Below are 57,671 nucleotides of genomic sequence, written 5' to 3'. Positions count from 1 at the left end.
GAATAATACTCGGTTACGTGAATCTATTTTTTCTTCGATATCTAAGGAAAATATGCTTGAATCAGTTAATGTTATAAATCAATTGGCTCGCCCAATGGATGATAATTTTCATGATGAAATGGTGGATCAATATGGAAAAGTTCGTAGATTCCTTCCTCGGGCACTAAATAATATAACATTTAAAGCGGCATCAGCAGGAAAAGATACTTTAAAGGCATTAACTTATCTTGCAAGCAAGAGCTCATCACGAAAGAAAACGCTCAAAAATCCACCCGTTGAAATCATTACTCAACCATGGAGGCGGTTGGTTTTTGATAAGGAAGGGAATGTTACAACACATGGTTACACTCTATGTTTCCTAGATAAGTTACAAGATAGCCTGAGGAGAAGAGATCTTTATGTTGAGAATAGTGATCGATTTGGAGACACTCGGGCCAAATTAATCCAAGATGCCATTTGGAATAACAACAGAATACAGATTTGTCGCTCCTTGGGGCATCAAATAGAACCTCACGATGCCATAGAAAGCCTAACGAGTCGACTAGATGCTACTTATAAAAAAGTCGCTACCAATTTTGAGAATAATAATGCCATTACAATCGATGATTCAGGTAAACATCCTTCACTAACTATTACGAACTTAGATAAACTTGATGCGGCACCTAGCTTAGATCTGCTTAGCGAACAAATTAAAGCATTATTGCCTCAGGTTGATCTTACCGAACTGATTCTTGAAATCCATGCGCATACTGGGTTTCTTGATGAGTTTACTCATGTTAGTGAATCAAATGCGCGTGCAGATGATCTTTCAATTAGTATGTGTGCAGTACTTTTGGCAGAGGCCTGTAATATTGGACTTGAACCATTAATAAAACATCATATTCCTGCACTAACTCGTCATCGCCTAACTTGGGTTAAACAAAATTATATCCGCGCTGAAACATTGGTTCGAGCTAATGCAAAACTAGTTAATCATCAGTCTACTATTCCTCTAGCAAAAAAATGGGGTGGTGGCGATGTAGCCTCTGCTGATGGTATGCGTTTCGTTACACCTATTCGTACAATTAACGCTGGTCCTAATAGAAAATATTTTGGCTCTAGCAAGGGAATTACCTGGTATAATTTTGTTTCAGATCAATTTTCAGGATTTCATGGCATTGTTATACCAGGAACATTAAGAGACTCCATCTTTATTTTAGAGGGATTGCTTGAACAACAAACGGTTTTAAATCCAACTGAAATTATGACTGATACAGCAGGTGCTAGTGACATGGTATTTGGCTTATTCTGGCTACTTGGATATCAATTTTCACCACGACTCGCAGATGTTGGCGAAGCAGTGTTCTGGCGTATAGATAAAGAAGCTGATTATGGTGTACTCAATGATCTGGCTCGTGGTTGCGCTAATACGCAACGTGTAGAACAACATTGGGATGACATGATGAGAATAGCCGGTTCACTGAAGCTTAGTACCGTCCAGGCATCAGAACTTATTCGTTCTTTATTAAAAAGCGACAAACCATCAAGTTTGGCAAAGGCAATTATTGAGGTTGGTCGAATTAATAAAACACTGTATCTTCTTAACTATATTGATGATGAAGATTATCGTCGTCGAATACTAACCCAATTGAACCGTGGTGAAGGAAGGCACCGTGTTGCCAGAATCATTTGTCATGGCCAACGCGGAGAAATTCGTAAACGTTATCGTGAGGGACAAGAAGATCAGCTTGGAGCCCTTGGTTTAGTGACTAATGCTGTCGTTCTCTGGAATACTATTTATATGGATGCGGCACGGAATTATTTAGAACAGAAATCCATAATCATAAAAGAGGAAGACGAAGCCAGGATTTCACCTCTTCAACATGGCCATATTAATGTTCTTGGCCACTATTCATTTACTCTAAGTGATTCGATTATGAAAGGCCAGCTAAGACCATTTAATCAGCTAGTGGAGGAGGTTACTGAAACTCCTTAGCGTACATTTTCGTACCACTGGACTTCAACACCCTAAATACGGTTATACCACTCGTACAAAAACCAGAGAAGTAAAAGCCATTGATCAAAATGTCAGATTAAATCGTGCTTTGTGGACCCTTACTGAAAAAATGATGGAAATAAAAAGATAGTTTCTCATTGGTGAACAAAGGTCCTCCTTTGTTCACCTCATAAGATCGAAAACAAGCATCAAATTAAGGACATTTATGAAAATAAGATTATATCATGGTCGCAATAATCCTGAACAAGAAATGGATGATTGGGGGTTTGAGGGTGTAACACTTGATGGTGTTGAGGGGATTATATGGACTTATGGAGTGCCAAGAGTTTATTTTGTTAATGAAAATGCTTTACAGATAGCCAAGGGTTTGACGGGTTGGGATGCATTGGGAGATGGTTTAGAAATGCATGTTTTTGAAGATTTAATTAAAACGAAAGAGGGGTTCTTTGGGGATTGGGAGTTAAGCTAATGTAACCACAATAATATTGCTGCAATGAAAAGCTCACTTAGGTGGGCTTTCCTCAGTTCACTTCCACCTTTTATTTTCTTTTCTTACTTCAATAATTATCAAAATTTGGATAACTACTTCCAATAATCAAACGAATTATTTGGATTACTTACATGGGTATTAGTGAGTCCAGAATAATAGCTCAAGTGCTGATGAAAAGAGTGATTAGTATTAAATCCGAAAGGGCTTCCCCCTGCATCATATGCCCCGAGCATAGGCAATCCGCTAACAGGGTTTACTCTAAAGGTTTCGAGTAAGCTGGAATTGATCAATTGATGAGTAGAAATAGTCGTATGAACTTCCTCACTTATTCCGTGGTGTTTGCTCATAAAAGGCAAAACATGACGTTTAAAATATTCATTTTCAATATAGTTAAAGTGCTTATCTTTCGATGCAATGGCTTTTTGGTATTCAAGATAGCCTTGTGGTGGCTCTAATACAAAATCTTTAATGCGAACCATTAACTGTATTATTTTTTTGATAGCGTTAATCACTTCAAGATCCTTTTGAAAAAATAGTTTATTACCGAATCGACTGAATTTAACTAAAAATATCCCTTCACAGGCGCGCAAAGAAATGCGCTATTTTTATTTTGTTTCATCCGGTGTAGCTATACTTGTAGTAGCCCTCCATAAGCATTGTGCCGAGTTGTATTTCCCCCGAATCTACACACACCACGCAATGAAGATTGCTTTTTTAATATTGCGTAACCATTTGATTTAATTGACATAAAATATTTCTTCAATCACATAGCCTCCGTTTTACAGGAAACAATCAAATCTTTATAGTTTACAATAGTAAACAATAACCCATATTAAATCAAGGGCTCATCTTTTAGTTTACAATTGTAAACGACAGGTTTACAATTGTATACGCACAGATATTCAATCAATTGGAATGTTATGAAAGGGAAAGATGTAATCTCACTGCGTATCTCCGAGCATGAGAAAGATTATTTACAGAACATTGCTAAAAACTTTGACCTTCAAAAACGTGGTTCTGATGCCCTCTCTTACTCAAAGGCTATAAAAATACTATTGGATTTCTGTTTGCATAATGACATCTACCCCATGAAGCGGACAGAAAATCCACTCCAGGAAATGAGGAAGATGCTCGAACAAATCCATGCCTCAATTCCCCACTTGATGTACCATAACCATTTGCAGAGCTTATTGCTTTCGTCAAAGTTTAACGATGATTCTTTAAATCAAATCAAACAGAAAACGGTCGATTATTTAAACGGTAATTTTTCTGGATTCCAAAATATTTCTTATAAAGAAGTTAGATTTAAAATGAATGGCATTGGTTTGAAAACAGTACCGATTGAACAGGGAGAGTCCTTATGGAAATAACAATTGATCTGGGCGAAGATACCATTGATTCATTGAATAAAATATCTAAAATTAAAGGCAACGCTTTTACAACGGCTGCTGCCGAAATGGTATCCTTTGGCGCACGTATCTACCTTCAGTCCCTTGAGCAATCCAAAGAGGATCCCACTACAAAGCTTTTGCTTGAAAACAGTGTTCGTTCGAACGAAATTCTGACCGAGTTACTGCATATCGTATATGACAAAAACAAATCCAAGATAGGCGCCTTTGACGCCGATACGGCGTTAGCCCTTATTGAGCGCATGGTGTCAAACTTTAGCAAGGGAGCCTCTTAAAGTTCCCTTTCCATTTCCCGGTTCAATCGTGAGTTATTTAATTCAATGGAGCGATTATTTTCCATAAACTCTTTGTTATAAGAGCGCTCTTTAAACCGATTAATTAATAGCTGATTTAACTCTAAAAATTCGCCAGTACCCTTTCTATGTAGACGCTGCTCCTGGTTTATAAGCGCTTGAAATCTGTCTTTTCCCAAGCTTGTTTTTTTATCAATTACTACATTCTCCACTTCGCACCGGTGTTTAAATTCATCCAAGCTTATACCTTGTGAAAGCTCTTTTCTTAGCACGTCTCTACCCTCTTTAACAAGAATGTCGTTTAAATCGGTATTTTCTTTTTTGGGTATAATAATGGATACTTGGAATCCAGCATCATTTAATCGCTCGGCTGCTCTAATGATCGGGTTGGTTTTTTCATTTTTTGCATATTTATAGGTAGCTTTCCCATCATTATCAACACAAAGAATAACATTATCTGGCAAGTTCTTAGTATCAATATTGGCAAAATTGGATTTACCCAGTACAGCATATACCGGCGCTTTCTCATTCACTTGAAGGATGCTTAACCCCGTTTCTACCCCTTCGGTAATATAAACCGTATCGCCTTTACCATTATTATTTAAATTAACCACATAATTCTTAATGGAACCAAACGTCTGTTTTACAGACTCGCAGGATTTATCTTTATCCCCGGTGCTTTTGTCTAGCTTAGTGACTTGGACATGATGGATACGCCCCTGCTCGTCTTTACTAAAGGCTAAGAGTGCTGGGACGTATTTATCGCCATTTTGCGTACGTGTATACATTGAGGGGCAATAACGAAGGTCTGCCTGGTCATAATGTTCTAAACCTCGATGGACCAAAAGATATTTTTCGGCCAAGCTCCCTTTGATTGGGAGTGATTTCTGAAACAATGATTGAGCAAGATTGCGCTTTCCTTCGTTTTTTAGCGGCATCTTTGATCCAACCTTTTCTTTTGGCGCTTTTCGCACATAGTCGGGCATATAATTGATAAAGCGCGCGGCATAGTCCAATGCATCTTTAAAGCCAGATAAGCCTTGCTCCTGCTCGATGAGGTGAAAAAGATTCCCGGACTCCTCTGTTTCAAAGTTATGCCATAAGCCGGTATTGATATCTATTTTCAGACTTCCCTTCGAACCATAGCGATAACAATTTTTAGTCGATAGTTGGTGGTTGGGTTCACCTAACAAACTTTTTACTAGAGGCTCAGTGACTTCTATTAATGTCTTGTAAACTGCTTCGGCATTAATAACAGGATTCAGTTTACCGTCATTCTTAAGCACCGCATCATTATTTGATAAGACAACATCCTTGTTTAGAGCGGCCTCATTCTTTTTATGAATGACATTAGAGCGTATCGATTGTTGCTTTGAGTGTTCCTGCCTATAGTGTTCCGCTGTTAGTACAGCGGACGTTTTATCTGCATCCCTCTGTTTTAGTGGATCTTCAAGACGCTCAACGAGTCCGTCTAAGTGATCGGTATAGATGGTGGCTTGATGACTCGCGCGTGTTAAATCAATTTCATGTGAACGATGGGTGGTCACCACGATTCTATCTTCTAACTCCAAGGCAATCACTAACTTTCTCGTAGCGCCCTGGCTGGAATAGGCGGTGTTCGTATAAGCATAGTCCCAGTGCTGATCGGACTTCTTGGTTAAATCAAGTACTACTTCTTTTTCCCCATGGTGAAGGATTGCAGTTTGTCCCCGCAAATGGGTGACGGTATATTCTTCATTGGCAATTATTCCTTTGTCTGCATCATTGCGCTTTAAGCGAATTTTATCCCCTGATGCCAGCGGAAATTGATGGTATTTATAAAAAGAAGGCATTGTTTTTGGAAGGATTGAAGCACTTATGGAATAGCGGGTATTTGCATCATCCGTACAAATTAATTGATTCCTCTCTGGATCTATCTTCTTTACCGTAAAATACCCATCTTTCTTAGCCACGGAATAGTTTTTCCCAAATCGAATGACATCTCCTGGTTCAAAGGTTTTGGCAAACACCTGGTCTGCCTGGTCAATGCTCTTTGAGAATAACCGTCCGCATTGGGTGTCATCCCCTACTATCCGATGTTGTTTTTTTAACCCATCACGGATTAACATTTCAATCGGCGTTCGGTCTTCATGCGCATGAACCACTATAAGGGTGTTTTCCTGGCAATCAGGGGTTCTACTTAAGAAATCCTCTGATATGGCCTCATAAATCAGTTTGTAATTTTTTTCTCCTTTGTTATTGCAGTCAATTTCTATAATCGAGGAGGTATTTTGTTTTGAATGACTCCGACGCTCAATAAAGGCTTCGGGATTAATATGTTTTATCACCTCCAGGGCTTGACCGACCTTTCGTTTGGAGGAAAGTTCTGCTGCTTTCTTTAATTCAGGATTGGGATTTTGCCGTACAATCTCCTCCATATAGGCCGTTTTTTGCGATTGGCTTTTAATGGTTAATTCATGAGGGATCCCTGATGAGAGTGATTGCAGCTGGGTGATATCCCCTGTAAACGCAATCCGAGAGTTAGCCTCAATACCTTTCTTCTGTAGCGCGTGATATTTTTCATTATCAATCATGGAGCTTTCATCTACGATTAATACGTACCGAGAATCAACAGGCATATCATTTTGTAAAAAACTATCAATGGTTTGCGAGGGAATGCCATTTGCATTTAATTCCTCAACGGCTTTATGGGTTGGCGCTAATCCCAGAACCTTAAATTCATTCTCCGTTGCAATTTCTCCGACATGCCGCATCATGGTGGTTTTCCCTACACCAGCCAATCCCTGAATCGAGACAAATCGGTCGGCCGTCGTGGTAATCAATGTAATTGCATCTTTTTGCCCTTGAGTCAGAGAGTCAGGCAGCGATAGCAAGCGGGATGTCTTCGGCTCGATAGGTGTGACTTTATTTTGCTCTGAGAAGTTGGCATTCAGTATTGATTCTTCAAGCTTCAGGGCCTCTTTGGTAGTCCAATAGGTCTCTAAGTAAACCAAATCTTTAGCCATTCGCTGCTTTAAAATAGGCGCAATGTCTTCAAAATCAGCTTCGCCTAAGGCGTATTTGAGGGCATGGGTCATCAAGTCACTGTGCTTAAAGGCTGCATTTCGCTCCGCACATTTAGCGACCGCATAATGGATGGCTGCTTGGGCGATGTGCTCTTTATCCTGCAGTTTGAGCTCGAGGTTATTGATTAATGCCTTAAGCTCTTTTTCAATCACCGGATTGGCATAAGCCATTTCTCGGTAAATTAAATCAGGTTTTTTCTGTTGTACCTCAAAAGCAGTCCATTTTTGCTGCGCTTTCTGCAAAAATTTCTGAGCCTTTACCTCATCCCTGGTAAAGAGTGTTACGTTCTTAGCATTTTCTCCTATCTCACCCATTAAATTACGGCTTAGTTGATAAGGGTCAGCACAAACAAAAGCCTGCATCGTATTGGGGGGAATTTCCTGGGGTTGTTTACAGTAATCATAAGAAAAATAGTTTTCTGACAGCGTTTGGTGATTTAAAAAAAGGGATTGCGCACCGTGTTGAACATACAGACCGGATTCGGTAATCTTTGAAACGGTAAATGCGCCTTTTGCTTCAAACTTTCGTCTTTGCACATACAGAGGACGCTCATTGACTAGGCGTTCACCAACTGCAATGTCCAATCGTTTTTCACGAGAGATTCGATACTCTTCCTTCGAATGGAGAGAAAACTCACTTTGTTTACCCAAAGAGTTTTCTAGTATCAAGCTGTTTTTATTTTTTCCGTGAACAATATAATGTTTTGCAGCCCTACCCTCTTTATAAAAAGAAATTCGGTCACCTATCTGGTAAAAATCAGCTCGCTCCCTTTGTGGTTGCGTCAAGTTGACTGCGCTTAATACTGAAACGGTGGTCGTTTGTCTGGATAATTGCCCCTGATCAATTAAGCCTTCTCTGATATGACTATTAATGGCATCCTTTTGCTTATTATTGATTGCAACCAACGTATGTTTCTGTTGTTCTTCAGGTGTTAACCTTAACCAGGTGGAAATCATTGACTCAAAATTTTGTTTTTCAACAGCAAGCTTGAGCTGGCCTTTAATCGGATTACTGAATGAGTGATGGGAGTGCACGCCATTGTCTTTCAAGAGCTTAATAGGATTACCCGCACTAAATCCGAGTGTGGAAGCCGAGTTGTTAAGTAAAATGAGTTTGCTCTTATTTTCTTTCGTTAATTCGCTTAATGCAGTTAAATCATTTAATGAGAGTTTTTGCGCATCATGAACGATGACCACATCTTGTTTGTTTTTAGTCCAAAAGGACGATTTAATTCGTTTTCCATAATGGTATTGAAAGCCGGATACCGTATGGACGATATCGTCTTTGAAGAAATTTTTGATTCTTGAAATAAATCCATCCTGAGAGTGTTTGATTTCTTCGCGTAGTTGCAACGTTTTCAATCGGCCTGGATGAAGCACATAGGGGTTTAGTTGCAGCTCTGACGCTAAATTCACCATATCCTGAATCAATTCTTTTTCGGAATGAAAGCCATTAACATCAATAATTTGTATTCGATCGGGACTTTTGAAAATGTCAGATGCTAGCCCGTATCCAGCTAGATGAAGGGAGGAGCCAGTCTTTAAATCCTGCGTAACACCGCTTATAAATTCCTTCTCCAGGCAGAGCAATCCATCCGTTGTATAATATTCTAATGGCTTTCCTTTCAGCGCTTCCTTAGCAAGAAGGGATTCAATCTCCTGTTCAATGGCTTCATGGCTGATTGTTCCGGCCGAGAAACTCATAGCCTGACGAACCAGTGCGCCATGCTGAATTTGGGTGGAGTATTCGGATAAATGTAAAAGCGCATCGGCCACTGCTTTTTGAGCATTGGAGCTTAAAGGTTTCGTATGCGTTTGCTTTACCTCTCCCTGTCCTTCATTGCGTTTTGATTGTTGAACTATCGCTTCCAAATTCAAGCCAAGTCCTGCAATTTCTTCCTTCCAGAGCTGATGCAATGATTCACTATCAACCTCTATCTTTTTTTTACGCGTGGATAAATTAGACTTCTCTGCGGCCTTCGCACTCCTAGTACCCCGCTCTTTCATATCCTTTACGATTTGTTCGCGTCTTTTTGAGGTGACCTTTATCGCTTCTTCACTAATACCTTCGATTTCAAAATTTCCATAGCGATCTTTGACACGAATCGAGTAACCTATCCCTCTTACTTTTTTAGCTAAAGAAGACATATACACCAGACCCAAATAATGTTGATTACTATAGATTAATTCACGAAAACCATGGTCAAGGTTCTCTTTATCATTTTTAGCTCTTGAGGATAAGGCACGCCATAGACCATCTGAACGCTCCGTCATATTCAGGATAGCTAAGTGCGTATGCAAATCAGCATCTAATTCCCTCGAGGTTGTATGAATAAACGAAGCAGCTACTAAGTTTCTAGTCTTTTCAAAGGTTGTTTCCTTGTTAAAGGTAATACGCGCCTCCGCCGCTAACTGTTCAATACGTTCAAACGTAATACCCACTGCCTCTTCATGCGCCTTCAATAATCGTTCATCTTTTCCAACCAATGCTAAAATAGAAACCGATTTCGGTGCCGATAAGGTTACATCAGTCCCGGGACGGTGTTTTCGTTCTCCATTCTCCATGATCCCTAATAGTTGACCGCTGGGTAATTCGCCACTTAGCAATTTTAAAAATGGCTCAGGTTCAATAACACCGGATAAGTGAAGCTGTTTAGCACCGTTGCCGAGCCACCTAGACAAACTGTTTAAAGAATCTCTATCACTTAAATAGTAATTGTCCTGATTGGTATAATAATGAAGCGCATCATTGGCACCGCCAATTTTATTTAGAGTAAGCATTTTTTATATCCCCCCCTTTCACTTAAAAAATTTCTTTAATCACAATGGACGATTCCCGTAACTCAATGGCATCGGGATCCTGGTGACTTGAGGAGGAAATTTCTTTCGGTTCTGCAAAGGGTGATTCAGGAAGAATTAGATCTTTATCTGAAATATCATGAGCCAGTTTTTCAAATTGATGAATTCTTTTAACTGCTTCATTCGCACTTGGATCATTTTGAATCATTAAGGCACGATGATTTACTTTTTCCAAGGCATCAAAGTTAATTGCCCGTTCAACGAGCGGTACACAAATTTCTTTACGTTCTATGTATTGATTTTTTAATCGCGTGATGGGATGGTTTCCTACCAGGCGGATATAACATTCCATGTCATCAAGCGTCATAATATCGCCCTCTTCAACCGTATTTCGTTTGGTACGTTGCGAACCGACTGTATTCCCATCTCGTACAGAATCAGGCCCATAGGACTGACTTTCTTTCACCTCATTAATCACTTGTGACCCCAGATCCTTGGATACCCATTCCGCCACTTTCGATTTTGGGCTTCTAAAATAAATCGAGGTATTGAGTAAATCGGCAATGGCACCAGCCTCATGGTTACCATAGATAAAATCCAATTGGGCAATGGATTGAATGCCAATGGCAACGCATCCGCCAAACTTGCGAATATCAGCCAACGTGTCAGAAATGGTTTCTAGTCGATGAAGACTGGCTAATTCGTCCATGACAAGCCAAATGCGTCCTTTATTATTGGCCATAAGGGATTGAACGCCTTGCATGGCAAGTCCTAGCCAAAGTGAAATCAATGGCTTTATCTCTTTGTGGTATTTCGAACGTGAGGTAATAAATAACCAGCCCTTATTGTATTTTTTGGGGTCGGTTGTATTTTGGATCCATTCTTTAATTGAAAAATCTTCCTTCCCGGACTTATCAAGCCCTTCAAGAAAGCGCAGTGCCTTGGTGTAGGTTGCCAATACCGATTTAATTGAAATAGCGGTTTTTTCAATTTCCTTACTGACTAAATTTTCAGATTCAGTACCTTTAAGAATTCCCCTTATTTCTTCCAAAGAGGTAGTGAGCAATAGTTGCAACAGAAACACGGGATCTTTCTGTGCATAATCCCGGATTTTCCATGCCATCGAGGTAAAAATGGTTCTTGCCGAATCTACCCAGAATGGATCACTGCCTTGTACTGACTTAGGGATTAAATAGGAGGCGAATGAGCCAAACTCCAAAGGATTGGCACATTCTCTCCACATTTTCCAATTCGCACATAAGGTTGAAACAGGATTGAGTTCAATATCAATTCGCTCATCAAAAAAGTAAGGCTTAATAGTGCATTCTTTATCGTAGATGATTGCCGGCTCGCCCAATGCCCTAATCTGATCTAAAAGCATCATCATGGCTTGCGTCTTCCCAGCCCCTGTGGTTCCATGAAATAACATGCCTTGCCTTTCAGAGTACATCGGCAGGGGAATGCGATTCAAAAGCTTAATCTCTGATGCGCCTCGCGTGGACTGACTGACCGATTGGATAGTTTCTTTTGGGGAAGTGGCAAGACGGGTACCTGAAACAAATTGATCTTTGGTGTACTTTTCCCCCAATTTAATAAAGAACCGGTAAAAAAGTAGTGTAATCAATAGATAGACGGCTCCGCCAAAAAATAAAGAGACTTTCGACTTGGTGATAAGGCTTTCTTTAGCCAGGCGTACTGTCGATTGAATCATTGGACTGTTTTGATAAAGCTGTGCAGTTATCTTGCTCCCATTTAGGTTCGTCCATAGCACCTGATCCTCGTAATGCGCTTTGACCAGAATATGACTGATTTGGTTAAGTCCGACCAGCTTAAGCTCTGTCCATGCATAAAACACCATGATGACTGAGAACAGCACTATAAAACCAAAGATAGCCCAGCTAAAAATGCGATTGCTGACCTGGATCATCATTTTGGTTTTGTAATCAAAAATCTGACCCCCACTGATAAATTGCAAGATACTTTGCTTCATAGCCATTAATCCGATCTTTTAGCGGCTTTGGCTTGAGAAAAAAGACGTTCAATTTGTTGTATCAGAACACCTTGTCCTAAACGCTGGGCTTCCATATTAAAAAAGAAGATGGATAAAACGAGGCTAAATACAACCGTTCCCATAAGCAGCATTTCCAAATCATTCAATCGAAATACAACAATGCCTATCAGTAGTAGCAAGCCATAAAGCATCAGGTAGCATTTCAGGTAGTGCTTCATGAGCGTCTGAATAAACGGGGCAGACTTTAATTCGGATTGAATGGCAGTCCATAAAATAAACCCTTGCCCTAATCCACACAGAAGGAAAAAAAGAGGAATTAAATTAATAAAAACGACTTTGTTCAGAATGGCGAATAATGCGCTTCGATTCATATGAAAGCCCACAAGAACCGAGAGTTTCACTATTGCTATGGCTAAAACGCACAACAGCAGGTAAATCCTTCCCATCATTTTCAGATAGGGAATATACACTTGTTTGCCACTGAGTGTTTTAACCTTCAGTGTCGCCAACGCATTTAAATCATGCGTTAACGCCTCTTGAAATTGTTTCTGATCATTCATGATTTTCCTCCTTGTAAAAACGGTTATTGCCCACATAATCTTGCTTTTGCTTGCTGTATCGATGCGCTAAGCCTGATTGTGTGGAATGGATTGATTGTTGGGTATTTGCCGATTGGGTTTGATAGGTTTGAGACAAATCTTCCCTATTATCCATTCGTAACTCATGCGCCTGCTGGAGGGCATTGTCTTGCACCATACTTAAATGCCTTTCCTGGGATTTATTCAAAACATCCGATGAACCGCTGGCATGCGCTTGATTAATCTTTGATTGTTGGTGAGCACGTATAGAATCTCGTTGTGCTTCAAATTGGCTTCTTACCTCTGCAGAAGAAGGTTTAACCCACTGCCCCACTTGCTCTTTGATGGCCGACTTTCCTTGAGTCGATCCCATAAATTCATCCGCCAGTTTTTGCTGTGCGCTCAAACTTGCCGTATCGCCGCCTAAAAGCCACTGCTCCCCTTGAACCCCATGACGCTGAACCACCCAATCATGAAATGCTTGATCGAGTACCCTATCCATACTAGAGGAGTGTTCTTTCACTTGATTGGCCATGTGCTGATAGTTTTCTCCTTTACTGTATTCCGTAGACGCCATATCCGATAAGGCCTGTCCTTGCGATAAATTGGCGGCAATCTGCTCAGATTTAGATAAATTAAACGAATCATTGGCATCCAGATGATGCGTCTTGGCGGTCGCTTCCATATGATTTAAAGCATTGGAAAAGGACTGGCCTTCACTGGAATTAAAGAAGGCTTGAACAGCGTTAGATTGGGATGTGCCAGCTCTTGCACTCACACTGCCCTCCCCAGAAAGGCCTGTAGTCCAGTTGACGAGAGAACCGAATATTCCACGGCGAGTATCGATTCTTCCAGCAACAGCTGCATCGATAGAGACTTGCCCTGACTTGTCATGATGCTGATTGTATTGATTGACCGCATCCTGCATTTGACGAATATCTTGATTGAGTGCATTACTAAGCGTTTTATTAATCCCTGTTCCCTCACGCACTTCATTGCCATCAGTTTCACTAAATTGAGATAATCCGCTAAATGCTTGCTGTAAATGCGAATCGGCGCTCGTACGATACGATTCCGCATTATGGAACGATTGACTGGCATTTTCTTGCAAGGATGCGCTAATGCGATCTGATGCATGCAATCGGGTTGCTATCTGGCTTATGGCAGGCTGCGCATTAATGACGCGCGAACCATCTGCGCCAGCCGAAAGGAGCGCCCCATTGCCCGCTTGTACGGTGGCTCTACCCTCCATATGCTGGAAATTGGTATCCCATTTATGCGCATGGGTATTGTCATAATTCATATTCCAGCCGCTGTAGGAAGCCATTGAAATGTTTCCCTGGGTAGCCGATTGGGCTTCTCCCGTGGATAATGATTGCGCCATTCCCCCTAGATGTTGAGAGGCAGCACTTAAGAGGTTCGGTAACCCTTTGGCAATAAAAAGCGCAATGACCGGTACACTGATGGCCAAGCCACCAGCGGTATAGGCAAAGCTGCTTTGAATACTGGCGATTGAATCAACGGTAGAAAAAGTAACCCCGCCGTTTTTCGCACCAAATAAGGTCAGCGTTGTGGCGGAGGCTAAAGAAACAAAAAAATGAATAATGATGAACATTGGTGGCCAAGACCATAAAAAAACCTGGGTTTGCAGGTAAATCATGTACACCCCATGCATGGCGGGCACGAGTGCTAGCAGCATCACCAAAGGAAAAATACACAAGGTCAGCATCCAAAACACCGTCATGTAATAAGGCAATCGATACCCTGCAAGCCAAAAACTATTGGCCTCCGCGACATGCATCTTTTGCAGACTGGAGGTATTGGTATAATTCATCAATTCCGCATCGGCTCCTGCAAAAGCAAAGGCATCTAAGGCGGAATCACGCGTGGCATTAATCAAAATATTTTGCGTTAAAATATTGGCCGCATCCTTGGATACATTCATAAAATAAGAGTGTGCGGCAGCGAGTCCATCACTAAACTTCTCTTTGTTGCCTTGGGTCATGATTTGCGACAAGTGCACTAACTGTTTTTCAACCCCCTCATTCAGTTGCGGTTTTAATTGTTCGGCAGCCTCAATGCAGCTTAAATTACTGCCATCATGGAATAAAACACGGTAAATAGGCGAAGGATGTGCGAAATAAAGCTGGATTAAATCGGCGCTACCCTTCAATTCATTAGGCGTAATTTGCTGACTTCCTAACAGTTTCGCTGAAAAAATACACTGTCTGATGTACGCTGATAAATCACGGGACAATTCGGGAGAAAGCGTTAAATTAGCACTGGAGGCGGCCAACCAAGTCCGCGCCCCAAAGAGCATCCCTGTTTTGGTATAGTCCAAATCATTCGGCATTATAAATATGTCACTGAATACCTTCGTAATCCCATAACCAATGCCACTAATGATGGCAGCGGGAAGCCCAACGCCTAACGGCACGTTATCTACAGTCAGCGCCGAGCCTGCTGAATCCGCAGTTTGCATATCCACAATCGCGACGGGGACTTTGAGCCCTAAAATGCAAAACAGCAAGAAAAACGTACAAAGGACATAGCGACTAATTGCCTGGATTTTCTTTCCAGTAACATACTGAAACCCGACAACGCCTACGGCTAGAATACTGACAATATCTTGAGCTGCCTCATAGGTTGAAGTCCCTAATAAGGTCACCATCGCATCGAGTACCGTCTTTAAATATTCCCCGTTTTGCGGCGTATAAATGGTTAAAAGACTCATTGTAGGTCTCCATAATAGGCGGTTCTTAGGGTCGGGGTTAAGGCACTGAGCGCTTGTTTCACGTTATTGCGTATTAATTCATTGGTTTGCAAGGCCGCATTAAACCGCTCACGGCTTTCTGTGTTAAAACGGGTGACGAACTGTTGGGCGATTTGCAGATTTTTATATAAGCGCTCTTCATTATGCGCACCGATTTCCTTGCCAGAGAGCGAGGCGCGGATTACATCAAGGGAGTTAGAGAGATACTGTGCTAGCAAGTCAGTGGCAACACTTTGCGCTAATTCAAAGCTGCCCTGAATGCCGGTGTTTTGTTGCGCATTGGCGGAGATAAGATTAAAGACAGCAGGCTGGGTTAATTCAATCAATCCCTTTTGTTTGTCGGTTAATGCTTCCCCCTTTTTGATACGGTCATATATCCCCTGCAGAAGTTCCTGGACTTGGGACACCAAGGCCTTTTTGACATTAATTTCTTGCGTACTGGTCGCATCAATGGATAAACAATGCGACTCAGCGCCGGGATCTGTACAACGGTAGCTCGGTAATTTTCCGCCATACAATAAGGCTTTAATAAAATCTTGATTGGTAGCTAAGGAAGGATAAGTAAGCAATGCCCCTTTACTATTAAATACAATCGTTCCTGAAATGGACATGTACACTTCTGCTAATTTGGGATCTTCCGCAATGAACTGATTAATTTGCAGTGAATCCCATACGACATTGGTATTGATTAATAAGCGATCTTTATACTCTGGGTTATTTTTAGCTTCCTGTAACAGGGTTTCAGCCTCCCCTCCGGTAGAGCAGCGTTGACGAGCCATTGCCCAATCCGTAAAAGTCCCTTTGTGGCGGCCTAAATCTTCACAAAGACGCTGTTGAGCCGCTCGATTTCTAGGCCATAAGGCCGCACTTAAATTTTCTCCCATTTCACAGGAATTAAAATTAGTCCCATTGATCTCATTGGCAAGCTTCTGCATAAATTGCATGGCATGCGCTATTTCAGGAAGTTCCGTCTCTAACGCCAGATTTAAGGCATAACCTGCCCCTCCTGATAAAATGTTTTGCATGAATTTTACGATCTGATCGGATTTGATAAAGGAGAACCCACCAGCAAATAAATCAATCCCCCCGCAACCAGAACGCATGCCAGGGACATCCACATGCGCTAATCGGATAGTTCGTACCTGATTACGGGCATACACGGAACCTAATGCCGCAAAGCCGGCTGCCTGCGTTTGATAGGCATGCGATCCGGTCACATTGGCATCAAACCCCAGGTTATTAAAAAAATGGGTCAGATCAGACTCGGCATTAGCAAACAGTTGACTTGCACCAAACAGCAAGGCGACTGCACAACTTTTTTTAGCAAAATGCATGAAGGTAAATGGGTTAGTCATGATATGTCTCCTCCAAATGGGTCAGCAATTCATCCACTCGCTTTGCCAGTTGGGCAGGTTGTGCTTCACCAAATAGCACGGCATAGGCCTGATTGGTTGGGCGGTTCACCAGGTAGAGAGCAGGCACTACGGGCTTGTATTCACCCGAGACATACAAGTTTTGAAATAATTGGGGCGTTAAATTGCTTGCATCAAATCCTTCAAGCGACTCTCCATCCAAGCTATAGGCTTCCACAGGAATGTTAAAATAAGCGGTAAAATCTTTAAGAATGGGTGCAAATTGATGGCAATGCGGGCAAGTCGAGCGATAAATAAAGATAAAATAATAGGCTTCCCGAAGCTCATCGAGCCTTTTTTTCCTAGTGCTATCCAATTCGTACTGCGCCTGCTTTTTATTTAACAGCGCGTTTAACTCATCTAATGCCACATTCGCAAAAACAGGCATTGTCAGAATGGATAAGAGGACAAACCAAATTCCTTTTTTCATTCACTCACCCCTTCATAGCTCAATCGTTTAAACTGGGTCATCACATCAAAAATCCGTTCTTTAATTTCCTCCAGTGATAAAAAGCCATAAGACACCGGCGACATCCGATTGCTTTTTAAATCCACAAAATAAAGCGCGGGCATGTATTTCGCTTCAATCGCCATTTGCTTTTGAATCACCTCAAGAGGGATTGATTTGGGATTAGGAAGCCCTTCTATTAATTGGCCATCGGTTGATACCGAAATCATCGAAAACCCATATTCCTTAATGAAAGGCAGTAAATGCATGACGAACTTTTGGGAAATAGAACTGGTTCCTCGATAAAATAAAAGAAAGCCATAACGGGCACTGCTTTCATGAATAACCTTGTTGATTAGTAATTTCTGCGCATCATTCCGAACTGCGATGGCGGTATTATCGGTGGGGAAATTTAAGCTGCTGTCCAGTTCTGGATGCATTAACAACACTTGTTGCCAATAGCGCACAAACTGCTGGTTATTTTTTGAATATGCCATCTGGGCTTTCATATAATCATGCGTAGCATTGAAAGAGGGCTCTAACAAGGCTTGTGCTAATTTATTCAGTGTTTCCTGGCGCATCGCCATTAAGCGCTCATAGGGTGATTTAACCGCGGCAGGCGCTGGCGGTGTCTTTGGGGCAGGCTTTTGAACGGGCTCTGCAGTATACCAATGAAATCCTTTTGGCAGTTCCTGCAGCATTTCTGCATGAAGACCATTCAAACTAAAATAGAAGGCGATACACCAAAGCAGACGACTCATAATTCGCCTGCCTTTTTTTGAATTCGCTTCGTCACTTCATCAAGGGTCTGCTGTGGGTTGGGCGTGGTCAGTTTTAAATCCCCTGCGATCCCTGCTTCCCGGTTAGGCGTTCCCTGCCCATAAGGATAGATTGGCGTTACAAAATCAACCTCATTCAAATTCATGTTTTGAAGTTCAACGATACTTAACCCGGCACAGGTCGGATCCTCTGCACTCCCTAAGCCCTGCGGATTCACTTGCGTCAAGCGAGCTTCCTGGATGATTCGCGCCATCTTACTAGGAAAAACACAATAAGAGCGCTTTTTCTCTAAACAAACCCCTGCGACTTCTTGACTACAAAACTCGCCCAGGTAATGAGCCACATAATTTAATTTGGCTTTGCCCAAAGCCTTGTCTTCCTCACGGCAATGGGTCAAATCAATCGCTTTCCCCCAGCCTTTATCGTGGCAGCAGTCAATGATATCGACTGGCCATATTTTGCATTGAACCGCTTTACCGCTAAATAGAGACATATTTGGCTGTTGGCTTAACTCTCGTCCTGCCTCTCCAGCAACCGCCAGGGCAGAAACACTTTGCCCAAAGTCCGCATTTTGGGTTTCGATGTGTTCAATACATTCCCCATCGGCGCAGAATAAGTCTTTGACACATTCCACGGGCGATTGGCAGACATTTTCCTGGCAGCTATAGGTTTGTTTATAGAGAGCACAATAATTGTTTTCATAGCGACTGCACTCAGAAGCAATTTGAAGACATCCTTTATTTTTCTGAAGCGTGCATTCATCGGCCGTAGCACTTGAACACGAATAGACGAACTCACGCGCCCAGCAATCCCGCGATACGGGCAACCCTTCAATAGTTTTCGATGACTGGGAGTCCGTACATCGTTCTTTTTTTAGCCGGCAAAGCCCGCCTTGCTTTTCAAAGGGCGTGCAATTGCTTATCCAGATTTCCTGGCTAATATAAGGCTTTGAATTGGCATTAACCGTTAAAGCCACTTGAATGGGATAAGATCTTCCCCATTCCTTATTGATAAAAAAGGTAATCACCCCGTTATTGGCGCAGCTTGGATACCCTATAACCTGCACCCAATAGGCATTATCGCCATTGTTTTGGATCGCATGGACACTGGCTTGCAGTTGATCGCAAGGATGTTGCATGCGGATAGGATAAGGAACCATGCTTGAAGCCGCATTGGTGACTACCCCGGTGAATAAATTAACCGTAATCACCCCAGTCCATTTCTTCGCCACCACAAACGAAAAATCAGCGCGCTGCATTACTTTTTCAGATTCCACTATGACTTTCAGTGTTTTACTGCAGGTTTGATCCGGCAATAACCGCGAACTAAAGCACTGCTCTTCATGGGTTTTCATTTCGCAAACCGGCGCTTGGCTATCGCACTGCACCCTATCGTTTGAAATCCCATGCACAATGGCATAACTTTCATCTTGAATAAGTTGGGATTGCGCTAAGACAGAACTGGATAGATTCAGTTCAAACTGATTCCTCCCAAAATTATCAATGACTATTCGTGCAGCCTGGTCATTTTGAATGGCGGCTTGTGCACTACTGGACAAATCCGTTTTTTCTGTTTGAATTCCCTGGTAGTACCCTTCCTGCTCGGGATGTTCTGAATAGTTATCGAAGAGAGAATGCGGATTAAAAGCATTCATTGACTCTTTAGGTTGTGCGCTTAAGGATTTGGCATAATTTTTTAAGGTGTCAAAGTCAGACCCTGTTTGGTTTGCCAAGCAAGTAAAAGAGCACCATAGGGTAAGAAAAAACCACTTAGACATGGCCTTTCTCCAATATCAGTTGTGCAACCTTTGCTGCGGTTTCTCCTTTATCCGCAATGAGCTGTAAACTGTTTTTAATGGATGCATTGCCATAAACCACATCAAAGGGCTGTTCTTTGCAGAGCAACTGTTGGCCGCATGAAACAGGCCTTTTGCTGACTACCAGTGCGGGAACGGCCGTAATATGAAACTGCTCAAACCATAAGGGATCGACCGATACCCCATTAAAGGCCAGTCTTTTTGGTTTGGCCTTGGCATTGAGTTTAGAAAAAGCCGTGATCGTTTTTTTGAAGTCCCCTTCGATCAGTCCATTAATCACCACTGGAATGTTATAAGAGGCCGCCTCATCGGCCAGTGCAAACAGCAACGCGTCTGGCATTGAAAAGGAAACGAATAATACCGCCCCATCAATGGTTTGACCTTTTGGTGCGTGGGCCGTTTGCTTTTGCGTGCTTTGAATAATGGTTTCAATCAGCGTTCGATTCGCATCATACGTCTGATTAGAGGATTGATTTAGCCGGATCAAAACGTCTTGAGATAGGGTGTTCTGCTGCCGTTCGCTGGTTTGTGATGCCTCGTTTAGGAGATCATTCACATTGGCATGGCTTGTTGTAATCGTTAATAGGCTTATTAACAAAATCCCTAAATAATTCATGATCTTCCTCATCATTAAAGAAAACAGCAGTTTCTTTTTTTCCATATTAAGAACCCGAAATTGTCGCCATCCCCAGGATAGGTGTGACCCGCTTCCCAGCCCACCACCGATTGCCCAAACGGATGGCAACGATGCGCTTCAGGCAAGGTATTGACTAACTGATATCGATAGCGGTTTTTGGGCATAATGCTGGATGCATAGGTGTGGCAGATGGCAGGCCAATCCTTGCCGATTGAATCGCGAATGGCCGGTGTTGGCGGCCGATGGAGTTTAAAATCGACGCGCTCGGCTAATAATGCAGCTGCACTAATAGGACTGGATTGATGGGCAACAAAGCCTGTTAATGGATAGGTAGAACCCTGTGCCCCCTGGCACCAAAATAGGCTATTGACCGCTGTACCACCAAGCGCTTTCGTAGCATCAAAAGCACAAGACGCTCTCACGGGAGGGGACGTAAATAATACCGCCTCAGGATTGATGATGAAGGCGAGTTCTGAGTCATTCCAGGTCGGATCTAATTCTGAAGGATACAAAATGTCAAAATCCTCTGTCTCCATACAGCCCAGAGAGGTTAACACCTGCAGCCAATAGACCAGGGGGTATTTGTACCAATGCACATAATAAAACGCCCCACGGCCATCGGTTTCCGGGAATTGCGAGCCACCTAATCCTTTTTTGGTTACTTTCAGCTGTACTCCCAGATTCACCATGCACCAGGGCTTACGAGTGACATCCACTAATGCAGTCGGCTCCCAATATCCAATGGTTACGCCCAAGCGCTCGCCAATGGGCGTGGGGCATAAACACAGGGGATTCCCTGGGTTTTTTGTATCAGGATAACTGCTTTTAACGACGTCACTACTCCCAATCGTCAGTGGAAATAAACAGTTCCAGCACACATCGGTAATGGGATTCACAAAATGCCCTTTGCACTGTGAAGCATATAATGCGCTATGAGTGCCTAATAAAACGAGTAAAATGCACCTTAAAATGAGTTGACTTGTCATATCCAACCCCCAATAATGTGCAACCTCCTACGGCTACTCATCGCGATACTTAAGCAAAACGAAACGCTTACAAGGAGTAGACAAGGATTAACCGTTCTAAGCCATTCGGCATGCTCCAGCAAATAGGCAGGCAAAAGGATCCAAATCATCTGAATTAAAATCGCCCCATAAAAACCAACCCAAGCCCAATGATTGGCTCGATTTGGATTGCTCATAGCTCTCCCTGTCAAGGAGAGACAGGAAGACATTGAGAAATAAATTCCAATCACACAGCCGGTGATCGCTAACGCAGAAGGCCATTGATGGTGTGCTAAGGCTTGAAGAAACGCTGTCGGATGTTCAGACCATAATATGGCCACTATTAATGCAATGAAGGCATGATAAATCCCATAAAGACTTATGGATAACGTTTTTTTTATGCCCCGTGTTAATGTCATGGTTCTCATGGTTTTTTCCTATTAGACTTACTATTCACCGCAGTTAATTTCCTGAATGCTCCAAACAACTCCCTTTTGCCTTACGATGGAAGGCACATGTTGGAGATGAAAATAACTGCTCAAGCGCCCTTCCAAATCAAAATAAATTGAACCCAGCAAGCTTGACGTCTCCCTAACGTCCCCTCCCGTTAAAATAAATTTTACAAAGTCATATTGTTTGTAATGCGTGTGAACCCATGCCATTTGTTTGGGATCATCGGCGTTAAAGAAAAGCAACGTCTTTGAAAAGGAAGTACGTTCAAAGGGATTCAAACGGGTACCTGCTTTGGCGATTAATACACCATCAGGTGTATAAAGCGTTTGATTGACGATGATACTGGGATCTATTTCATACACTCTGGGGGACTTTGTAGTCGATAGATGAAGCGGATTAGGCCGCCTGACATGGGCTTCAACACGTGAAATTAACTGTTTCTGGTGCTGTTGTAATTCACCAGAACGCTCCATTCGATGGAGCTTATTCATAATCACTTCACGGATATCCTGCTCAATAATGGGAAACAACTCCCCATAATTTCCCAAATTTTGAGCGTACACAGACACCACACCCATGAATAATGACAACGCAAAACCGGCTCGTTTTTTCATGATCCTTTGAGTTTCTCCAAGGCGATTGCTATCACTTCATCTGTGACATCCAGCGATCCGCTGGCGATAACCGTCGCGGCAATCAAGGTCAGATGACGTGATTCGCCAAATTCTGAAAGCACCTGTGGCAATAAAGACGAATAATGGCTTAATACGGCCTTCTGCTCTTTTTCAGATAAATGGCTTTGACTTAACAAAACGGCTGGCTGATTTAAAACACGTTGCATATCGACAATGGCAATGGGCGCTTCTTTCTTATGGCTCCATGTCAAAACACCAAAAAGTACGGCACCCGTTAAACCGGCTAGGAGATATTTAGAATTAAACCGCATCGACAAGCCCCTCCTCGACTAATAAATCCCTGGATAACCCATAATCTTCACTGGCCACCATCAAACTGGCCTCAACGTATGAGAGCCCCTCCGCGACATAATTCATAACCTTTTGGTAGTCGTGTCCATCTGAAGACAATAAAACCCGGGTAAAGGGATCAACGAATAAGCGATGAAAGGATGAAATACCGTCGGCACGTACCAACACTTGCGAAAAGCCCGCATCTTTGGCTTTAGGGAATGACCTCAATAATGTCAGTTCATAATCAGAAAAGGTGTTATGCGCATTTTGATGTTTGGTTAATGAATCGGCGTCCTGAAGAAAAACGAGTTTTAATGAAGAGTTTTCCCAGGCGGCCCGTGCCTCTGGAAAAGAATAATAATCATCAATCCCCTGCGTGATAGTGACAAAGGAGGCATTATGTCTTCGTCCGGTTCGAAATCCTCGATTAATGAAATTAACCGCCACTTGATCACCTGAGAACAAAGACCAGGCTTCATCGATGACACACATTTTCTGGCGGCTGCGATCGGAATTAAACATCCGATTTTGGAATTGGGATAAGATAGACAGCAGAACAGGGGCGCGAATGGTTTCATCATCTTCAATTTCTTTTAAGTCGACTACGATAATGCGTGCTTCAGGGGATAATTTTGAAGGGGCATTAAACACCGTGCCATGCTCTGAATAAGTACAGAAGGGATCTAGGTTTTTTGCGAGAATTTTTCCTGTAGGGAATTTTTCCCGATCGCGCTGGTATAACTCTAACAATTGGCTTTGGACGGTATCAATAGTGGTGGCTTGGCCATGTTCAAAGAAGGCCTTAAGAATGGCCTCTCGCAAGGTGCCCCGGTCATCATCGCTCGCGCCATCTTTTGAGCAAGCCAACAATTGAAACAAGGAAAGAATATGCTTTATTTCTTTTCCAATGTTGGTGACATGAGTAAAGGGGTTCATCGAAAGATTGGCATATTCAAGATAGACACCGCCTAAGGCATGGCAAAGTTTTTTGTAACTTCCGCCAACATCCACGATAAACAGATCGCCTCCATTAAAAAGAATATTGAGCATTAACATTTGAATAAAAAAACTTTTACCGCCACCTGAAGTGCCGGTAATGGCAATGTTGTAATTCGTTCCTAATTTTCCTGAAAAAGGATCGATGCAGGCGAATTGGTTGCGAAGTGTTGGCAGTAACATCCCTTTTCCAGTCCCCGCCCAATCTGAAAGAACGGGCATGTATTGCGTGGCATTCCATGAAGAAATTGGCCACATCATGGTGGGCAGCTGGAATCCTTTTTGCAAATGATTAGTGAATAGAAAGGGCATGGATGCCAAAAAATACGGGGGTTGCATCCGACGGCTTAAAGCGAGTTTAATGCCATTGTAAGAAAAGCAAACCCGGGCAGCCTCCAGATCACGAGCCTGCTCTGACGGTCTTGAGAATAAAACAAGGTTGTACAGCATTCTACAAGAGCGGGTTTTTCCTGCTGCCAAATCATCACGGAAATGACGCCATTCACGGGCTTTTTTTTCAGTACCCGCCACATGAAGCGCATAATCCCCCTTGGCTTTTTTATCTAAATCGCCGGTTTTTCGATTGGCTCGTCCCTGCGCTTTAGTCTGCTCTTCAATCAGATAGGTGACTGAAATGATGTGATTACAAGGAATACTCTGCTCAGGATGGAACACATTATTAGTATTATTGATGTTATCCCAAAGATGATACTGGCGCGGTAATTCATCAATGGTCATAACCGAAGCCACTGTCTCAAACGCTTTACCTTGATGATTAACTCCACTAATGAGGAGCCCTTCCTTGGTGATTTCCACATCGAAGTCATGCCCCACGGCCTGATATTTAATGAATCGGCTGGGATCATAGGCGGATGATTTGGGGTAAAGCGTGTCGGGTTCGTTCGCAAGGTAGAAATGGAGTAAGCGCAATAAGTCCACGGCATGACAGGCTCTGAAACCAATTTTAGCGGACATCAATGCCGCTTCAAATGCAACACGAAATTGAGCAAACTGCGCTTTTGTCTCTTCCTCCTGTTTACCATTCATTTTATCGATAGCGATATAGCACTCTGTTTGCGTAAGTCTTGGATTCACATTGGTATTGGTTTTAAATCCATGAATGGCCGCTTCGCCATAAAATGAACGAAGGGATCGGCCGAGCAGGTTTAGATTTTTAAAATCCCGGGAAATGAATTGATTTAGAAATGCATCCAATTCATGTCCTACCTGATTGTGCTTTACCAAAATGAGTTGAAGACTATATTCATCAGACACTTTGGTTCTTAAGATTGAATCCAGTTGCTCAGCAATCTTTTCATTTGCACCGGTTAAAGGGGTAATGCGGTACAATAATCCAGTATTCCAGCGATTAATGAACAGATGTGAGTCTTCATCATAATACTGATAAGGAAGTTCTTCACAAAATAAAGGATACCGATGGTCGCTTGCATGCAAAGTATTTTGTTGAGAGATAGACTCCTCTCCAGCAACCAAATAGTCATTGACTGAATTTTTAAAATCCTGGAAGTATTGTTTAAGCGCTCCGAGCATGCCTTTTCCTAAAAAATATTAGCTAATCACTGACTTACTTTGAAGTAGCAGCCCCTGCATTGTTCTTGTTGAACGTATTGCCCATCTGGTGTAAATCGTCTGGCATCCACCATACGGTTGACCTGCTCCATGCTTTGACAACCTCCACGCTCAACAAAAGGGCAACGAACGTCTTGATGGTCGAAAATCGAGTGCGAACATCCAGTGCTTCCTATTACAGAAAAAACACTCAACAAGACCAAGAATGGTTTAACCATGGCTATCTCCCCTAGGGTTCACAGATGAAAAGAAAGGTTGATTAGTAAGCCCATTCTGATTTAAGAATTGCTCTGCCGCGTTTGAGTCCGATTGAGGTGTGGACTGCGCAACAAGGGGCTCAATGCTGTCACTGGGAGCAGTCTCTTGCTCTGCCCGGCTGATAGTGGTCGTAATCGCTGCCTCATTTTGCGCGGATTGGTTGTTACCCGATTGACCGGATTCAAACGACTGATGCGCCCTATCAATCCAAAATCCTTTGGTAAACATTACGGAAACGCGCCTTCCCGCTCGCGCGACGACTAAGGGGTGATAGATATCAGCGATTTTCATGATGTAATCGGATATTTTATTGGCAGGATTACTCACCGCCCCGCCTGCAGCAGATTGTGCAAGAGTCGACGCCTGGCCGTAAGTGGTAATAGTGCCTGCCCCTGGATTGATGGTTTGTGCGGTGTTGAGATTTTTTAGTCCATCACCAAATCCCGCGATCATTCCTGCAGCTGCACTGTACTCCAAAAGCGGTTTGGTTTTCAAAATGGAGGTTCCGCGCAAATCCTGCATGGCATCCAAATCATAAACAGAACCATAGACTTTCTGCTCAAAACTTAAATTGGGTTTTGCACAGGATAAGGTTTCAAGATGCATCACCACTGCATCATCGGATAAATCGCCATAGGTTGAGACAATCGCCAGGCAACCATTGAGGCGCGAATGGCGATTGTTCGGCATTATTCCATCGGAATTGAGCCTGATAAGGGCTGTCCCCATATTTTTAGAGCCATTAATCCCTGCATCCCCTTTGGCGCCACTGAGCAGTATGCCCTCTACATGCGTGCCCGCCCAAACATAATTATCGGGCGTTCGTTCTTCTTTGGATTGACGGCGGTAATTGAAATTCACTGTTTCAAGGCCTGCTTTGGAATAAAACGTTTTTTCAGCTTGAATGCGCTGCTTTTGACGGGCAGCCATTTCCTCCCGGGTTGGCGGCCTTGCAGTACCCATGGCTAAATGGGTTTGCGAGGTTTTGAGCAAGGCGACCTGTAGTTTGGCATTCATTTCTTTATTTTCGAGTTCAAGTCGTTCTAATTGTTTTTTCATCTCACTAAGCAATGCCTGGCTCTCGGAATCGGCACCTTCCGATTGTTTAGCTTCCTTTTTTTTGTTTTTTTCAACCAGGGCTTTAAGCGCATCAATCTGGCGCTGCTGCTTTTCAAGCACCGCTTCATCACTTAGCTGACTAAATGCACTGTCTAACACTCCATCGAAAACCGGCTGGCTGTTCGGGTGAGATACCGGTGCCGGTTTTGACGAGTAAAGATAGAATCCATAACAACAGCCCCCGATAAACAGAAAAGCTAAGGCATTACGAAACTGCTCCATTTTGGCGCTATGGTTTTGATTCCCATTTTTATTTTTCTTCATCAACTTGCTAATCAGCTTCATCTCCCATGCCTCCTTGTTAACCGATGGCGGACTGTTCACGGTAAATGCCATAGAAATAAGCGGTTTGTTGGGGCTTAAGTCTCTTCTCTGAAAGCTCCATCGTCACAAGCTTTGGGTGCTCAAATAAGGCAGGAGTTAGTGCCATCTCACGTCGAGATTGGTTTTCGATGCGATACACATAGCCCGAAGAATCCTCTCCCTGATACTGCTTAACCAGGGTTACCTTTAAATGCTTATGCAGGTAAAACGTCGTGGGCTTCACTGGCACTTCCTGATAGCCCACCGGCATTGTTCCTTCCATGAGAGCCGTCATCAAATCACTGCTCTGGTATTGCCGCTTTTCCTTCATGTCCACAAAATCAAATCCTCTCATCTTTTTCGAGACAAACCGGATGGTTTTACCCAAATCTTCTATGGGGGATATGGTGGCTGAAAAATGATGATTTCTATCGGTAGTGAAGTACACCGTTAAGGGAATATGCGCTAAGGGCTTTAAGACCACAGCACCATCTAAGTCATCGTCATTCTCCTTATTTTGCTCTACGATGAAGGCGTGTTCAGGAAAGCTCACTTTAACGATTCGCTCCCCTTCCACATCAATGCGGTTAAAGTTTAGGGATGACAAAGACAGCGTAAATTGCTCCCCTTCTTCAAACTTAAAGGTAGCTACCGGAGTTGCTGCAGAAAGGCTTGTGGAAAATGCCATGCCTAGAACCAAACAATGAAATGACTTCATGAATGCACCTCCTGAATTGACATCGGCCACATCATCCCTTGCTTATAAGAGAACTGGACTAAATAGACTTTCGCTTGAGGCTTCACCTCAAGTCCATGACTGGTTCGATTCAAGGTGCCTTTGATTTTGGCTTGCACATTAGAGGGATCAATTTCAATGTCTTTTTCATAAAAGACACTACTGATATTTTTTTCTTTCACCACACTGATTTCAGAATCTAAAATCTTTTTGAATGCTTCCTGATGGGATGCGGGAATTAAATGAACGAGCGTTGCGAATCGTGACTCAACGGTTTCTGGATTGTAGGTTAACCGCAGTTGGATGACCTTTTTGGTCATATCTTTAATATAGGATGGAGAGTAGGAAGCGTTCCCCAAAAAGTACCCCTCTTCCGTACAGATGGGCAACCAATGCGTTTCTTTGTTTTTAACCACATAAAAACAAATCCCACCCAAAATAATCACGGCCAATGTCGCCGAAAATGCCCAGGCAAGGGTCAAGTTTAATAGCACCCTGTTTTTCAATACCACATTGTCACGAAAGATTCGGTTCATAAGGCTAGCCTACATAAATTCGGTGAGCGGAATTAGGGAATGTTCTAAAAAGTGGGGTTGTCATTGCATGCGGTAATGACCAATAGATGATCCCGAGTAAAACCCTTAGCGGTAATCCCCCGAACTTAAAATGCATGATGAGGCTTAAAACCGCACCAATAATGAAAAGCTGGGGAGCATATCCTATAAGCAACCCAATGCCCGTGAGCAAATACACGGGCAATCCAGTGGTTAAAGGAATTCCGGCAATACGCGGCTCTTCTGACAACATAAAGGTGGTATAGTTATGAGACATAACTTAAACCCCAATGAGTAAAAATCATGAGTAGCGGTAAGCCTACAAATATCCAGGGGCTTTTTTTGTTCATCCAGGTAACCCCGGCCACCAATGTTTCTGCACCATACAAATAACCCGGTAAGTCTGAATTCTTTCCGAAAGTAGCACTGACATCACTTTTCATTCCACTAAGATAGTTTTGCCCTGCTTCTGCATGACCAATACTGGTAAAACACACAATCAGTAACCAGCTGAAGACTAAAACAGGCATTGACCATTTCAAAAACTCATGGAGCTGAATGCTTTTCTCCCTGACCCTTGCATTGATAGTCATAAAATGTTTCTTTTTCATTTTGATAACTTCCCATGTATCACTTCTAATTGGTCGATGATGTGTTTTACTTCTTCTATGTAGGGAACAACTAACGAAGAGAAATACACGCAGCTCCATGTCTCTGACTTCACGTGCTCCAGTGTTTTATGGGCTAACTTAAGCGTTTCGGTTGCAGAATGAGTTCTATTCCTTTCAATGTATTCCCCAGATAGTTTCATTACAGCACCAGCATGGTTGACATCGACCGAGCAATACTCCTTGGTGTTCGTAGCCGCCAATTGGCTTAAATTGCTTCCAAGGTATTTGCAATCAATAGCCAGCTCTTCTTTCTCAACAGAGGCTGAATACACAGCGCCTGATAACACGATTGCCCCTATAAAAAGCATCGAATTTTTGTAAACATTCCTTCTCATTTTGAGTTGCTCTCCTTTTTCAGGTAAAAAAATCCCCTGCCCGAGTGTTCCTGGGCATAATTAATTCAGTTTGTTTAATGTTTATCGAGCGACTTAAAAAATCCCGGAAATGACTTTCACGAGCCCCTGCTCTAGGGCTGGACGTGCGTCAGCAAACTTTAAGTTGACCTTATCCGCATTCGACACGATTCGAACTCGATATTTTTTAAATGCACTGGTGTTTGAATAACTTTGAGAAGACCCACTAGATGATCCATTTCCAATATTCGCCCTGAATTGCTCTTTAACCTTAACTCCTCTTCCTGCATGCTCACTAATGAGCACATCAGTAATCATGGTGTAATTGACGTCTTTTACTAAGGCATCCGCGGCTAAACCAATGACACCTCCAGCAAGCCCTCCTGCAATCATCCCGTTGCTTGAATTGGTAAAACTGCCTGCAGCAGTTCCTACTGCTGCACCTGCAATAGCTGAACCATAGCCCCCGCCTAATGCAGATTGGCTTGCAGCAATACTCATCTTGCCAACCTTAAGCACATTCGCTTGTAAGAGATAATGAGCAGCCTCTGGATTATTCATCACCTTATAACCGTGAGAAACTAAGGCTGTTTTTAATTGGGGAGTAATATCCACGCTTTCATCGGAGGTATTTTTCACTGAAACATAAACTGTTTTCTCAGCATTCGAGACGGGCTCAAGAAAAACAGTCTCGCTTTGTTTTGTGCTGACTTGTAATGATCCATGTTCGATTGCGGTTTGGGTTGCAGCACAGCCTGCTAGTGCTAATACAGTACCCGATAAAAGAGCATTTGGTATTATTTTATTTTTTGCATTCATGCTTAAATCCTTGTTTTCGTACTTTAATTTTCAATCGAAGATCCCAGTCTGGTAACTGAAATATTCCAGAGACATCAAATGCCGGGAATTAATTGAATTATTTTCTGAAAAAATCGCATATAAAGCGCTTCATTTCATCACTATAAGTCCTGTCATTTTTCGATCTTCAATTAATCTATGTTTGTGCATTTATTATTTTTGGAAAGAGCGATTGACTCATCATCTAATGCACTGTTTCATTTTCAAATGGATATATAAAAAATAACTGCTGACGCTTCAGCCATGTATATACAAATACTGCAGCTTGTGCATGTTTATCGAAATCAAATCCACCGATTTCTATAGCTGCTTTTTGCAAACACAATATGCATCCTTCCAAAATATCAAATATTTCTTGCTCTGCTTCCATAATTAATTGCATAGATAAGCGAAATACTATTGAACCATCATTTGATAAAAGGTGCATTCACCTAGGTGCAGGATTGTTAAATAATTTTGGATTATTTGAAATGAAACTAAATAAAGTAAGCGTTGTAATCGTAGGAAACTGTTTTGTGTTTTGCTAATTTTACATAATCACTAAAGAGTTGGTGGAGGTTTGAGTTATATAAATTTTTTTCTCTTAGCCAATTTACAAACTCTTCTTTCCTTAACAAATTACGCTCTTCTCTAAAGAGTTCGATTTGATAAATTAGTTCAATCTCCGTTATTTCATATTGTTGTTGATCTATAAGTGAAATTAGATATTTAAAATGTGCCTCATTGCTTTTATTCTGGGGTACAGATAGAAATTTCATAATACTTTCAACACGTGAATCTTCAACCTCAAACTCAATTTGCGTATGACTTGTTGAAGGAAGCGACAACATAGATTCAATTGCTTTCTTTTCAAAAAGAGTAAACTCTCTTTCTCTCTGACCATTAGAGTATGGTATTGATAGATTGGTTGATTGATTATTTAAAAAAAGTAACAAGGACTTCGCATCCTCTCTTTTTATATCAATGTAATTAGTTTTAATTAAATTAAATAATGGAGCTGGAAGATGATCGGCAATCTTTTCCCACGTTCTATCCGCATAAAAGATGGTTCGTATTAGCTCTATAATCTCTTCCTTATTTGATATATTCATTCGTTCAAGGGTTACACGAATATTGATCAATGGAATGGTTTGTATGCTGTTATACTTAGAATACGAAATGGCGACTTCATCATCTCCATCTATTTTTTTATGCTTATACATTTCATAAACATACCCATGTCCTATCATGCCAAATAAATCCAATTCTGCTGCCCTCAATGCACCCATGGAGGCAGCCCCGATAACAGTAATCCCATAGTCTAACGCATTTAATATTTCTTTATGCCATACAGAAGGAACCCACGAAAAATTTCCATCAATGATTACGATTCGTTTATACCTATCCTTAATTGCTTTAAGAATATCGCCTTTTTTTACCGATAATTGATAATTTGCTTCTGGGAATATAGCAGACGCCTCTCGATGGTCTAAAGATGTCTCTACAAAAACTACTGTGTCATACATTGGTTTAGCAAGTCCATTGAAATAAGTTTAACCTTCACAATACATATTTCTTTGTCATAATATGTATACACTAGGATGTCTTCATTGTTCGCTTGGATTTTTCTAAATAGTATTGAAATAGCCTCTTCTATAGTTTTTGCAGAATAATCGAGTACCTCAGTAAAGTTTTTTTTATTAGTGATATTAGGGAACTCACTAAACCCTGAGTAATATTTAGTATTGATCAGATCATCCCGTGATCCTGCTATAGTAGTTAATCGCGATTGAATGGCTTCTGTGATAGCCCGATTTAAAGCTATTGTTTTATCTATATGACATCCATTGCCTTTAAATAAGATTTGATTTTCGAATGTTTTTTTTGATTTAATCAAAACCTCAAAAGATGGAATTCTATAATTGTTCTCTTTGTAAGTAATTGAAAGGTTAAGGCAGCTCGATATTTTATTGATTAATTGACTTTCAAAATAATGTATATGGTTTTCGCAATGTACGTCTTGTCGCTCAATTACTTCCAAAATCCCATGTAATAATGCCTCGTTATAGGTATTTCCCCCGGCTAGCCCTGTTGAATCAGGGGAATAAATCAACACCTCAGGCAAATAGGAGTTTAAAGAATATTCAGCAAATGGCACAAGAACAGATTTATTTGAGAATAGTAATTTAGCACTTATCCAATTAATGGGTAGTTTTTGATTGGTAAAACGAACTGATTTAGCCAAGTGGTTAATTGGTATGAAGGATTTTCCCGATTTTATTAAATCATGCTCTGATACATTAAAAAGTTCTGGTTTGAGCTCTTCGGCAAAATATACTTCTATTGATTCCATCAGTGCAGAACATTGAGCAGCTTCTTTCGTTATGCCTTTTCCCTGACTTGTAGTTAAAGATTTTGCTCTAGGTCTAATAGCGGTACAGACAGGAATATTCACGTAATCCAAATAGGTGATATCTGCTAGCCTAGTTATTCCTGTAAGCTTCACAAAAGGCTTCAGCACATTGAGAGTATCTGCATAGTCACGAGCCCTAAATGATGTATGATTAATCATTATAAGCTCGCTTTTAAATAGTAGGCCTCAACTCCAATTTTTCTAAGTTCTGCGGCAAAACTTCTGCTTCTATAACCGGTTGAGCAATACAAAACCACTTTTTTATCTTTATAGGATAAAAAGAAATCATATTTAGAATTTTCTTGAATCGGAAAAAACATGTCATCATCAAGTTTTTTTACCTCTCTCTCCTCTCTTTGTCTGATATCAACTAAGAAATGCTTAGATCTATCTAGCTCCCATATTTCAATACCATCACTCTCTAATCTCCTTAAAGATTCAACATCCATCTTTTTATGCTTACAACTAATGCATTCTTCATTCTGTTTAATAATTAAGGATGACATACTAAAATCTCTTGCATCAAACACTTTCATTTGAGCCTGACGCTCTTTCTCCACATCAAGAAAGTGGTTTAAGGCAAGATTAGCTGTCATGGTTCCTGCTATTCCAGTCACAGTTCCTAAAATACCCGCCTCTGAACAATTAAGTATTGTTCCAGCAGGAGGAGGGCTTGGATATACACAACGATAGCAAATTTGTTTAGTGTCAAATAAAATAATTTGAACAATATTTTTTAAAATACTGCAACTTATGAACACTTTCTTTTTTAAAACGCAAAGATCATTTACTAAATATCTAGTTACATAATTGTCCGTTCCATCAATTATCAAATCAAAATCAGTAATTGCAGAATCGCCAAAACTAAGGTCAAACATAGTTGGATAGGCATCTATAATTATTTCAGGATTAACTTTACTTAAGACTTTTTTCGCTATTTCGGCTTTGTTAAATCCAACATCATCTTGGGTGAACAATATTTGTCGATGTAAATTGGAGTAAGCCACCCTATCGTTATCTACTAAGGCTATTCGACCAACACCTGAAGCTACCAAATACTGTGCTGCAGGACATCCTATACCACCCAAGCCTATTATCATAACTTTTGCATTTTGTATTTTCTCCTGTCCTTGTTCACCAATTAGAGCCACTTGGCGCTGATATCTATCCATCCCTCATCCTCCTGATATCGAGGTCACAATACATATTTCGTCTCTAGGACTAAGCGTGATACCTATGATTGAGAAAATTTGTTTTGAGTTCACGAAAATAGAAAGATGACCCTGCACATATCCATTATCGGTAAACATATCATTGAACCGACCTTGATAAAATTCAGCCAATATCTCCTCCAAGGTAGACTTGTTTGATAGCAATTTGATCTCTTGTTTATCAGAGTAATATTCTATTAATCGATACTCATACATGTTGTTACCTGTAGATTTTTTATTTAGCGATATATATAATCATTGATATTCAAATACCCATGTTGAAATATGAACGAACAATTTTTAAAAGACATAGTCAAAAATTCATCAGCAGCAAAAATGCGGCTTTGAAAATCCTATTGCTCGATTTCCACTATTTGTTGTTCTGAAAGGAACTCTCCGATTTCATTTACTTTTTCAAGGGAGTTATCCCAGCAAATCACCATGGCCGCTTTAGACATATGCTTGGCTGTTTCTATCCTATCTCCAGGCTTTATAAAAATAGTCCATTCATTTTGATTTCCCACGTTCGGCTTGATAATTTGTTTTACAAGTCCCTCTTTTCTTGGAAAATAACCACAGATAAAGTGATTTTCACTTTCCATTAGCTTTGGCGGCTGCACTTCACAAACTATACAACATAATATGGTTTCGAGGCTTATTGAATATTTCTTCTTGTACAATTTGTTTAATCCAATCCCGGGCGGTCTAGCGTTGGTTTCAAGGAACTGGATCTCCCCCTTTTCACCCATAAAAAACTCAGTATGTAGGACACCATTATTAAAATCTAAGAGATTTTTTATGATAATAGTTGCATCAATGATCAATTGCTTTGTTTGAGGATCTAAGATGTTCAAACTAAATATTGGCAAGCCTCTACTAACCATTAAATGATTTGGTGATGTATATTTTCTTGCCTCCGCAAACAAAATAGTACCATTATAAACCGCTATTTCAGAATGAAATAAATCAGAGTTTACAAAAGGCTGGGCAATATAGGTAATCTCGCTTTCTTTTCTACTAGCGATAAATTTTTTAAACTCTTCTTCTGTATTTATGTGGTAAGTTTCATAGGACCCAGACGAATTAACGGGCTTTATAAATATGTTATGGGTATTTAATTGATTAATAATCGATTCAAAATCAGAAGAACCCACCTCTGTTGCTTTTGGGTATGGGAATAAACCCTGCAACTTTTGATACATTAAATCTTTACGGCTTAATAACATTGCTTTTTCTAAATGCATACCCGGTATTTGTAGGTCATCCCTCACTTTTGCAATGTCTACAAACATTTCTTCAGAAAAGCATACAATATAATCAGGTCGAACAGAATTACAAATAATAAAAAGATCTTCGAATGAAAATGATTTTGTAAATACTGTATTAGAGTAAATTGATGCTTTTGATAAGTCTTTGATTAAGAATTGAGTATGAATTCCTAAGCTGAACAATAACTCATGATCTATAAGATCATAGTCTTGAAGAGAGTCTATACAAAGCAGTGTTTTAAAGCTCATTTTTATTTAATTCCAAAACATCCAACTAGAAATGTTGTTTTCGAAGGGAATTGCTCCTTTGAAAAGCCAAGCATATTACTTTGTTCTAAAAACCGTGGATCGTAATTGAACATTGCATCCTTTGGTAGCTTGAACAGAGAATTGGTTACTTGATTCTTCTTTTCATGAAAGAGGGTTAATTCAAGCATTGTTGCACTTTCAAAAAAAGGCGTATTTTTGAAGTGACCTAACTTTTTTATGTCATGTACGTATTGATAGTAGGTCTCATAGATCAACTCACATCGCTGAGGTTTATTCGAGAATGACGAGGGTTTAAACGCCATCTCCTCTTTTACAATAGAGTAAAAGACTGGACTGGTAACTCGTTTAATGAAATGTACAGGCTCCATTATGAACGGCGTATATTTTGTTTTATATATATCTCGGTATACATCTTGAATAAAATGTAATGGTAATAAATCGTCATTAACCGCCAATCCATATCCAGGAACTTGTCCCGCCCCTATTGCTATAAGCTGACTTATTGCATTATTAGCAAACTCATTCTGGGTGATTTCTTGGTTATTAGCTCTTATATAAGCCATCAAGTAATTATAAAAAGGTAAATTCGCGTAATAGCCTGTTTGATTTGAATCAAACTCCATTATCAAACTTAGAAGCTCAGGAAGTTTATTTTCTTTAATTGACTTAACAATTTCCGATGGAAAGACCAATAGCTTCGAACGCCAGGGACTGTTTGCAGCCTTACATAAGGCACTAAAAGTTAAGTAATGAGATTCGAGCTCATGAGGCACAGGTATAGTAGCCTTAAAGTATTTTTCTAAACTAGCGTGTGGTCTTGCGTCTGCCACAGGACTAAGTAAGAATGTATTTCTAGCGCCGGATGATATTTGTAGAATATCTGTGGGATGATGTGTATTTGACGCATTATAAAGAGAACTAACGCTAAAGAAATCCCCCTCTTTATAGACTTGATGTGTACTTGATTTACCTCTGAATTCAATAAACATCTCCATTCGTTTTTCCAAAACCATTGAAAATGGAACTGAAGTAAGCTTTCCATTTTGATTTGGAAGGTAAAAATACTCTTCATCCGCAATTATTTGACCATATTCATATTCAAGCACCGTAAAAAGCATATTTTCGATGCCATCTATAGTTCTTAGAATGTTATAGAGACGATTATTAACACGAGCTATGTCAAAACTAACCTTATCCCAAGATAACTCACTCATATAACACTAACTTTTTTCTATTTACGTATAGGAATACTACAAGAGAAAGTTGTTCCATTCAATCATGATGTCATTTACATAACAAAATTTATTGGGTAAAAAACAAATTCTTATTGCATTAAAGAGTTTCAAGTTATAAATTACATCACTTGAAATACATTCAATACGAAATGGAGTTTATAGAATGAACATTGATTATGTAGATTCTCAGATTCTAAAAATGATAATCACAGGTAACCAAGTCACCGAAATTGCCGAAACCACGAATAAATCAAAACGTTATATTTTATATCGACTCAGTGACTTAAAGACCAGTTTCAATTGTAAAACTACCCCACAATTAATTTATACGTTAACGACCTCAGGATTAATCAAGTAAGTTATATGGATGTATTATGAATAATTCAATTTATTATCATGGCTTCAACAGACTTCTCTCTCTGACAAAATCCCCGAAAGAGGCTTTACTTTTAGACAAAATAATATTTCACTCTCAGGGAAGCTTATTAAAACGAGATGGAAGATTATGGTTTACAAGAAAAATTCCTGATTTAGCAACAGATCTTGGTTTTAGTGAAAGTAGGATCTATATATATCTAAAAAACTTAGAAGAAGCAGGGTACATCATCCGAAGAAGATTTAAATTTTATGGTGTTCCAAGATGTTTTATAGGGCTAACCGATTCACTGCAAAATCAATTAAAAATCTATAGCAAGCCACCAAATACAATTGAAATAAAAGAAAAAACATCCTCTATTAATACTGATATAAGCGAGAGAATTGACTCTCCCGTTTCAAGAGATTCTAGTAATAAAGAAAAAAATAGAGTAATTAATAATATTACTTACTGTAATTCTCAGTCAAAACTGGCTTTTTCTGAATTTAATGCCGTTAAGGGGATGCTGTTTAATATCCAGAAAGCTCCAGGCGTAAAAATTTCATCCCCTCAAAAAGTATTTGACGAAATATTATTTTCCTTAGGCAGCAAAGAACAATTCCCTTCTATTGACTCTTTTAAGCACAAATTAAATATTATCTCTAAACTTCTTCGTACAAATCGCTGGAGAACGCCAAAGGGATTTGACAAATATTCACCCAATGCAAGTTTTTACAAAAAAGAAGAGGAAAAAAATAACGCTTTGCGTACAAAGTTAAGAAGAGAGGAGCTAGCGTATTCGGGGTTAGACGAATTCACTATAGCCAAACGCTTACAAAATTTGAATGAATCTATCCCTCAACCTTCTTTGAGAAGTAACTTACTCAGAGATTTACAAGTCCAGCAAAGCGTTATAAATGGAATTAAAAAAAATATGAAAACGATAAACAATGGAAATATTTTAAATAACTTTTTATCCATGTTATCCCAGGAGGAAGTCAAACTATCCAAAATACAAGACCAAATGTCTTCATTAATCTAATATGAGTTTTTCGGACTGCTGAATGGTTTGTGTTTCTATGATCTTATCGATAGACTTTGAAAACCACCATAATAAAAATGCACCCAGTAAAGCACATAGCCCTAATTGGGTAAATGTCTTCATATAATATTCATTACTGATTAAAGGATTTAATGATTCAGACTTTGTCATCAAATTAGAAAAATAATTGGCTAATGTTGCTGATATTCCTGGAGCCATCATCCATATACCCATCATTGACCCTTGAAGTTTCTTAGGTGCAAGATGCCCAATCATTGCATAGCCCACAGGAGCAATTAATAATTCACCGATAGACTGGAATAAATAATGACCTACAATCCAAATCATGCCAGTTAACCCATCATCATTAACGGTTAGAACCCCTAAAGCCAGCCAAACAAAAGACAAGGCGATGAACGACAATGAAAAAACAAACTGGTTGCATATTGTAAAAACAATATTCTGCATACGAAGTCGGTTAATCAAAAAGATCATGCAGGGCGAGCCGATAATAACAAATATGGAGTTCAGATTCATAAGCCATTGAGGAGGTACAAGATATGAGCCTATGGTGGAGTTAACGTTGTATTTTAAAAACTGAGCAACCCCTAATGGTCCTACAAAATATAACATCCAGAACAAGATAGAACTCACAGCCAATATTACAAATGAATATATTTTTCTTTGCTGGGTTATATTGTTAGAACGCTTCGCAGCGGCAAAGATATACAACAAAGCTAAAATTCCGAAAGTGAGAATGAGAATATTTGCTATCCAAGTATAATCAAAGCCTATAGCTAAAACGGGGATTAGCAGCAAAAGACAGAATAAACCCATTTTTCCCTTCTTAATTTCTAATTTGAGAGTGGCAGACTCTTTAGTAAGATATTTCCATGATTTGATTATAAAAAATCCAATCATCAAACTAACGACGTTACTCATTTCAAATAAATGATCATAATTATCTTTGATATCAATGAATCCACTTAACAAAAAACCAGAAAGAAAACCAATATTCATTGCACTGTAGTTTAAAAAAAAGGCTTTTTCCCTAAGGGGACTCTCATCAGCAGAAAATAGTTGTGTTATCAGGCAGTTAATACAAGTAGATCCAAAGCCTGAGCCTATTAGAAATAGACTCAGTCCCAAATAAATGAAAGACTCATAATAATTCAGTATTATTAAACCTACAGCCTGTATTATAGTGGATACAGCAAATAGGAGCCGATTACTTAATAATTTATCTCCTATATATCCGGCTGCAAAATGAAGAATAAAATTCGAAGCAAAGAAAAAACTAACAATACCATTCGATTGGATTTGGCTTAAACCCATATAATTGGTTAAATAAAGACACAATGAAGAAAAGAGGATCGCAAAACTGAATGTGGTCAATCCATTTAACCAATGTAAATAAACTATACCTTTTTTACCATTCGCAACCTTCATTTCCTATCCTTTGATTTGATCTTGGGGCGGAGCATTGCCAGCTAACACAGTGTGTAGCTGGAAACAAAACTAGAAATAGATAATACCGCCAATTTTATAAAACCAAAAGTTTGATTGCATAAGCTCCCCACCAACAGGGTTTTTATTTTTAGCAGTTGCCATTGATTCATATTTCGACAGAAAAAGAGCATTCGCGAACATTCCACTGGACATAATTATAAATTCATCATAAAGAAGTGCACAAACTCTAATACATTTTCTCCAGTTGTGACGGTCACACTAATGAACCGAGTCAGGTCTTGGATAATATTTATTTACGAAGCATCAGAGAACTTTAATACTGCCGCATTTTTTCGTCCACTGGCATCTTCTCTAACGAATAAATAAAAATGTTTACCACCACTATTTTTTCTATCTTGATAGTTTGGTCTAGACATATCTTCATAAAGAATAGGTTCCATATCTACTCTAAAAAAAGCAAGACGCGGCTCAATGGATGACACCGTTTGATTACTTTCGTCTTTCATAATTTAGCTAGCATTGCAGCAGTAACTACTGTTTTCTATAAATAACCTTTTTATATCCAAGATATCCCGTGCCACTAAAAAGGTTACATTGACTTAAAAAATTTCTTTATCTCAATGATTTAAAAAACAATAATATACATTAAATCAAACAGTTAAGCTTCAGTTTCATTTATGAAACTGAGTTTAATTCCAGATATTCATTTAACGCATCAAGAACAACACTCTTAATCGCTTCAGGACTAAAATTAACTAAATTTGATCTATTCAACTCAAAAACCACTTTCCTTGATGTTACATCATTTGTCTTAATTATTATTTTATCTTCCAACTTAAATGTTTTATAAATCTTATTTTTATTTTCTTTATTATCAATTGAACTTATTAGTTCATTAATAATAACGTTAGTTTTTATCGGTGATTTTCGACTCGAGATTACATCATTCAATTGTCTTGCTTTGTTTATAATGAGCTCTTTGTTCGTAGTATTTTTTTCTAACAACAATACCAAGGTATACACGGGGTTAATCTTTAGGAGAGTAATATCTCTAAAAAGGTTTATAATTTCTCTGTATTCTATAATCTTAGCAGCAGACAACATTTTAGATAGCTTACTCTTTTTAAGATCTAGAGCTTTCGCCATCTCATCTTGACTATCAAATAAATTAGCTTCTAATTGTTGTTTAAAACTGATCGCATCTTCAAACTCACTAATGTCATTCCTGTCTTTATTTTCTAAATTCATTAGAATTGCGCATTCACGATCATTAGCATCCGTGGCCTTGATACGAACTTTTATTCCCAAATGATTGCATGCAAACCATCTTCTTCTTCCTGCAATAATTTCCCAATGTTTACCATCAGCGTCATTTTCTAGTTTTCGAGCAAAAATAGGAACTTTTTGGCCATTCTTTCTAATAGAAGAAATAAGGTCTTGGCATTTATCTACACTCATCCAAATATTGTCTCTATTATGGAATTTCCATGGACGACAATCAGACGGTTCAACTAAAAATTCGGTTCCTCTAACTGCTTCGCTATGATTGTTCTTTTTTTCTTGATTCAAAGTCCTTGAAGTAGCAGGCAATATAATTTTATTGCTAACATCTGTTGAATTAGAATTATTAGCAACTACTCCCGAAAGAGATCTCTTCTTACGCATAGACATTTTCACCTCCTAAAACAAATTTTCCTTCTTTCTCTAATTTCTTAAGTTTGCTTGGCCATGTTTTCCATAGCTCTGTCTCGATCTCCTTACAAAAAGAATTGATTATATTTAATGCCCTTTTTTGTGGCCGGCGTACCTCTAAGGCAGTTTGAAAATCGATAGCTGCGTTACCTATTTCAGTTGTGTGCAAAAAATACTTGCTCATCATATGGTAACCAAATACATCCTGCATAATAGGTAGAAACTCTCTATGATTGATTTGATTGGGAAAAACATCTGTAGCTAATATCTTAATGAATTTATATTCTTTATCAGAGTCAATCATTTCAATTACATTTTCTATCATTCGAAGATACTGGACGGTTGAGCTAAACTCATATAATGCAGGTGGCGTTGGTACAACAATGGCGTCAGCTGCACACAGAATATTCATTGACGTAAATCCTAATGCCGGAGGGCTGTCTATAATCACTAAATCATAGGAATCCTTAACCGTGTCAATTCCTTGCTTAAGCTCTGTAAAGACATAATTTTTTTCAATTGAAGGTAGATTCCTTATTTGTTCTGCTATACCCAGTTCAAGATTATAAAGTTGCAAGTTTGAAGGGATAATATCTAAACCTTCCCAATATGATTTCCTAATACAATAATGCAAACTATCTATTTCGCCCTTAAAATATGGCAATAATGTACTATTATCATCAATATCGCGATCAGGGATGTAACCAAAGCTACTAGTAGATGAGGCTTGAGAGTCCATATCTATAAATAAAACCCTATAACCCATTGTCGCGAAATATTGAGCAGCAGAAACGCTAGTTACAGACTTTCCAACTCCACCCTTAAAAGTTTGAATTGCCAAAGTTAAACATTCATCTAAATCAGAGTCTCTTCTAGGAAATGTTTTGAAATGACTTCTAAATTGATTTATTTGTCTTAACGTATAGCCAGATATCCTATTTGTTGATTCATATTTTTCAAGATTATCAAGGAGCCCATCTGCTATCAGTTGATTTTGGATTTTGAGGAGAGAGCTACTTGATCTACCTACTAACTCAGCAGCCTCTTTCAAAGACCATCTTCTTTCTAAGATTTTTTTATTGTTAGGAGTTCTACCGCTTTCTTCTATTTGCCGTAGAACACTTTCTCCACGAGCTATTAATGCTCTTATATATTCTACACCAGTCTGGTTTTTCATTTTTTCCATTTCAATAAATTATATGAAATTCAAATCTATATGTTAATTACTTATTTATCAACTTATAAATTAAGAATTCCGTGTTTTTTATTTTTCAAAGACATATATTGCGGATTTCTTTGCATTGTTATAGAGTTAGCGAAAGAGTAGTTGTATAGAGCAGGATTTTGTAATTTGATACCAATCAAATGAATCTAACTGATTACTCAATAAACATTAAGAGAGGATTGTATCGTATAGGTTAGTTACAGCAAGATAGTTGAGGAAAAGTCTGCAAACTCTTCCTCAATTAAACATAAAGATTAGCTTGGAACGAAGCTAAACACCAAAAACATCAAGGAATAAATAGTTCCATCGAAATTTTTGGATCCATCCACGGATTATTTTAGCTTTGTTCCCCTAAAAAAACAATAAAAACAATAAAGGTAAGGGATATTATCTATGGGGAACCTTTGTTCAATTTTTCACATGAGATTTAAAAGTCTTATGAAAGTTATTCCATCTGCCCGAAAAGCGCAGCTTGTGGATTATATACTGCTCGGCTGGCAAACCAGTACCTACACTTTAAAAAACTCAAATCATAAATGGTTTATGAAGCCTTACGCTCAAATCGTAGAAGACACAGGCATCCCCAAAAGCACCCTGGAGCGATACATCAAAGAATTACACGAAGAAGGATTCATTGAAAGACGCCAAGCGCTCTATAGTAGAACCAGAGAGCAGGGTGGCTTTGAAGTTAAAAAGGGTAATTACATTCACATTACCGACAAACTACTGACATTAATTAAACCCTCTGAACCCGTTTCAAATACTCAACCATCTGATCTAAACCATATCCACAATGATATCAATGAGTCCAATGAGGATAAGCATCAAAAGCAGGGCAATATAGAACCAAAATGCAATAATGTTAATATAAATGAGGGGATCGATCCCCTCAAAATGAGGGGATTATATATAAGTGATCTTTATCCCTCTTCTTTTATTAATACTATTAGTTTTAAAAAATTAACTCGTTCTGTGGATAAACCCACACTACACCGATTAAGCCAGCAATTCGATACTATCCAGAACTTTTTCTATTCAGAAATCAAGGAAGAAATCCCCGATGAAGTCAAAAAACTGGTATTAGGCACGTTTTTCAATCTAAGTTTTGCACACAAAAAGCAACTTTCATCCCCGAAGCAACTGGCAGCGGAATATTTATTTGCCCTGCTTAACAGTGAATTTTATTTACCGAATGTGACCTGTTTTACACACCGAAATAACATCCTTTCAAAAATGATCCGGGAAAATCGTTGGCGGACTCCTAAGGGATTCTATAAGCACTTTTATTTGGGACAAGATTTTAAAGACCAACAGGAGCTGCGCGAGGAACGATATCAGCAGCAGAAAAATAGCGAAATAAATTACGACTATGAGAGGATGTCAGAGCAAAAAGACGAACGACTTGTCCAGTTAGAAGCGCAAATGCTTGAAAAAAGCCTCTTAATTGAGAAGTTGACTCAAAGTATCTATCAGCAATCCACTGAAGAAATGATTGTTTCGATTAGAGAGCGTATTCAAAACATAAAACACGAACTGGAGCACCTATGGCAGCAACAGTTTTTAATTGAGCAAGAGAATGAACGGCAACCATTTAACCCCATGAAGCAGTGTGCATAAGTAGGGGAAACTGTAGAAAGCAGGAATCATCCTTCTTGGTGTTTCTTAATGGAAAGGTACTCAGGATTAAGTGCTAAAGACTGGGCTAGAAATAACCATTTCATTTAGACCAAGATCACGAGCCATTCGTTTGTTTGATCCACTCATTAATCGCTTCAATGCTGTCATTAATGACGGTGATAGCTTGTTGATACAATGGTTCAAGCAAGTCACTTTGGCCTGCTTTCCAGTAGCGTTCTAAGTATTGGCAGGCAATTTTGATGCGAGTAGCCCCTACATACACTGCACCGCCTTTGATTTTATGTGCGAGCTGCTGGGTTTTTTCCCAGTTGCCCTCATCATGCGCTTTTTGCATTAACAAAAAGTCTTGAGGTAAAGAGTCTTTCACCATAAATGCCAACATATCAGCCAGCTGAGATTCTGTTCCGGTTGTTTTGAGGCCTTCTTCAACGTCTAGTAGTTGAAACTCATTGAGCTGAAATAAATGCGCTTCTTCCTCTGGCAAGTCCGAGCGAGGATTAGGACCCCCCAAATGGGGATCTGGAGATTGACGCCCCGGAATAAACGCCGTAACAATATCAGAGCAATTTTTAGCAGTAAGCGGTTTGGTCAGTACGGCATTCATACCCGCATCGATACAGCGTTTTTTATTCTCATCGCCGGCATGTGCCGTTAAGGCAATAATAGGCGTATGCGTTTTTTTGGTTAATTCCTGCACGCGAATCGCATGCGTCACCTCGTAACCGTCTACATCAGGCAAGCCGATGTCCATCAGGATCAAATCATAGTGTTGCGTTTTCCATAAATCGAGCGCGGTCTTGCCGTCTTCTGCTATATCAACGGCACATTGAAGTTTGGATAATAATGATCGGGCGGCATGCTGTGCAATGATGTTATCTTCAACCACGAGTACTCGGTGCTCAGCGGATTCTACGGAGGGGCAGGGTGGTGGTTTTATTTGCTGTGCATACGTCGTTTCGTACAGTTGATCAACCAGCGAATCTTGTTCTTCCATGCCTAAATCATTATCGAGAAGCGGTTCCTGGAGAGGGATGACGCAGGTGAAGGATGAGCCCTTGCGTGGCTCACTTTTAACATAAATTTCACCGTTTAATTCATCCACAAATTGCTTTACAACCGACAGGCCCAAACCGGCACCTTTATAAATGCCTTGATAGGAAGGGGTTAAGCGCTTAAATTGAACATAGATTTCCTGCTGTTTGTCTTTGGGAATGCCCATGCCTGAGTCTTCAACAACCAGCATTAACACCAATTGCTTGCCTTCCTGTTTAGCAAGATGCGCGGATAATTTCACAAATCCAGTATCCGTGAAATTTAAGGCATTGGCCACTAATTCAAGGATAATGCGATGAATACGCACTTTATCCCCAATGACATAGCGGGGGATGGTCTCATCAAATTCTAAAGACAGGGTTAATCGTTTCTGGGCGCTTCTTGCCCTGTTTAATTTAATGACGTGCTCTAATGCTGCTTTTAAATCAAATTTCTTTTTAAGCCTGGGAATTTCTCCCGAGCTGACACGAATGGCTTCCAGGACTTCATCCATTAATTCAAGCAGCGCATGACTCGAGGCGATTAAATTATCAGCATATTCCTGGATATGGGGGGTATTCGCGTCCATCTTCAGTAAATCAGCAAAGCCCACAATGCCTGTGAGCGGCGTTCTGATATCATGACGCATATTATCTAGGAACTCGGTTTTGGCCTGACTGGCGGCTTCGGCCAGTTCTTTGGCACTGCGAAGTTCGGACTCCAGTTTTTTGATTTGAGAAATATCCAGCGAGACTCCTAAAACACCAATAATCTGTTGATTTGCATCTCGCAAGGGTTCTTTGTAAGACAGATAGGTTTTTCTTCCCGCGGCTGTATCAATCGTTTCTTCCTGAATTTGCGTGGTACCGGTTTGTCTGGCGATATCGTTGGCTTTGTTGAGCTCTGCGGCTTGGTTTTTCCACGGCATATCATAGTTGGTCTTGCCTACTATATCGTGGCGAGAATTCAATTGAGCGGTTTTGGCCTGCATATTATTGCAGCCTAAAAATTCATTTCTTTCATTGAGCCAGTAGATGTGACCAGGGATTAAGGCAATAAGATTTTCTAAAAATTGATTCTTTTGCTGTTCCTCAAGGAGTTGGGTTTTGAGTGATTCCAGCTCATCAAGTAATTGATGGATGTCGGAGGAAGGTCTATTGGTATTCGCCATCATGATTCCCTTTGTTTTACTAATTATAGAATTAAATAAGCGAATATAAAGGCGACTTGTGTTGCTATTGACCTGTTAGTTCAAATTATGTACAATGTAATCCGTTGAAGGCTTACAGGGATACATTAAGGAGAACCATGGTTAAAGTCAAAGGATCTAAAAACGGGGATATTTTAAAAGCACGATTCGAGGGGAATTCCAAATCATTATTCCCTAATCTCAACAAAACCAAAGCAGTAGTCCTTTTAAGCATTAAAGGGAATCAATATTGTACCGGTGACTACTTAAGCGCCATTATAGAGAAAGCCACCGCTGAGTTTGGATTTACCACGTTCCTAATCGCGGATGAAGTGTATTGGCATAATTTGTGTCGGGATATTGAACCAAACACCAGCACCGTTAATGCACTGAAAGAAGAAGCCACTCTGCTGGGAAAAACCTATTTTGAGAACCATTTAGATTGTTTTTTAAAGCCGCTGGGACTGAACTCCACCGAGTTTGATTCGCACCTTATCGAAGCGTTTCCACTAGACAAGCAAGCCGCATTAAACCGAATCGCCACGAACTACGAGGTGGTGTTTTGGCGGGATTGGCTCAACAAATCCAATGAATACCTCAGCCTGCAATCGCAAATCACGGCCTTGTATCAGTCAGAACCTGTATTAGCCGAATCCGTACAGCGAGTGGCCTCTGATTTTGTGCGAAGACACGCGCATGAGTCGGTATCAAACGACGTACTGATGCAGTCTTCTACTAACTATCTTATCGAAGAAAGCCCGGCCGTCATGTGGATTGCTGCCTCATTAGGCGTTAATTTTATAGTCTACCCTGGTGAAATGATTGCGTCTTTCGCCGCCTCCCGTGATTATTTTATCCGAACAGAAGAGGAGAAGAGTCCACTCTTTGTATCTATCAGTCAGCCCAAATTAGCAGTGAACTGGCTCGAGGTCTCCTTCATCCGCAGCCGTTCAACGGACAATAGTAAACCCACCAAAAATAAGCCCAGTGTCAGTGTCGATGACCATGAATTAACCCGGCTGATGCGGGGAGTTACTGAAGGGATTTTTTCTCTCGACGTCGAGCACAATGAAAAAATCAGACTCATTACCGATATCATGCTGACTTACCAGAAACGAAAATCCATGGATTTAAGCGAAATGTTGGGGTAATTACCGAGGAGGAGAACACCTTCATAGCGTTCTTTAGACCCCTTTTATGCCTGGGATGAAAATCATTTAGAAGCGTGGGCATGCGTGTTGAATACGGTGGAAGGGACGCAAAACCCCATAATGAAATTTATTATTAATTATTAAGTACATAGGGCACCTAATGCCTCTAAAGAAAACAGCGGCAAAAAGTCAAGACTGGTTCTTCTGAAAAAAAGAAGATACAATGCATTTCCGAAATTTCTATCCCAAGCCTAGCTTTTGTGGATAAGTTTTTTTAAAACATCTCTCTAGTAGCCCCTCTTTTCTTCTTTTCCTCTTCAAGCCCTATGATTATAAAGGCGTATCGCGTTTTAAATACGATAAATCCCGTTATTACTTATCCACAAAATCTGTGGATAACGATGTGTATAGAATGTTAGAGCGCTGATAAGTAAAGGAAAAAAGCCACTGCCCAGACATTTTTCAATCTGTGTTGAGGCGAAGAGCACTATGATGCTCGTCTGCTTGCCAGATACTGGCGACGTTGGCTTCTTTTAAGAGTCTGTTGGCATGCAAATGCTCCCAGGCGGCATGGCGGCAGGCAATTTGCGATTCAACCGGCAAGGACTCAAAGTCAATTCGTTCATCAGCGGTCATCACCTCAGTGATATCGATACTCCCATATCGCTTGTGCTGCCAAAGGACGTATGCTTTTGGCCAGTAATAGCGGAAATGAACAGTCACTTGTTTTCCATCCAAGTGGCAATCGGTTTGATGCAGAGACATGGTATTCACTCCTTAGAAAGCACATGATAGGGCAGGGTGTGTTTAAAAAAAGACAAGACTGGAAAACCCGGCGCATTTTCTTTAAGCTTCGCGCATGAAAACCGTATCGCTCTTAATTATTCTTTTATTTAGCCAGGTGTGTGATGCAGTACCGCCTGCTAATTTCGCGCAAGCTAAAAAAATAGCAGCGGCCGTATTTGAACCGCATCCAATCACCCTATATTGTCAATGCCATTACCAAAACAAGCAAATTGATTTGGCGAGCTGCCAGATGGATGCCGCGGCGGATAAAAAGCGTGCGTTACGCCTGGAATGGGAGCATATTATGCCCGCAGAAAATTTTGGCCGGCAGTTCGCCTGTTGGCGGGTACCGCTTTGCCATCATGCCAACGGCACACCTTATAAAGGGCGGGCTTGTTGTGAAAAAATAGAGCCGCGATTTCGCCAGGCGGAAGCTGAGCTTTATAATTTATGGCCCGAAGTGGGATTGTTAAATCAGCTCCGTTCTAATTATCGCTACGCCGAACTTCCCGGCAAACCAAAAACCTACGGCTGTGAATTTTATGTTGATAGTGCTACACGTCGCATTGAGCCTGCCGATGCGGTGAAAGGCCTAGTCGCCCGTGCGAACCTTTTTATGGCTGACCGTTATGGCATTGCATTAAGTAGCGCACAACAACAATTATTCGTTGCCTGGCATCGTCAGTTTCCGCCAAGCGCTTGGGAAAAAGAGTGGGCAAGTCAAGTAGCCGCTATTGAAGGCTATTCCAATCCCTGGATTGAGTCTTCCACCAAGTGATGAGAGAAGTTAGCTACTATCAGATCGATGTAAACTTAAACAGCCATTTAGCAATGGATGGTAGTCGATGCATTATTGGATAACCTCAACTTTGCCGAGGATCATGCACCTGCAATGATTTTTATAATGCAGGTAAGCAATACAATATATCCGGGTGATGCAGTTATGCTGTAGTCCTTCTAATCACTTAGCGCAAAGAAGGTGGCTTCCTCGGTGTTTGGTGATAATAGAAGGTTTTCGCATTGTTCAATCAGTGCCTTTAAGGCCTCTTCTGCGGAGGGAAATGTTTCTTCTGCTTTTAAGTGGCGGCCGTAATCAGTATACAGAGTTTGACCTGATTCACTGGTTATAATCTCTTCGATGCGTTCTTTTTGAATTGAAATATCCAGGGGAAATGTACCCTCGTCGGCGTCATGCTGCGCTTGCGAAAGCCAGTATACTGTATCACCAATGCTTAACATCCTTGTTCTCCTTGTTTGGAAGCTGTAAACGCTTATCTTGATTGAAGTTCGATTGAATTACTGCATTCGGTAAAAATTGGAAAGCCGTTGCGCCGGATTGCTTAAAAGTGCCGTCGCTTGTTGCTTTAGTGCTTCCAACGCCTCTTCTTGGCTTTTAAACACCTCATCCAGGCCAAAAGCGAAACGGGCGGTCACAATGGGATTTTGGTGAGGCGTTTGCGGATGAATGGCTTGAATGGTTTCTTTCACAATCGCAATCGATAAAGGGAATAAACCAAGCTCAGGGGTATGTTGTTTTTGGCCTAGCCAGTACACGGTCTCGCCGATTTGCCATTCCATAGACACTCCTTGTCTTTGAGCAAAATGATGCGGTAGAGATAATGGTGGCTTAAACGTGAAAGAAAATCCAGTGCACGGACGTTTGAAATCCTACGGCCTTAAAATCATTGCGACAGTGAATCATTAACCGACAGCGCTTCAATGCAATCGTCACCTTTATATAGCGCGGAATTCATCTTGGGTGTCACGGGATGGCAGGCAAGCTCCACTGACAAGGGTTGCTGGAGTAAGTGACTGACTTCTTCTGCGGAAAACGGAGTAGGGGAGAGCCATTCTGCTTGCTGGGTCTCGTCTAAAAACCAGGGCATGCGGTCATGGAGTTTGCCAACCAGTTCATTGGGCGAGGTCGTCAGTAATCAACTCAAGACCAATGTTCTGGGCTATCTGACGCTGCACATTCACACGCAAATGGTCATGGAGGATACCGAAGAGGAGACTGTACTGGGTGCATTTACCAGTGTCCATGCCGCCAAGCGCCACCTGGAACGATTAATAAAAAGCTATCAATTATGTCCCAAGCTTTGTGGACTGGAAAAAACAAACAGTGTCTGTTTTTCATTTCAGTTGGGCCGCTGTCTTGGGGCTTGCAATGAAGAGGAGGGGGTCTTGTCTTATAATAAACGAGTTCATGAGGCGGTTACTCTCTTTAAAAACGCAATCTGGCCTTATCCTGGCAGCATTGCGATTAAAGAACAACACCTGAAGGGCGCACAGTGGCTTTTGTTTAATCAGTGGCGCTATCTGGGAACCTTCGATAATGAGCAGGACTTAAACGCTTTCACAGGGAACTTGCACGCAGTCGATTGGGATAGGGATACGTATCGAATTTTAAAGCAGTTTTTAAAGGAAGAACGGCCCCAGGATGAAGTAGTGGTTCTATAGGGGTTAGACTAAGCATTTATTAGGGTGACGTTTAAGAGTAGTAATCCACATCCTTGTGGAGGGCATCTTCCTGATGCCGAGAAAAATTCCGTGTATGACATCCATTGTCTTTACTCTTCTTAAATAGAGTATTCAAAGAAAAGACAAAAAGCAGTAGGTAATCCGCGCAGTGATTTGTAAGACATTTCTCAAATAAGAGGGATTAGCGATTACAACGTGGTGGCCAATTCGATTGCGATGAAGCCTAATGCGAAGTAGTCCTATGCTGCTGGTTGTTCAATTGAACAGCATCTAACAGGGAGTTAAAGAGGGTAAGCCGGGTAGCTCTATAATTTATTTCTTAGATTAGGATGTGGCCGTGGGAAAAGAAAACGCTTGCCCTCTCTGTTCTTCTGTAGCTACTTCATTGATCATCTCTTCCATTGTTGAATCGATTACGCCGTCATTACGGCATTGGAAATACCAATCCCAAATCAAATCAACGACATTTTCTTCATTTGTTTCCTTAAAAAAGCCAATATCCATGTTGTTCGCTTTACAAAGGGCTTCAATGGGTTCCCAATTGAAGAGTAAATTACTCGTGGGTAGGCGTTTACAGGTCAATTGGGAAAAGTGAATATCAGCGGGAATATTAATTTGAATTGCTTTCATAGAAAATAAGGGTTATTAGTTTTATTTTAAAGGGTATATAGGCCTGATTGTTAAAGCAAGTTTGATTAATAAATTATTTTGAATATAAATCTTAAGAGAATCACAGAGTACAATTGGAACAGGGGCTTTTGTAATACTAATGGTATTAGTATGCATTATACGAGAACAGGCGGCTGGACAATTCCCCTAATTCTGCTCCATGGATTAATTGCGAACGGAAACTGCTGGGCAGACGTAGCGTCGTATCTGATGTTGGACGGCGATGTTCTCATGCCTGACGCGAGAGGGCATGGACAATCCTCTTCGCCTGCTGATGAATATCGATATGAGAATCATGCCCAAGATGTAGAGGGTCTAATTAACGCATTAAGGCTCGCTCCTTCAGTGGTAATTGGTCATTCAATGGGAGGCATGACAGCCGCTTTGCTGGCGTCTCAGAAAAAAACGAGGCTTCGAGGGCTTGTTCTAGCTGAGCCTGCTTTTTTAGAGAGCAAATTACAGCATCAAGTGTATGCTAGCGATATTGTAGAACAGCATCGACAATGGCTAAAGACGCCATGGCGAGACTATTTGTCGTACTTACAGACGAAACATCCTAATCGCTCGCTCACTATGCTGACTCGCCTGGCGAGAGCTCGGTATCAAACACGCATCAATGCATTTCAAGTGTTGCGACCTCCCATCCCTTGTTTCAGGCAATTACTTAAGGAGATTGACATTCCCATGTTGCTTGTCATTGTGGAACGCAGTGTGATTTCTCCAGAAACAATTAGAGCACTGACCATTGATTATCAAAGTATGAAGATTAAGAGAATAAAAGGGGCGGGGCACGGGCTTCATTATGATAAGCCCAAGGAATTTGCCACCATCATTCAATCGTTTGTACGTTCGATTGACCATGGAGTTTAACCTGGTATCGAATTCCCAAGACTCATCAAGAGAGGAAAGCGAACAATTTGCCGGAGATGAAGGAAAATGAACAACGAATACGAGCTTGGATTACCATTGGAATATCAGCAAATGCCTGAATACTTCGATGCACATAATGTCAGTGAGCAAACAGACTATAAAAATGCGTTGATTGAGAAACTTTTAAGAGACCAGGGAGTTAAAACGGTCCTTGATATGACTTGCGGAACTGGCTCGCAAGTATTTTATCTTGCCGAAAGAGGCTATAACGTGGTGGGCAGTGACTTCAGCCCAAAATTACTTGAGTTTGCACGGGAGAAAGCCAAAGCAATCAATAAAGATATCCCTTTTATTGACGGTGATATGCGAACGCTTGCCGCAGGACAGTTTGATGCAGTGATTACCATTTTCAATGCAATCGGTCATCTAACGAAAGTAAATTTTGAAAAGGCTCTACACAATATAAAGTCTAATCTTAACGAGAAAGGCATTTATGTTTTTGATATTTTCAACCTGGAAGCCATCACGGCCGAAAGGTTAAGAGAGTATGTAATGGATACAGAGCACTTTGTTAATGAAGTACATATCCGCCATAAACAGTATTCTGAGGTGGATAGGGAAAAAGGGCTTCTTACCTCGCATGACCACTACCTAATTTCCAACGGCTCGGATGAACCGGTAAGTCGCAACCACCGTTTCAGTCTTCAAATCTATACCGCCTTCGAATTACAGACCATTCTTGAACGAAATGGGTTTGACGTCATAAAACAATGGGATATGGAGGGAAATGATTTTATAGCTGAGCATAGTATAAGCATACTCACGGTGGCGAGGAAGAAAATATCACGCTGACGAGATTCGGAGTAGCATGGACCATGTCATAGGTTTAATGCTATTCCCCAAAAGTACCCCGAACAGGGTTTCAATAATTAGAAATTCAATGGACCAGGGACCGGTTATTGCTAAACCGATCGCAGACTAAACTAAATCTATGAATAGGCCTAGCGTTTCAGATTGGGTGTTCTGCTGCAAAAATTTTAATTTCAGATAAGAAAATCCTCAATAACATTGTGTTATATTTCCCCGTGCCTCAGCCAGGTTTAGTTTCAAAAGGATCTCTTAACATGGATTGAGGAAAATTTAACCAATAGAAAGAGGTAGTATGCTTGTTTTTATAAAGCGCATTAAGATATGGCCAGCCATCATTTTAATGATTGTAACAACCACAATGTTTGCTAGGAGTTTGGCAATGGAAAATAACCCATCTGAGATACAGAAAAAAATAAAGACCCTTTGTCTGGACAGAGCCCAATCACCAGGTGATTTCACAGAGTTTACGAATACATTAATGTCGTTAGGAATCATTAGGCAAACTTATGATGTCTTAGAAAATAGTCTCTATTTTTATTCTAAAGAGACAATGTTGTATCGACTACCTGTATCCGAAATTGAAAAATCAGATAGTGCCCCATACATTATTGGAGATACATTGGATGTAGCCAAGGTTAAAAGTGCAATTGAGGATCTCGAAGAAAAAAAACTATCGATTATTGAGTTCCACAGAGAGCTTGCTAAAGCAGGCGTTGTATATGTCAGTGTATTTTTAAATAAAAAAACAATCTACTATTTTGGTCAGGATGCCAAGTATTTCCTTGAAGCGTACTAACTTAAACGTAATTTTATTGAAATCTATTCAAAGTTCGGTATCGCTGAGTTTGAGTGCGATCTTATCGTGAACGAACCAGCGTTGAGTTATAGTCGAAAGTGGTGTATGACAAAATAAATTAGGTGGCGTATTCTGTTGCTTGTTCTTGTCGGAACACAAATCAACAAAGGAGATACGCCATGAAGGATTGTAATCTAAAGCAGTCATCGACACCAGCGGTAGCCAAGGGCTTTGAAGACCCGTTAACGGAGGTGTTGAGACAAGGAGCAAAAGAGTTGATAAGGAAAGCGGTTGAGGCCGAACTATCAGAGATGCTCTCAGCGTACTCAGACGTGCGTTTACTGGATGGTCGTCCAGCAGTAGTCAGGAATGGTTATCTCCCCGCGAGACAGCTTCAGACGGGGATAGGAGAAGTAGAGGTTCAAGTCCCGAAGGTACGAGATCGTAGCGGTTCAGGTATTCATTTTAGCAGTCAGTTGTTGCCGCCCTACTTGAGACGGACGAAGAGCATGGAAGAACTCATTCCTTGGCTGTATTTAAAAGGGTTATCAACAGGAGATTATACAGAAGCCTTATCCGCGTTAGTTGGCGAGAGTGCGCGCGGACTGTCAGCCAATACAGTGTCGCGATTAAAAGAAAAATGGCTTGATGAACACAAAGAGTGGCAACGCCAGGATTTAAGACCCCCGGCCGGGATCCTGGTAAAAAAGGGTCATGTTCAATTTTTAATCCCTATTAATACCAAATTGTAATGGCATTGTCTGTCGTGACCTGGACAAATCAAAAACACCATAGCGATTAATATTCTCCCTGAAATACGCTGATAAAATCGATAAATCATCCTTACTATATTTGACTTCTTCAGCAGAAAGTTGGTTCAAAACATTGGTTGTGTTGGCAACAGTGTAGAACATCACCGCATTAGCAACCATCCTGCCAAACGCAATAATTTTTTGCTGAATTATACTATTATTTTCGTGAATAACACCGTCTTTGCCAAAGGTGATCCAATCAATAAAATCATTAAACTCCTCACTTTTACAAGTAGCTGCTTGAATCTTTTTACGAAGGTCAACATCAGCAATATACTTTAAAAGAAAAATGGTTCGTACCACTCGTCCCAATTCACGGAACGCTTGATGCAGCTTATTCTTTTTGCTATTGGAGCGCAGCTTTTTCAATATAGTTGACGCTTTAATTTTGCCACTTTGGATTGACATAACAACGCGCAACATATCGTAGTACATTGACTCTATGAGTTGCCAGTTGGGCTCTTTCGATGTAAAAATATCATTGATATGTTGGTATGATTTTTCATTCATTTCGGCTGGTCGATAAAAATTGAGATGCTTGAAACTACGTATTCTGGGCATAAGTGTTATTGCCAACAAATAGGCAAACCCAAATACCACTTCGTTTTGCGCATGCGTATCCCCATGGATTGTATCTGGGCGTAAGGTTTCATTACTTTCATAAATCCCATCGAAAATGTACATGGCCTCATAAACACCACACGGGATAAAGTTTCCAAACAAAGCAACATACTGATCAGAAACGTGATAATAGCCAATCCCTCCATATTTTCCATAACGAATATGGTGCTCTGCCAGTAGATTATTGGTATACATATCCCAATAAGTCCCATCAACAGAAGCACTTTCACCATTGCCCCAAATGTAAGGCAGCTCAAACTGTTTGTATGCCTTGATAATGACTTCACTAATTTTATTGAGACGGAGCTCTGTAATGTGGTGATTGAATAGCCAAGCAATTTGTTTACGTGAATATTTTTTCAAGCATCGTTCAGCTTGAACTGGGCCAACATTACAACCATATGCGAAACTGGTAGCAATAAACCGTAAATCATAATCATCTATTTTGGGTTCGTACCCTGATAAGGGTTTTAAATGGCGACTGATACCAAGCCAATTTTCCACGTCAGTAAGTACAGAGACGATATCCGTCAGCGGCATTTTGGATGCTACCAAATTTGAAAATTTTTCTTGTTGCTGACTCACTTTCTTACTGATAGCTCGCTTTAATACTGGCTCACCGTTGATAATGTTCAAATATTCATTATCGACAAAATTTTGATTCACCTTTTCAGCAGCTTGCTGATGCTCTACCTGTAGTTCTTTTACAAATAGCCTGGGGTCGTCAGACTTACCTATCAGCTCAGCATAAGGCTTTAGGTTTTGGTAAAATTCGTCCCATGGAATAAATTGCTTATTGGGATCATCGTTCTCATAGCTGTTAAGAGCAAAGGCATCGGCACAGTTAATTTCATCCATGGCAAATCTAAAAATAGCCAATTCTAACTTCTGTTTATTAACGGTTCGAATTTGATTGGTGTAACGCTTGGTTTTGCCCTCGGTAATGAACTGAAACCATTGGTCATCAATCCATTCTAAATTGCTAAACTCTTCTGGATTGATTGCAACATATTCTCCATGGCTTCGTTGGTGTACCAATATGAATTCGACTAACTTTTCTACTAGCACATCTTTTGAAGCTGATTTGATCTCTATCTGCTTCAGCAAACGAAGCATAGTATGTCTTTTTGCTTGATAATACTTCAACATTAAAGGTAAATCGTTATCATCAGCATAAGCCAGATATTGTTCGCAGGCTTCAATTGAAGCATCGATATCATTTGGCAAACTTTGCTCAATAAGCACTAATTTTTCTTCTGGGGTTCGGGCAGTTTGTTTGCTTGCGACGAGAACTTGTTTAAGGCTGCCAATAAGTTGATCTGTTATTTTTTGGTTGGAATTTCTGATTTCTTGTAGTGCTTCCGCTGCATCAGTTTTTATTTTACGCAGCCAGCGTGTCAGCACAGTGACAATGCTATCAAGTGATTTTGCGTACTGATGATATAACAACATGGCTGATAAAGCATATCTTTTGGCTTCTTTAATACGGCGCATATCGGCAATATCTAAAGCCATTGCCTCAGCAACATATTGATCTAAACGGTGCTCAGGAATATCAGAAAGATCAATTGGGCTTTCATCTCGCCATTTACGTAATTGATCCAGGTAATCGGTAAATTCTCGGATGTTTGTGACAGAAGGTTTTTTCATTTCTTGTTTAAGATATTCCCAACCACTAGTGAAATCATGAACTGGTGAGGTGGATAGCAATAACTTATCAAAAAATTGTTTAGTCTCATCGGTAAGTTGGTCGCTAATTTTTTGATACAGTACCGAGCTAACAATAGCTCGAGCAGCACGTGCAAGTCTCAGCAATGTTGAAAATGCCGGAATTTCAAAATTGTTTTTGATGAGTTCTTCGAGCATATCATTGATTATGTCAGCTAAATTTTCTTTAATGGAAGCAGATTTTAATCCAGCAGACTTCATGATTGACTTGCGTTGCTGCTTGCATTCATTAATGGACAGAAATTTACGGATAATTATTTTGTGACGCTTGCGTTGTTTGAGCTGCATGTAATTTTGTAGCTTTACTTTATCCACTTTGATATCAATGTTGTTTGCAATATATTCGATAATCGGTTTAGGAATTGTGTTGATTGGAATGTGATAGCCTAAACATTGATAACATTTTAGTGAAAGCATAAAACCAAGTCGGCTATGAGGTGATTTCTCACTGGTGCTTTTATTCAGTAGTTCAAGCTCTGCTTTTATTGGCAAAAAATT

The 57,671-nt window shown here is 40.3% G+C and carries 51 protein-coding genes and 1 pseudogene (2 of these 52 cut by a window edge); 13 read left to right on the top strand and 39 right to left on the bottom strand.

Annotated elements, in window-relative coordinates; genetic code table 11:
* Together DYH42_RS15945 and DYH42_RS15935 are read left to right on the top strand one after the other, a co-directional pair.
* Positions 1–1,975, top strand: partial view of a Tn3 family transposase gene (locus DYH42_RS15945; protein ID WP_058523949.1) — the 3' portion only. Its footprint begins 1,037 nt before the window's first position; the window shows 1,975 of its 3,012 coding nt (coding positions 1,038–3,012); the start codon falls outside the window, past its left edge; it ends in the stop codon at positions 1,973–1,975.
* 226 nt (positions 1,976–2,201) lie between these two features.
* A complete protein-coding gene (locus DYH42_RS15935; protein WP_058523950.1) occupies positions 2,202–2,465 on the top strand; it encodes a hypothetical protein in 264 nt (87 codons plus the stop codon).
* Between the two features lie 113 nt (positions 2,466–2,578).
* Here the strand turns inward: DYH42_RS15935 and DYH42_RS15930 are convergent, their stop codons facing one another.
* Positions 2,579–2,998, bottom strand: a complete 420-nt coding sequence (locus DYH42_RS15930) for a hypothetical protein (protein WP_242604335.1) — start codon at positions 2,996–2,998, stop codon at positions 2,579–2,581.
* A gap of 408 nt (positions 2,999–3,406) precedes the next feature.
* On the opposite strand from DYH42_RS15930, the gene DYH42_RS15925 reads away from it, so the two are divergent.
* Both DYH42_RS15925 and DYH42_RS15920 read left to right on the top strand, forming a co-directional pair.
* Complete coding sequence (locus tag DYH42_RS15925; RefSeq protein ID WP_058523951.1) at positions 3,407–3,856, top strand: hypothetical protein; 450 nt, start codon at positions 3,407–3,409, stop codon at positions 3,854–3,856.
* Positions 3,847–4,170, top strand: coding sequence for a hypothetical protein (locus DYH42_RS15920; protein ID WP_058523952.1), 324 nt, complete (start codon positions 3,847–3,849; stop codon positions 4,168–4,170). Before DYH42_RS15925 ends, DYH42_RS15920 begins: the two co-directional genes overlap by 10 nt.
* Here DYH42_RS15920 and traI read toward each other — a convergent pair.
* The 27 genes from traI to DYH42_RS15775 form a co-directional block, all read right to left on the bottom strand.
* Positions 4,167–10,034 (bottom strand): conjugative transfer relaxase/helicase TraI, encoded by a 5,868-nt coding sequence (gene traI / locus DYH42_RS15915; protein ID WP_058523953.1) that lies wholly within the window; start codon positions 10,032–10,034, stop codon positions 4,167–4,169. The two genes, DYH42_RS15920 and traI, sit on opposite strands and share 4 nt — an antisense overlap.
* A 22-nt stretch (positions 10,035–10,056) precedes the next feature.
* Complete coding sequence (traD, locus tag DYH42_RS15910; protein ID WP_242604336.1) at positions 10,057–12,048, bottom strand: type IV conjugative transfer system coupling protein TraD; 1,992 nt, start codon at positions 12,046–12,048, stop codon at positions 10,057–10,059.
* A complete protein-coding gene (locus DYH42_RS15905) occupies positions 12,048–12,623 on the bottom strand; it encodes a hypothetical protein (RefSeq protein WP_058523954.1) in 576 nt (191 codons plus the stop codon). The genes traD and DYH42_RS15905 overlap by 1 nt, the downstream gene beginning before the upstream one ends.
* Entirely contained in the window at positions 12,616–15,375 is a 2,760-nt protein-coding gene (locus DYH42_RS15900; protein WP_058523955.1) for a conjugal transfer protein TraG N-terminal domain-containing protein, read from the bottom strand. The genes DYH42_RS15905 and DYH42_RS15900 overlap by 8 nt, the downstream gene beginning before the upstream one ends.
* Positions 15,372–16,769, bottom strand: coding sequence for a conjugal transfer protein TraH (locus DYH42_RS15895; protein WP_058523956.1), 1,398 nt, complete (start codon positions 16,767–16,769; stop codon positions 15,372–15,374). Before DYH42_RS15895 ends, DYH42_RS15900 begins: the two co-directional genes overlap by 4 nt.
* Positions 16,762–17,256: a type-F conjugative transfer system pilin assembly thiol-disulfide isomerase TrbB gene (trbB, locus tag DYH42_RS15890; protein WP_058523957.1), complete on the bottom strand. Its 495-nt coding sequence runs from the start codon at positions 17,254–17,256 to the stop codon at positions 16,762–16,764. Before trbB ends, DYH42_RS15895 begins: the two co-directional genes overlap by 8 nt.
* Positions 17,253–18,035: a type-F conjugative transfer system pilin assembly protein TraF gene (gene traF / locus DYH42_RS15885; RefSeq protein ID WP_058523958.1), complete on the bottom strand. Its 783-nt coding sequence runs from the start codon at positions 18,033–18,035 to the stop codon at positions 17,253–17,255. The genes trbB and traF overlap by 4 nt, the downstream gene beginning before the upstream one ends.
* Positions 18,032–19,831 (bottom strand): type-F conjugative transfer system mating-pair stabilization protein TraN, encoded by a 1,800-nt coding sequence (gene traN / locus DYH42_RS15880; RefSeq protein ID WP_058523959.1) that lies wholly within the window; start codon positions 19,829–19,831, stop codon positions 18,032–18,034. The genes traF and traN overlap by 4 nt, the downstream gene beginning before the upstream one ends.
* Positions 19,824–20,486 (bottom strand): type-F conjugative transfer system pilin assembly protein TrbC, encoded by a 663-nt coding sequence (trbC, locus tag DYH42_RS15875; RefSeq protein ID WP_058523988.1) that lies wholly within the window; start codon positions 20,484–20,486, stop codon positions 19,824–19,826. The genes traN and trbC overlap by 8 nt, the downstream gene beginning before the upstream one ends.
* Positions 20,487–20,500: 14 nt before the next feature.
* Positions 20,501–21,493 (bottom strand): conjugal transfer pilus assembly protein TraU, encoded by a 993-nt coding sequence (gene traU, locus DYH42_RS15870; RefSeq protein ID WP_058523960.1) that lies wholly within the window; start codon positions 21,491–21,493, stop codon positions 20,501–20,503.
* A 467-nt stretch (positions 21,494–21,960) separates the two neighbouring features.
* A complete protein-coding gene (traW, locus tag DYH42_RS15860) occupies positions 21,961–22,578 on the bottom strand; it encodes a type-F conjugative transfer system protein TraW (RefSeq protein ID WP_058523962.1) in 618 nt (205 codons plus the stop codon).
* On the bottom strand, positions 22,575–22,910 hold the full coding sequence (locus DYH42_RS15855; RefSeq protein WP_058523963.1) for a TrbI F-type domain-containing protein: 336 nt from the start codon (positions 22,908–22,910) through the stop codon (positions 22,575–22,577). The genes traW and DYH42_RS15855 overlap by 4 nt, the downstream gene beginning before the upstream one ends.
* The gene (gene traC, locus DYH42_RS15850) at positions 22,900–25,479 is read right to left on the bottom strand and encodes a type IV secretion system protein TraC (protein ID WP_058523964.1); all 2,580 of its coding nucleotides are present in this window, start codon (positions 25,477–25,479) and stop codon (positions 22,900–22,902) included. Before traC ends, DYH42_RS15855 begins: the two co-directional genes overlap by 11 nt.
* 26 nt (positions 25,480–25,505) lie before the next feature.
* Positions 25,506–25,736 carry a hypothetical protein gene (locus DYH42_RS16740; RefSeq protein ID WP_083503140.1) on the bottom strand — a complete coding sequence of 77 codons (231 nt, stop codon included), beginning with the start codon at positions 25,734–25,736 and terminating at the stop codon, positions 25,506–25,508.
* Positions 25,729–27,180, bottom strand: a complete 1,452-nt coding sequence (locus DYH42_RS15840) for a TraB/TrbI/VirB10 family type IV secretion system protein (protein WP_058523965.1) — start codon at positions 27,178–27,180, stop codon at positions 25,729–25,731. Before DYH42_RS15840 ends, DYH42_RS16740 begins: the two co-directional genes overlap by 8 nt.
* 16 nt (positions 27,181–27,196) lie before the next feature.
* On the bottom strand, positions 27,197–27,916 hold the full coding sequence (gene traK, locus DYH42_RS15835; RefSeq protein ID WP_058523966.1) for a type-F conjugative transfer system secretin TraK: 720 nt from the start codon (positions 27,914–27,916) through the stop codon (positions 27,197–27,199).
* Positions 27,913–28,470: a TraE/TraK family type IV conjugative transfer system protein gene (locus DYH42_RS15830; protein ID WP_058523967.1), complete on the bottom strand. Its 558-nt coding sequence runs from the start codon at positions 28,468–28,470 to the stop codon at positions 27,913–27,915. Before DYH42_RS15830 ends, traK begins: the two co-directional genes overlap by 4 nt.
* 4 nt (positions 28,471–28,474) lie before the next feature.
* Entirely contained in the window at positions 28,475–28,765 is a 291-nt protein-coding gene (gene traL / locus DYH42_RS15825) for a type IV conjugative transfer system protein TraL (RefSeq protein WP_058523968.1), read from the bottom strand.
* Entirely contained in the window at positions 28,755–29,099 is a 345-nt protein-coding gene (locus DYH42_RS15820; RefSeq protein ID WP_237759030.1) for a type IV conjugative transfer system pilin TraA, read from the bottom strand. Before DYH42_RS15820 ends, traL begins: the two co-directional genes overlap by 11 nt.
* Positions 29,096–29,494, bottom strand: coding sequence for a hypothetical protein (locus DYH42_RS15815; RefSeq protein ID WP_058523969.1), 399 nt, complete (start codon positions 29,492–29,494; stop codon positions 29,096–29,098). The genes DYH42_RS15820 and DYH42_RS15815 overlap by 4 nt, the downstream gene beginning before the upstream one ends.
* 93 nt (positions 29,495–29,587) lie before the next feature.
* On the bottom strand, positions 29,588–30,331 hold the full coding sequence (locus tag DYH42_RS15810; protein ID WP_058523970.1) for a complement resistance protein TraT: 744 nt from the start codon (positions 30,329–30,331) through the stop codon (positions 29,588–29,590).
* 223 nt (positions 30,332–30,554) lie between these two features.
* Positions 30,555–30,740 carry a hypothetical protein gene (locus DYH42_RS15805; RefSeq protein ID WP_058523990.1) on the bottom strand — a complete coding sequence of 62 codons (186 nt, stop codon included), beginning with the start codon at positions 30,738–30,740 and terminating at the stop codon, positions 30,555–30,557.
* A gap of 106 nt (positions 30,741–30,846) precedes the next feature.
* Positions 30,847–31,875: a TfuA-like protein gene (locus tag DYH42_RS15800; RefSeq protein ID WP_058523971.1), complete on the bottom strand. Its 1,029-nt coding sequence runs from the start codon at positions 31,873–31,875 to the stop codon at positions 30,847–30,849.
* Positions 31,860–32,921: a YcaO-like family protein gene (locus tag DYH42_RS15795; protein WP_115317193.1), complete on the bottom strand. Its 1,062-nt coding sequence runs from the start codon at positions 32,919–32,921 to the stop codon at positions 31,860–31,862. Before DYH42_RS15795 ends, DYH42_RS15800 begins: the two co-directional genes overlap by 16 nt.
* On the bottom strand, positions 32,921–33,934 hold the full coding sequence (locus DYH42_RS15790) for a HesA/MoeB/ThiF family protein (protein WP_058523973.1): 1,014 nt from the start codon (positions 33,932–33,934) through the stop codon (positions 32,921–32,923). Before DYH42_RS15790 ends, DYH42_RS15795 begins: the two co-directional genes overlap by 1 nt.
* 392 nt (positions 33,935–34,326) lie before the next feature.
* Positions 34,327–35,490 carry an ATP-grasp domain-containing protein gene (locus DYH42_RS15780; protein ID WP_058523975.1) on the bottom strand — a complete coding sequence of 388 codons (1,164 nt, stop codon included), beginning with the start codon at positions 35,488–35,490 and terminating at the stop codon, positions 34,327–34,329.
* A gap of 2 nt (positions 35,491–35,492) precedes the next feature.
* Entirely contained in the window at positions 35,493–36,725 is a 1,233-nt protein-coding gene (locus DYH42_RS15775; protein ID WP_058523976.1) for a hypothetical protein, read from the bottom strand.
* A 395-nt stretch (positions 36,726–37,120) separates the two neighbouring features.
* Between DYH42_RS15775 and DYH42_RS15765 the strand changes: the two genes are divergently transcribed.
* Positions 37,121–38,143, top strand: a complete 1,023-nt coding sequence (locus DYH42_RS15765; RefSeq protein ID WP_058523978.1) for a helix-turn-helix domain-containing protein — start codon at positions 37,121–37,123, stop codon at positions 38,141–38,143.
* Here DYH42_RS15765 and DYH42_RS15760 read toward each other — a convergent pair.
* From DYH42_RS15760 to DYH42_RS15745, 4 genes are all read right to left on the bottom strand, one after another.
* Complete coding sequence (locus tag DYH42_RS15760; RefSeq protein ID WP_058523979.1) at positions 38,135–39,592, bottom strand: peptide MFS transporter; 1,458 nt, start codon at positions 39,590–39,592, stop codon at positions 38,135–38,137. The genes DYH42_RS15765 and DYH42_RS15760 overlap by 9 nt on opposite strands.
* A 314-nt stretch (positions 39,593–39,906) precedes the next feature.
* Positions 39,907–40,119: a hypothetical protein gene (locus DYH42_RS15755; RefSeq protein WP_058523980.1), complete on the bottom strand. Its 213-nt coding sequence runs from the start codon at positions 40,117–40,119 to the stop codon at positions 39,907–39,909.
* 169 nt (positions 40,120–40,288) lie between these two features.
* Entirely contained in the window at positions 40,289–41,284 is a 996-nt protein-coding gene (locus DYH42_RS15750; protein WP_058523981.1) for a ParB/RepB/Spo0J family partition protein, read from the bottom strand.
* A complete protein-coding gene (locus tag DYH42_RS15745) occupies positions 41,271–42,491 on the bottom strand; it encodes an AAA family ATPase (RefSeq protein ID WP_083503141.1) in 1,221 nt (406 codons plus the stop codon). The genes DYH42_RS15750 and DYH42_RS15745 overlap by 14 nt, the downstream gene beginning before the upstream one ends.
* Positions 42,492–42,968: 477 nt before the next feature.
* Between DYH42_RS15745 and DYH42_RS15740 the strand changes: the two genes are divergently transcribed.
* Entirely contained in the window at positions 42,969–44,147 is a 1,179-nt protein-coding gene (locus tag DYH42_RS15740) for a helix-turn-helix domain-containing protein (RefSeq protein ID WP_242604338.1), read from the top strand.
* Between the two features lie 115 nt (positions 44,148–44,262).
* On the opposite strand, the gene DYH42_RS15735 is transcribed toward DYH42_RS15740, so the two are convergent.
* Positions 44,263–46,374: a response regulator gene (locus tag DYH42_RS15735; RefSeq protein WP_115317190.1), complete on the bottom strand. Its 2,112-nt coding sequence runs from the start codon at positions 46,372–46,374 to the stop codon at positions 44,263–44,265.
* A 134-nt stretch (positions 46,375–46,508) separates the two neighbouring features.
* On the opposite strand from DYH42_RS15735, the gene DYH42_RS15730 reads away from it, so the two are divergent.
* Positions 46,509–47,540: a hypothetical protein gene (locus DYH42_RS15730; protein ID WP_058524003.1), complete on the top strand. Its 1,032-nt coding sequence runs from the start codon at positions 46,509–46,511 to the stop codon at positions 47,538–47,540.
* Between the two features lie 462 nt (positions 47,541–48,002).
* Here the strand turns inward: DYH42_RS15730 and DYH42_RS15725 are convergent, their stop codons facing one another.
* Complete coding sequence (locus DYH42_RS15725; RefSeq protein WP_058524002.1) at positions 48,003–48,305, bottom strand: hypothetical protein; 303 nt, start codon at positions 48,303–48,305, stop codon at positions 48,003–48,005.
* A 94-nt stretch (positions 48,306–48,399) separates the two neighbouring features.
* Between DYH42_RS15725 and DYH42_RS15720 the strand changes: the two genes are divergently transcribed.
* On the top strand, positions 48,400–49,104 hold the full coding sequence (locus DYH42_RS15720) for an endonuclease (RefSeq protein ID WP_058524001.1): 705 nt from the start codon (positions 48,400–48,402) through the stop codon (positions 49,102–49,104).
* A gap of 179 nt (positions 49,105–49,283) precedes the next feature.
* On the opposite strand, the gene DYH42_RS15715 is transcribed toward DYH42_RS15720, so the two are convergent.
* The 3 genes from DYH42_RS15715 to DYH42_RS15705 form a co-directional block, all read right to left on the bottom strand.
* Positions 49,284–49,565, bottom strand: coding sequence for a hypothetical protein (locus tag DYH42_RS15715; RefSeq protein ID WP_058524000.1), 282 nt, complete (start codon positions 49,563–49,565; stop codon positions 49,284–49,286).
* 57 nt (positions 49,566–49,622) lie between these two features.
* Positions 49,623–49,904 carry a hypothetical protein gene (locus DYH42_RS15710; RefSeq protein WP_058523999.1) on the bottom strand — a complete coding sequence of 94 codons (282 nt, stop codon included), beginning with the start codon at positions 49,902–49,904 and terminating at the stop codon, positions 49,623–49,625.
* Between the two features lie 104 nt (positions 49,905–50,008).
* Positions 50,009–50,212, bottom strand: coding sequence for an SOS response-associated peptidase family protein (locus DYH42_RS15705; RefSeq protein WP_058523998.1), 204 nt, complete (start codon positions 50,210–50,212; stop codon positions 50,009–50,011).
* A gap of 13 nt (positions 50,213–50,225) precedes the next feature.
* Here DYH42_RS15705 and DYH42_RS15700 point away from each other — a divergent pair, with 13 nt between their 5' ends.
* On the top strand, positions 50,226–50,786 hold the full coding sequence (locus DYH42_RS15700; RefSeq protein WP_115317188.1) for a hypothetical protein: 561 nt from the start codon (positions 50,226–50,228) through the stop codon (positions 50,784–50,786).
* Between the two features lie 345 nt (positions 50,787–51,131).
* Here DYH42_RS15700 and DYH42_RS15695 read toward each other — a convergent pair whose 3' ends face one another.
* The gene (locus DYH42_RS15695) at positions 51,132–51,437 is read right to left on the bottom strand and encodes a hypothetical protein (protein WP_058524207.1); all 306 of its coding nucleotides are present in this window, start codon (positions 51,435–51,437) and stop codon (positions 51,132–51,134) included.
* A 150-nt stretch (positions 51,438–51,587) separates the two neighbouring features.
* On the opposite strand from DYH42_RS15695, the gene DYH42_RS15690 reads away from it, so the two are divergent.
* The 4 genes and pseudogenes from DYH42_RS15690 to DYH42_RS15675 form a co-directional block, all read left to right on the top strand.
* Positions 51,588–52,346, top strand: a complete 759-nt coding sequence (locus DYH42_RS15690) for an alpha/beta fold hydrolase (protein WP_058524206.1) — start codon at positions 51,588–51,590, stop codon at positions 52,344–52,346.
* Positions 52,347–52,412: 66 nt separating this feature from the next.
* Positions 52,413–53,198, top strand: coding sequence for a class I SAM-dependent methyltransferase (locus DYH42_RS15685; RefSeq protein ID WP_058524205.1), 786 nt, complete (start codon positions 52,413–52,415; stop codon positions 53,196–53,198).
* Between the two features lie 310 nt (positions 53,199–53,508).
* The gene (locus tag DYH42_RS15680) at positions 53,509–54,012 is read left to right on the top strand and encodes a DUF1398 family protein (protein ID WP_058524204.1); all 504 of its coding nucleotides are present in this window, start codon (positions 53,509–53,511) and stop codon (positions 54,010–54,012) included.
* Positions 54,013–54,191: 179 nt separating this feature from the next.
* Positions 54,192–54,692 (top strand): annotated as a pseudogene (locus tag DYH42_RS15675) (transposase); the annotation flags it as partial.
* 45 nt (positions 54,693–54,737) lie between these two features.
* On the opposite strand, the gene DYH42_RS15670 reads toward DYH42_RS15675, so the two are convergent.
* Positions 54,738–57,671 carry the 3' portion of a Tn3 family transposase gene (locus DYH42_RS15670; RefSeq protein WP_058522412.1) on the bottom strand. 69 nt of this gene lie beyond the right edge of the window, so 2,934 of the gene's 3,003 nt are visible here — the last part of the coding sequence; its start codon lies beyond the right edge, outside the window; its stop codon occupies positions 54,738–54,740.

Source organism: Legionella birminghamensis (genome assembly GCF_900452515.1).
In the GTDB taxonomy this organism is placed as follows: Bacteria; Pseudomonadota; Gammaproteobacteria; order Legionellales; family Legionellaceae; genus Legionella_C; species Legionella_C birminghamensis.
Note: the sequence above shows the minus strand (reverse complement) of the source record. Positions and strands in the feature narration are given on the sequence as shown.

What these genes read in the sequence shown, in the direction of transcription:
- DYH42_RS15935 (WP_058523950.1), top strand. Translation starts at nt 2,202, where the DNA reads ATGAAAATAAGATTATATCATGGTCGCAATAATCCTGAACAAGAAATG.
- DYH42_RS15925 (WP_058523951.1), top strand. Translation starts at nt 3,407, where the DNA reads ATGAAAGGGAAAGATGTAATCTCACTGCGTATCTCCGAGCATGAGAAA.
- DYH42_RS15920 (WP_058523952.1), top strand. Translation starts at nt 3,847, where the DNA reads ATGGAAATAACAATTGATCTGGGCGAAGATACCATTGATTCATTGAAT.
- traI (WP_058523953.1), bottom strand. Translation starts at nt 10,034, where the DNA reads ATGCTTACTCTAAATAAAATTGGCGGTGCCAATGATGCGCTTCATTAT.
- traD (WP_242604336.1), bottom strand. Translation starts at nt 12,048, where the DNA reads ATGGCTATGAAGCAAAGTATCTTGCAATTTATCAGTGGGGGTCAGATT.
- DYH42_RS15905 (WP_058523954.1), bottom strand. Translation starts at nt 12,623, where the DNA reads ATGAATGATCAGAAACAATTTCAAGAGGCGTTAACGCATGATTTAAAT.
- DYH42_RS15900 (WP_058523955.1), bottom strand. Translation starts at nt 15,375, where the DNA reads ATGAGTCTTTTAACCATTTATACGCCGCAAAACGGGGAATATTTAAAG.
- DYH42_RS15895 (WP_058523956.1), bottom strand. Translation starts at nt 16,769, where the DNA reads ATGACTAACCCATTTACCTTCATGCATTTTGCTAAAAAAAGTTGTGCA.
- trbB (WP_058523957.1), bottom strand. Translation starts at nt 17,256, where the DNA reads ATGAAAAAAGGAATTTGGTTTGTCCTCTTATCCATTCTGACAATGCCT.
- traF (WP_058523958.1), bottom strand. Translation starts at nt 18,035, where the DNA reads ATGAGTCGTCTGCTTTGGTGTATCGCCTTCTATTTTAGTTTGAATGGT.
- traN (WP_058523959.1), bottom strand. Translation starts at nt 19,831, where the DNA reads ATGTCTAAGTGGTTTTTTCTTACCCTATGGTGCTCTTTTACTTGCTTG.
- trbC (WP_058523988.1), bottom strand. Translation starts at nt 20,486, where the DNA reads ATGAATTATTTAGGGATTTTGTTAATAAGCCTATTAACGATTACAACA.
- traU (WP_058523960.1), bottom strand. Translation starts at nt 21,493, where the DNA reads ATGACAAGTCAACTCATTTTAAGGTGCATTTTACTCGTTTTATTAGGC.
- traW (WP_058523962.1), bottom strand. Translation starts at nt 22,578, where the DNA reads ATGAAAAAACGAGCCGGTTTTGCGTTGTCATTATTCATGGGTGTGGTG.
- DYH42_RS15855 (WP_058523963.1), bottom strand. Translation starts at nt 22,910, where the DNA reads ATGCGGTTTAATTCTAAATATCTCCTAGCCGGTTTAACGGGTGCCGTA.
- traC (WP_058523964.1), bottom strand. Translation starts at nt 25,479, where the DNA reads ATGCTCGGAGCGCTTAAACAATACTTCCAGGATTTTAAAAATTCAGTC.
- DYH42_RS16740 (WP_083503140.1), bottom strand. Translation starts at nt 25,736, where the DNA reads ATGGTTAAACCATTCTTGGTCTTGTTGAGTGTTTTTTCTGTAATAGGA.
- DYH42_RS15840 (WP_058523965.1), bottom strand. Translation starts at nt 27,180, where the DNA reads ATGAAGCTGATTAGCAAGTTGATGAAGAAAAATAAAAATGGGAATCAA.
- traK (WP_058523966.1), bottom strand. Translation starts at nt 27,916, where the DNA reads ATGAAGTCATTTCATTGTTTGGTTCTAGGCATGGCATTTTCCACAAGC.
- DYH42_RS15830 (WP_058523967.1), bottom strand. Translation starts at nt 28,470, where the DNA reads ATGAACCGAATCTTTCGTGACAATGTGGTATTGAAAAACAGGGTGCTA.
- traL (WP_058523968.1), bottom strand. Translation starts at nt 28,765, where the DNA reads ATGTCTCATAACTATACCACCTTTATGTTGTCAGAAGAGCCGCGTATT.
- DYH42_RS15820 (WP_237759030.1), bottom strand. Translation starts at nt 29,099, where the DNA reads ATGAAAAAGAAACATTTTATGACTATCAATGCAAGGGTCAGGGAGAAA.
- DYH42_RS15815 (WP_058523969.1), bottom strand. Translation starts at nt 29,494, where the DNA reads ATGAGAAGGAATGTTTACAAAAATTCGATGCTTTTTATAGGGGCAATC.
- DYH42_RS15810 (WP_058523970.1), bottom strand. Translation starts at nt 30,331, where the DNA reads ATGAATGCAAAAAATAAAATAATACCAAATGCTCTTTTATCGGGTACT.
- DYH42_RS15805 (WP_058523990.1), bottom strand. Translation starts at nt 30,740, where the DNA reads ATGGAAGCAGAGCAAGAAATATTTGATATTTTGGAAGGATGCATATTG.
- DYH42_RS15800 (WP_058523971.1), bottom strand. Translation starts at nt 31,875, where the DNA reads ATGTATGACACAGTAGTTTTTGTAGAGACATCTTTAGACCATCGAGAG.
- DYH42_RS15795 (WP_115317193.1), bottom strand. Translation starts at nt 32,921, where the DNA reads ATGATTAATCATACATCATTTAGGGCTCGTGACTATGCAGATACTCTC.
- DYH42_RS15790 (WP_058523973.1), bottom strand. Translation starts at nt 33,934, where the DNA reads ATGGATAGATATCAGCGCCAAGTGGCTCTAATTGGTGAACAAGGACAG.
- DYH42_RS15780 (WP_058523975.1), bottom strand. Translation starts at nt 35,490, where the DNA reads ATGAGCTTTAAAACACTGCTTTGTATAGACTCTCTTCAAGACTATGAT.
- DYH42_RS15775 (WP_058523976.1), bottom strand. Translation starts at nt 36,725, where the DNA reads ATGAGTGAGTTATCTTGGGATAAGGTTAGTTTTGACATAGCTCGTGTT.
- DYH42_RS15765 (WP_058523978.1), top strand. Translation starts at nt 37,121, where the DNA reads ATGAATAATTCAATTTATTATCATGGCTTCAACAGACTTCTCTCTCTG.
- DYH42_RS15760 (WP_058523979.1), bottom strand. Translation starts at nt 39,592, where the DNA reads ATGAAGGTTGCGAATGGTAAAAAAGGTATAGTTTATTTACATTGGTTA.
- DYH42_RS15755 (WP_058523980.1), bottom strand. Translation starts at nt 40,119, where the DNA reads ATGAAAGACGAAAGTAATCAAACGGTGTCATCCATTGAGCCGCGTCTT.
- DYH42_RS15750 (WP_058523981.1), bottom strand. Translation starts at nt 41,284, where the DNA reads ATGTCTATGCGTAAGAAGAGATCTCTTTCGGGAGTAGTTGCTAATAAT.
- DYH42_RS15745 (WP_083503141.1), bottom strand. Translation starts at nt 42,491, where the DNA reads ATGGAAAAAATGAAAAACCAGACTGGTGTAGAATATATAAGAGCATTA.
- DYH42_RS15740 (WP_242604338.1), top strand. Translation starts at nt 42,969, where the DNA reads ATGAAAGTTATTCCATCTGCCCGAAAAGCGCAGCTTGTGGATTATATA.
- DYH42_RS15735 (WP_115317190.1), bottom strand. Translation starts at nt 46,374, where the DNA reads ATGATGGCGAATACCAATAGACCTTCCTCCGACATCCATCAATTACTT.
- DYH42_RS15730 (WP_058524003.1), top strand. Translation starts at nt 46,509, where the DNA reads ATGGTTAAAGTCAAAGGATCTAAAAACGGGGATATTTTAAAAGCACGA.
- DYH42_RS15725 (WP_058524002.1), bottom strand. Translation starts at nt 48,305, where the DNA reads ATGTCTCTGCATCAAACCGATTGCCACTTGGATGGAAAACAAGTGACT.
- DYH42_RS15720 (WP_058524001.1), top strand. Translation starts at nt 48,400, where the DNA reads ATGAAAACCGTATCGCTCTTAATTATTCTTTTATTTAGCCAGGTGTGT.
- DYH42_RS15715 (WP_058524000.1), bottom strand. Translation starts at nt 49,565, where the DNA reads ATGTTAAGCATTGGTGATACAGTATACTGGCTTTCGCAAGCGCAGCAT.
- DYH42_RS15710 (WP_058523999.1), bottom strand. Translation starts at nt 49,904, where the DNA reads ATGGAATGGCAAATCGGCGAGACCGTGTACTGGCTAGGCCAAAAACAA.
- DYH42_RS15705 (WP_058523998.1), bottom strand. Translation starts at nt 50,212, where the DNA reads ATGCCCTGGTTTTTAGACGAGACCCAGCAAGCAGAATGGCTCTCCCCT.
- DYH42_RS15695 (WP_058524207.1), bottom strand. Translation starts at nt 51,437, where the DNA reads ATGAAAGCAATTCAAATTAATATTCCCGCTGATATTCACTTTTCCCAA.
- DYH42_RS15690 (WP_058524206.1), top strand. Translation starts at nt 51,588, where the DNA reads ATGCATTATACGAGAACAGGCGGCTGGACAATTCCCCTAATTCTGCTC.
- DYH42_RS15685 (WP_058524205.1), top strand. Translation starts at nt 52,413, where the DNA reads ATGAACAACGAATACGAGCTTGGATTACCATTGGAATATCAGCAAATG.
- DYH42_RS15680 (WP_058524204.1), top strand. Translation starts at nt 53,509, where the DNA reads ATGCTTGTTTTTATAAAGCGCATTAAGATATGGCCAGCCATCATTTTA.